We start from the raw sequence: 57,671 nt of genomic DNA, 5'->3' as shown, positions 1-57,671 counted from the left end.
GTTCGAATAACTAAATCAAAGATTTAGATTCTTACTTATGCAAATGGCATTCGCTAACAATAATATAAAAGGCAAGCTCAACATTTTTAAGATTAGTAATATATTTTGCGAAAGCCACTTTTTTATATATAACTAAGTAAGAGAATAAGGATAAAAGTAAAAAGTATAAAACTTATTGTTTAAGTTTTATACTTTTTATTTATGACAACAATTGTATAAAAATTGAAAAAAACTATTTACAAGCGTAACAATGTTATGTTACTATAATATTATGATAAAAGATGGTTGAATATATGGCTATTTACTATATTAAGGAGCTGTGTGTAATTATTTGATGTAACATTATTACGTGAAAATAAAATGGAGGTATAAATTATGGTGAGTAATGAACAGTTTGGAGATTTAAAAATATCAGGTTCAGGGAGTGCGGCAGGAGGAAGATATAGGATTGCATCTATCAGTGGAAGTGGAAAAATTGTTGGAGATGTAAACTGTGAAAAATTTAGTATTAGTGGTAGTGGAAAAGTTGAAGGTGCTGTTATAAGCAATGGTTTTAGTATTAGTGGATGCGGAAAGGTAAGTGGAGACTTAAACTGCGTTACTGGTAGTATCAGCGGAAGTGGTTCTGTTCTTGGTTCTATTCATGCAAAGAAATTTAACATCAGTGGAAGTGGTAAAATAGGAGGTAACTTTAAAGGTGAAGAGCTCACTGTGGCAGGATCAGGAAGAATTGAAGGAAGAATAAATGCAACAAATGTTAAGCTTTTAGGTGCAATTAGAGTAGGTCATGGTATTGAGGGAGAGATTATAAATATTAAAGGTGTACTAAAAACCCTAGGAATGGTAAATGGGGATGAAGTAAATATAGAGTTAAATGGTGGTTGTGAGGTTGAAGAAATTGGAGCAACTAAGGTAAGAGTTTTAAAGGAATACTCTACTATGAATGCTATAGGAAGATTTATTTGTAAATTATTTAGTAAGAACTTTGGATATTTAACTACTAGAACTATTGAAGCTGATGAAATTTATTTGGAAAACACCATAGCAGATGTGGTTCGTGGAGGAAAAATTACCATAGGAGAAGGGTGTAAGATTAAAAGAATAGAATATAGTGAGAGTCTTGAAAAACTAAATTCAGAATCTGTTATTGAAGAGGAAATGAAACTATAGATTTTAAAATATTTTAATTACTAAAGATAAAAAGTTAAATTAAAGCTAAAAACTAAACTAAAAAAGAGGAGGAAATAAAGTGGAAGAAGAGTTAATTTCTAAAAAAGAAATATTAGATATGACGGGAATATCTTACGGACAACTGTATAGATGGAAGAGAAAAGAACTTATTCCAGAGGAGTGGTTTATAAAAAAATCAAGTTATACAGGTCAAGAAACATTTTTCCCTAGAGAAAAGATAATAAATAGAATAAATAAAATTATAGATCTTAAGGATGATATGCCTTTAGATGATTTAGCAGTTATGTTTACTAACAAACCTAAGGTAGATGATGTAAGTGAAGAGTATCTTATAGAAAAGGAAATTATAAGAGAAGAAACCCTTCCTATATATAAGGATATATTTAGAGAAAAGGAAGAATATAATTTTAAAGATGTGTTACTCATGGATATTCTTCAAAGGGAATTTGACTTAGGAAAATTAACCATTAGTGAAATAGAAATTATACTAAAGCTTATTAATAAGGAATATAAAAATATAGAAGAAAAGGATGGAACACTATATATCATAAGAAGATTAGGAATTGGAATTTGTGTAGTAGCATACAGAGAAAAAATAATTGTGGATGATGGTAGTAAAATCATAGGAGAAATAAACATTAAAAATATTATAGAAAATCTTAAAATGAGATTAACGCTATAGTTAATAATTAATAGTATAAAAATGGGGTGTAAAAATGAATTACGACAATTGTAATGATTTAAAAATAAATGATGACTGGATATCAGAAGGTGGAAATTATAGAGATATAAAGATAAGCGGAGATGGAACTATAAAAGGGGATGTTAATTGTAGAACTATCAATGTTAGTGGAGATGCAGAATTAAAAGGAAATGTATACTGTGAAGACTTGTTTAAGGTAAGTGGAGATGTGGACATAAAAAATAACCTGCAATGTGGAACTTTAAGGGTTAGTGGAGATGTAGATATCCATGAAAACTTATATGTAAAAGACGAATTAAAGGTAAGTGGAGATGTAAATATTGATGGAAGAGTGGAGTGTGGAACTCTTAAAATAAGTGGGGATATAGAGGTAAAAAGTAATCTATATTGCAGTGGTCTATTTCATTTAAGCGGAGATGCGGATATGGGAGGAAACTTGAAAGCAGATAAAATAGAAGCTTCAGGAGATATAGAATGTGGAGGTAAAGTTACTGGGGGAGATATAGTCATATCTGGAGATATAACTATAAAGGATGGCATAGAAGGAGAAAAGATAATTATAAGTGGGGATATAAACAGTAATGGACTAATAAATGGTGATGAGATATACATTACCATGTCAGGAAACCATCATATTAAAGAAATAGGTGGAAGATTTGTAGCAGTAACAGAAAATATATCAAGGAATGGAATAATAGGTTCACTATTTTCAAGTTCATTTAAAAATAAAGGAAGCCTTCAATGTGAATGTATAGAAGGAGATGACATACTACTTAAAAATTCTAAGGTAGATATAGTAAGAGGCAAAAATGTTACTATAGGAAAAGGTTCAATAATTAACAAAGTTGAATACTCAGGGGAACTTATTATAGAAGATAATGGGATAGTTAAAGAATCTGTAAGGATATAAGCAATTAACAGTAAATGTACTTTACAATGAGGGGGAAATCATGGAGGATAAATTAAAAAATCATGGAGAAAATATAAGGTTATGGAATAAGAATTTTTTCTTGCTTTGGCAAGGACAGCTAGTATCTATGCTTGGGGACATATTATATATGATGGCATTAAACTTTTGGATACTAGATATTACTGGATCTACTGGACTTATGGGACTTTTAAGCGCTCTTACAATGCTACCAAGGATAGTTTTAGGACCTTTTGCAGGAGTCTTTGTAGATAAGTGGAATAGAAGGAATATCATAGTTATAACAGATTTTATAAGAGGTGTAGCTGTTACTTTTGTAGGTATTGCAGGTATATTTGGATTTATACAGGTATGGATGGTATTTGTAGTAGGGATAATTAGTGGATTATGTTCTGCTTTCTTTGGTCCAGCAGTAAGTTCTATAAAACCAGAATTAGTTCATGAGTCTAAGTTTGTGAAGGCTAATTCGGTTACAAGTCTTGCAACATCTGGTATGGATATGATAGGGAGTGCTGTTGGTGGAATTATATATATTACAATAGGTGCTCCATACATGTTTTTAGCTAATGGTGTATCTTATTTAATTTCAGCTTTTACAGAAATGTTTATAACTGAGCCTAAAAGAGAGAAAAAAGATGATAAAATTACTTTTGTAGATGACTTTAAAGAAGGATTTAAATTCCTTTGGAACTTTAAGACATTAAGAAACTTATTCTTACTTGCATCATTACTAAATCTGTTTGCTAATGCTGCATTTATATTAATACTCCCATATTTTAAAACTATGCCCTTTCTAGGTGAAGAAAGGTACGGATTTTTTATGGCAGTGATTCCTATGGGAATGTTAATAGGTAGTGGATTTTTATCTATAATTAATATAAAAAAGAATCAGAAATTTAAAATTTATAAATTTGGTGCATTGATATGTCTTGGAACATTACCTTTTGTATTTATAGTGGAAAATTTTTATGTAATGATACCTATAGCATTTATATCCTTTTTATGTAATGTAGTCTTTAATACTATATTTAATTCTGCAATAATGCTTGTAGTACCATCAGATAAGAGAGGAAAGATTGGAGCATTAATGAATACCATAAGTGGAGGGCTACAGCCAATAGGAGCTTTAGTTGGTGGAGTCTTAGGTGAAATTTTACCTATAAGAGTAGCTGTATTATCCCTTCTAGGAATATCATTTATATTCACTATAGCCTTGGTTTTTGTTAAAGGAAGTAAAGAATTAATGGAGTATGAAAGCAGTGATGGTACTGTAGAAGAGCTTATAGAGAAAACAAATAGTATTGTGTTAGAAAGTTAATATGAGATAGGAATAATATATAATAAAAGCAACACAGTTTTTGTGTTGCTTTTATTCGTATAGAATGTATAATGGTAAACTGTTATTGTTATGATACATAATTTGTATTATAATTAACCTGTATGTTGTAATGAGAATTTCACATAGTGATGTAAACTTAATAGAAAAATAAGATTATTGAAGATAAAAAATCATACTAAGAGGAGAAGATTTATATATGAGTAGAATGTTTGGAACTGATGGAGTAAGAGGAATTGCTAATAAGGAATTAACTGTAGACCTTGCATATAAACTTGGAAAAGCGGGAGCATTAGTTTTAACTCAGTGCACTAGCAAACCTAGAATAATCGTAGGAATGGATACAAGAATATCTGGAGATATGCTTGAATCAGCTTTAGTTGCAGGGATATTATCAGTAGGAGCAGAAGCTCTTTGTTTAGGAGTAGTTCCAACTCCAGCCGTTGCATATTTAACAAAGAAGTATAAGGCAGAAGCAGGGGTTGTAATATCTGCATCACATAATCCTGTTGAATATAATGGTATTAAGTTTTTTAATAAAGATGGATTTAAATTAAGTGATGAATTAGAAGATAAAATTCAAAAGTTAATAGAAAGTGATTTTGAAGGAATCAATATTCCTACAGGAGGAATGTTAGGTAGAAAATACATAGGAGAAGATGCTATAAATGAATATGTAGAATTTGCTAAATCTACAATTGATGGTGATTTAAGTGGTATGAAAATTGCCGTTGACTGTGCCAATGGTGCAGCTTATAAAACATCAGTAAAAGCGTTAAAAGAACTAGGAGCAGAAGTTTTTATCATTAATAGTGATCCAGATGGAATCAATATAAATAAGGATTGTGGATCAACTCATCCTGAGGATCTAATGAAATTTGTTGTTGAAAATAGATGTAACTTAGGATTAGCTTTTGATGGAGATGCAGATAGATGTCTCGCAATAGATGAAAAAGGAAATCTTGTAAATGGAGATTTCATGATGGTAATAGCAGCTAAACACCTTAAGTCTATAGGTAAATTAAACCATGATACAGTTGTTGTAACTGTTATGAGTAACCTTGGACTTCACATAGCTTTAAAAGAAGCTGGAATTAAAACTGTTAGTACTAAAGTTGGGGATAGATATGTATTAGAAGAGATGGCTAAAGAGGGCTATTCTATTGGAGGAGAGCAATCAGGTCACGTTATATTCTTAGATTTCAATACCACAGGAGATGGTTTAGTTTCAGGTCTTCAACTTGCAGAGACAGTAAAGAGTACTGGAAAGCCATTAAGTGAACTTGCAGCAACAATGAAGGAATTACCACAAGTATTAGTAAATGCTAAGGTACCAAACAACATGAAGGACATCCATGAAAAAGATGAAGAAATCATGGCAGACATAAAAGCAATGGAAGATAAAATGGCAGGTTGCGGTAGAGTGTTAATAAGACCTTCAGGTACAGAACCGTTAGTAAGAGTAATGCTAGAAGGTGAAAATCAAGAAGAGATAGATAAAATGGCTCATGACCTAGCTAAAAAAATAGAAGAAAAAGCAAATAGATAAAATAAGACCCGTGAAATTTCACGGGTTTTTTACTTATAAAATTCAATTAGAGTTTTTTACTATAGTACACTTGCAGAATGACAAATATAACCATAAATATAATAAGGACAGTCCATAGAGTCCAGAATACAGCAAGGTTAAAAATTCCAGATATCATCAAACCGATATATGCAAGAATATTTATTATAATAGCAGCAGAGTACAAAGATTTTTGTGTGATCAATTGATTTCTTTCATCTTGTTCTTCTAATCTTTTTTCTTTTAATTTCTTTTCATCTTTTAAAAGTTTTTTTATCTTAATGATAAATATTAAACCTATTGTAATTAGTGAAGCACCGATTCCTGTATAAAATCCACTTAAAAAGTCAGGTAAATAATTATATTTTCCAACAGAGAATATAAAGCTAATAGCTAGAGTGGCTACTCCTAGAATAATCACAATGTAAAGTAAAGAAATTCTTTTCTTTAGTACTTTTTTGTAGTCCTTATCCGTTGTTGCATTAGATATAATGGCTTTTAATAACATAAATTTTCCTCCTCCAAATCAAAAATAAAGATATCTTCAATATTCATTTCAAAATATTGAGCAATTTTATGGGCCAACACCAATGAAGCTTTATACTTCCCGTTTTCTAAAGAGATAATTGTTTGTCTAGTAACATCTACAGCATCAGCAAGTTCACTTTGCGTAACACGTTTTTCTTTTCGAAGTTCTTGGATTTTATTTTTCAACTTATCACATCCTGTTCTATTAATATTATTTGTAATAAATATTAGAATTTAAATGTATAGTATGCTTTACAATTTAAGTATAGTATACTTTACATTGAATGTCGAGTTTACTATACATTTTTATATTATTTATTTTATATTTTAAATGTGAAAAACCTGGAAGACCGCATGGGGAGAACAACTAGTTAACTAGTTATATAGTTTTATAGGTAAATAGATTTATAGTTTCATAGTTAAATATTTATATATAAAAAATTTTAGCTATGTTTATATATAAATATTTGTATAATTCACATTGAAATTAAATAAATATTAATAATTGTGGAATTAATTTGAAATAAAATAATATTTAATTGAATAATATTATAATTAGGATATGTATATATATAGATGAATTTCATTTAATAGACACTATTAATAAATACCATTGACCAAAATGTATTAAATGAATATAATATAATGAGGTTAATTGGTTTTAGATTTTGGATAAATAATTATTAAAATTTGGTTTTAAAAATTAATTTTAATATTAAGTTCACAAACTTTATTATTCTTTATATCGTATATGTGGAGTATGAGTAGAGGAGAGTATATAAAATGTGGACATCCTAACTCTTTTAAAATACACTTTGAAAACCAGGTGTTGGGAAGGAGGTAATAGTCTAACCACGTAACTAAGCGCCAGGACTCTGAGGAGTTGACGAGGATGGGGAGTATCGAATCTTCGGCGGGTGCCCCACGGTATCGCACTACCGTTAACGATTGATAAAGACAGGAAGTGATTCCTGTTACAAAGCAATCTGGTGTAAAACCTTAACTAAATGTGGATAAGTTGATAAGTATTTTTAAAAAAATACTAAATCAAAGGTTTTTCTTGTTCATATAGAGTTAATCTAATTTGAAATAGAAGACATTTAGGAGGAAGATTTTTTTATGTGCGGAATAGTAGGTTATTTTGGAAAGAGAGAAGCAGCACCACTGCTTATTGAAGGATTAAGTAAACTGGAGTATAGAGGATATGACTCAGCTGGAGTATCTATACTAAATGAGAAGGGTATTGATCTTACAAAATGCAAAGGTAGACTTGCAAATTTAGAAGAAAAGTTAGAAGAAGATCCAATAAAAGGACATATAGGTATAGGACACACTAGATGGGCTACTCATGGTAAGCCATCAGATTTAAATTCACACCCTCATACTAATGGGGATGGAACTATATCTGTAGTTCACAATGGTATTATAGAAAACTATATGGAACTTAGAGAATGGCTTATGGAAAAAGGCTATGAGTTTAAGTCAGAAACAGATACTGAGGTTATTCCAAACCTTGTAGATTTCTACTATAAAGGGGATTTGCTAAAGGCAGTAATGGAAGTCACTAAAAAGCTAGAAGGAAGCTATGCTATAGGAGTTATAGCCGCTAATGAGCCTGATAAACTAGTAGCTGTAAGAAATGAAAGCCCATTAATAGTTGGTCTTGGAGAAGATGAAAACTTCATTGCTTCAGACATACCAGCTGTATTAAATCAAACAAGAAAAGTTTATCTTTTAGAAGATAAAGAATTTGTTGTTATGACTAAAGATGGAATAAAAATATATGACCAAAATGAAAAAGAAGTTAAGAAAGAAGTATTTAATGTAACTTGGGATGCTGATGCTGCTGAAAAAGGTGGATATGATCACTTCATGATGAAGGAAATCCATGAGCAACCAAAGGCTATAAGAGATACTATGGCTTCAAGGATTATTCCTGGTCAACCTATAAGAATCGATGATATAACTATTACAAAAGAACAAATAGAAAAATTAAACAAGGTATATATAGTAGCATGTGGAACTGCATACCATGCTGGATTAGTTGGAAAAAATATTATTGAAAAACTTGCTAGAATACAAGTTGAAGTAGATATAGCATCTGAGTTTAAATATAGAGATCCAATAATAGACGAAAACACTCTTATGATAGTTGTTAGCCAATCTGGAGAAACAGCAGACACTATGTCAGCTTTAAGACTTGCTAAGAAAAGGGGTGCTAGAGTAATAGCTGTTACTAATGTAGTTGGAAGTTCAGCTTCAAGAGAAGCCGATGATATACTATACACTTGGGCAGGCCCAGAAATAGCAGTTGCATCAACAAAGGCTTATGTAACTCAATTAATAGCTATGTACACAATTGCTCTATTCTTTGCAGAGCAAAAGGGTACAGTACCTCAAGATAAGATAGAAGCTATTAAAACAGAAATGTTAGCTCTTCCAGAAAAAGCAGAAGCAGCACTTAAGTGTGATGATGCAGTTAAGGCTCTAGCAGCTAAAACTTGCTGTGAAAATAACATGTTCTTCCTAGGAAGAGGCCTTGACCATGCTGTAGCAATGGAAGGATCTTTAAAATTAAAAGAGATATCTTATATTCATTCAGAAGCTTATGCTTCAGGAGAATTAAAACATGGTCCAATAGCTTTAATTGAAGAAGGAACAGTAGTAGTAACTATGGCAACTCAAGAAGACTTATTTGATAAGACTGTAAGTAATATGAAAGAAGTTATTGCAAGAGGAGCTAGAGTGTTTGCAGTGGCTCAAGAAGGTCACACAGATATAGAAAAATCTGTAGAATCAGCAATCTACATTCCAAAAGTAATGGACTTATTAGCTCCAGTTATAGCTATAATTCCAATGCAACTATTCTCTTACTACATGTCCATGGAAAAAGGTTGCGATGTAGATAAGCCAAGAAACCTTGCAAAATCAGTTACTGTAGAATAGATAGCTGAAACGTAATGTAAAAATATTTAATTTTAAGATAAATATTGATTATTTGTAATAAAATCGAATTAAAAATTTATAAAGTGGAAAAACAAATAAGACTAGACATTTTAAAATAAAAATGTCTAGTCTTTTTTTTATAACTTCTTACATTTTTTATTATTATACATATTGCTATCAGCGGTATCCAATATAGATTGCATTTTTGAAGTAATATGTTCATTAGTAAATACGGATTTTAATACCCTTGCAATTTTTCTAATAAGCATATCACCACTTAAATGCAAAAAGAGTTATTATTATATTTTAAAAATATAGTTAATAATAATATGAAAATTACACAATACTAAGAGTATAAGATTTATATTATATAATACTAACACAAAGATGAAGGAGAATTAATTTATGAAAATAGAAAAAATATCTGACAAAATAATGTACAATGATGAATCCTTAACTAAGAAAATAATTTACAAAGAAGATAAGATATTGAATTTTGTTTTAAATTTTAGACCAGGGCAAGGTGTGCCACCACATAATCATGAGCAAAGTGATTTACTTATTCATGTACTTTGCGGAGATGGCGAAATGACTGTAGATGAAAGTTTAAATAAAATAACACAAGGAGATGTAATTCATTGTAAAGGAGTAGAGGTGTTTAGTATAAAAAATACTGGCAATGATGATATGTCATTATTTGTAGTATTAGCTCCAAACCCATCAGCAGTATATTCAAAAGGAATATAAAAGGGGGGTGAATTAATATGACAAATAGGATTATTATAATCGGAAATGGAATAGCAGGAATTACTGCGGTGAAAGCCATAAGAGAAGTAGATAAAGAGTCAGAAGTATTTATATTTGGAGAAGAGAAATTTTACCCTTATAACAGAATAAAATTGTCTAAGAATCTATTTGATGAACTCTCTGAAGATAATACTCTTCTTCTAAAGAAATCTTGGTATGAAGAAAATAAGGTTAATATTTACGTAAGCAAAAAAGTGGCAAAGATTAATATTGAAAATAAAGAAGTAGTTTTATGTGATAAAAGTATACTTAAGTATGACAAACTTTTATTAGTAAATGGAGCAAGAAATAATAAACCTCCAGTTGAAGGCATAGAAAAACCAGGTGTCTTTAACTTAAGAACGTTACAGGATGCATGGGATATTAAAAGTAAAATAAAAAAAGGTGAAAGTGTTATAAACATTGGTGGAGGAATACAAGGGTTAGAAACTGCTTGGAATTTGAATCAGCATGGAATCAACGTTTCTATTGTTGAGATTCAATCTAGACTAATGCCAAATCAATTAGATGAAAAGGCATCTAAAATACTTCAGGATTCAGTAGAAAAGTTTGATATTAATATACACTTAAATACGAGAGTTAATAAAATAGCAGGAAATAATGAGGTTGAAGGTGTTGTAATAAGTTCAGATGAATTTATGCCTTGTAACAAAGTTATATATTCTGCTGGAATAAAGCCTAACATAGAAATGTTTGAAGATACGCCTATTAAGTGTGAAAAAGGAATTGTTATAAATGAGAAGATGGAAACTAATATAGCAGATATATATGCAGCAGGTGACGTTGCTGAACTTGATAACTTTGTTCCAGGACTGTGGAATATATCAATAGGCCAGGGTAAAGTTGCAGGATATAATATGATAGGAAAAGATAGTACTTATAAGCATATTGTTCCTGTTACTACTTTAAACGCTTTTAAATTATCCTTATTTTCTATGGGGTGTGTAGATGAAAATAATGCAACTAATGTTCTTGTAGAGGATAATGATGAAGGTCAATATATGAAGGTATATATACGAGATAGAAAAATAGTAGGGGCCATTGTAATTGGAGATACGAAACGATCACCAATATTAAAATCAGCCATAGAAAAAGAAATATCCTTAGAAGCTATTGATTTATCTAAAATTTCAGTAACAGAATTATTGGATAACATACAAAGTAAAAAATAAAGGAGAGAATAAATATGACAGAAATAAAATTTTGTGAAAATAATTTTACATATGGAACTGAAGATACCATGAAGAAATTACAAGAGAATTATCCTGACGTAGATGTAACCGTAGAATCATGCTTAGGATATTGTGGAGACTGTGCCACTAATCCATATGCACTTGTTAATGACGAAATGATTCTAGCGGATTCGGCAGATGAATTATATGAAAAAATTGAAGAGTTAATATAAAGTCCTTGGCTCATATTGATAACATATAAACACGCTCTATTTCAATAATTTATTTCCCTAACTTAATTATATCACTTAAAAAATGCAAAATATAGACTTAAAATTTCTAAATTTTGCTATTAAACTAAAGATAATAATTGTTTAGGGGATGGTGATTTGTACAAAGATTTATTAAAAAATAAAAACTTTACTTTGTTATCTATTGGAGGATTTATTTCTTCTATAGGAGATTATCTTTACAATATAGGTGTAACTGTATACATATATAGCTTAACAAAATCCGTTGGTGCGGTGGCACTTATGTGGCTTTCTAGGGGTGTTTTAAGAATTCCTATGCTTTATTTATCAGGACTCATAGCTGACTCTTATAATAAGAAAAGGGTTATTATGGTTACTAATCTAGTTAGTGTGATTTTTGCATTTCTCTTTATTTTTATTAATGAACAGAGATTCTGGAATAATAAAAAGTGGCATTGAAGGATATAAGATATTTACAAGATATTCCAGTGCTAAAACTGTATTTATTATAATGAGCATGTTTGCAGTATTAGGAAGGTTTTATGAAACCTATAAAGTAGCAGTTTCTGATATTTTATTAAATCTAAATCCAGAAGGCATTATTTACTTTTCTTATGCTCTGGCTCTTGGAGGACTTTTAATTGCTACTCCACTATACAATTTAATTGGTATAGGTAACTCCTTTACAAGTATTGCAGTTATACTAATTATTCTATGCATCTTCAATCTAAAAAGGAGTTTTAATAGAGCTGTAGATGAAGTTTTAGATATTAGCGAGATATAAGTATATTCAATAATTACAGAAGCCTATATATTAATTTGCTAGTTAAATTAATATATAGGCTAGTTTTGCTTTATAACTAATCAAGTTGCCTGCTGCTCTTGTTATTGAACAATATGTAGATTATCAAGAGTAATTTTCCATAACACTGTCAAAATACAATGGTACTAACAAAATAAATTAATTCTTGACATCTCATTCAACATAGATTAATATGAAATTAACTTCACATGAAGTAAACTTCATATTACACTATGTTAGGAGCGATTCGTTTGAAAAATAGATTTACTGAGCTTTATTTATGCTCATTGGCAATTCTCATAATGGGTTTATTTGAAATAATTTTTAATTATACTAGAGCTAGTATTACAGAAGTATTTTATTCAGGTATTATAATGTTTTTCGTAGGGGTAGGGTTTTTAGTTTTAGCTATAACTTCCCACATTAAATATAATGCTAATAGAAAACAGTTGGAAAGAGAGATGTCAAAAGAATATGATGAAAGAGATGATTTAATAGAAGGAAAAGCTTCACACTTTACCATGAGAATTCTAATGATTGTGATTATACTTATGATGTTTCTTTCAAAATGGATTACAATTCCAACAAATGCTGCTTTATTTATAATTATAATATTTTGCATGATTACGAATATATTAGCTAAAAAATATTATAATTATTTTCTTTAATTAGGAGAAGGCTATGAAAAATAGGATAAAAGAATTGCGTTTAGAACATAAGATAACACAACAAGAATTAGCAGATAAAGTATGTGTGTCTTCAAGAACAATTATTTCTTTAGAAAAACAACAATATAATCCATCTGTTTTATTGGCATATAAAATTTCTTCGGTCTTTAACCTACCAATTGAAGAAACTTTTATATTTGAAGAAGATGACTAATTATAAAAATGTATGCAATAAAATAATAAAATAATGAGCGGAGGAAAATATTATGATAATTGAAAAACTATTATTTATACTTTTCGGAGTAGTATTAACATTATGGGGAGTATATAGAATGAAAACAGATAAGGCGTTTGTAGGGAAAACGCAAACAAGAAAAAATATTTTTAACCTTTTAATATTAGGAGAAGCTTCTGGAATAGGCCAATTGTTAGGTGGAATTACGTGTATAGGTTTAGGAGTTTTATCTTTTATAATTAAGTAATTTGTAATATTGAGTAGTTAAAGTTAATAAGAAATGAGATAAAAACCATGATTCTTAAAAATAAGTTTCATGGTTTTTTCATTTAAAGGAATTTAAATGGTGACTATAGAATAATCTAGAGAAAGTTATGAAAAAATTTAAACTATTAATCTATTTAAGTAATAAGGAGAAGAATAATGGAAGAATTGAAATACAAAGTTCCAAGTCGGAGGATTGCAGAAGAAATATTAAAGGAAGCATCTATTTTAAATCCTGGTCCATGGGTGGAACACTCAAGATATGTAGCAGAGGCAGCGGCCTTAATTGCTCAATATGATAGGGATTTGGATGAAGATACAGCTTATGTACTGGGATTGCTTCACGATATTGGAAGAAGGAATGGTAGACATTATGTAAGACATGCTATTGATGGATATAATTATGCATTAGAAAATGGATATGATTTTGTGGCTAGAATTTCAATCACTCATGGTTTTCTATGCAGTAATGTAGATGATATATGTGGAGAAATGGATTTAACTAAAACAGAATACGACTTTATTAAAAATTATTTAGGTAATATCGAATATAATTCATACGATAAATTAATTCAATTATGTGATGTATTAGCTCTTCCATCAGGATTTTGTTTAATAGAAAAAAGGATGGTTGATGTGGTTATGAGATATGGATTTACTGATTTTACACTAGAGAAATGGAAAAAAACCTTTGAAATAAAAGAATATTTTGAGAGCAAAATAGGAAAATCTATTTATAGTATCCTGCCAGGAATAGAAAAAAATACTTTTGATTAAACTTTTAAAGAAAGTGCAAAACATGTAAGTATAAAATTGTTAAAAAGAAAAGAGAAACTCCTGAAGAATGTATTATAAGAAAAATTAAGGAAGGGATTAATTGTAAAATTAGCAATTTGAAACTATTTAAAATTTATGTTATCAATTCTTTGAGTTAGGAGAAAGTATTGTGAGGGAGAATGAATTAAAGTCATATCTAAAAAGTCTAGGGGCATCATTGGTTGGATTTGCAGATTTAAATAGCGTTAATACCTCATTGCATAATAATCTAAAGTATGGTATTGCATTTGCAATAAAATTTAAGCCTGAAATTATACAAGGTATTTATGAAGGACCAACAAAAGAATATTATGATGAATACAAAAAAATAAACAAAGAACTTGATGATATCGCTATATGCTGTGTAAGATACATAGAGAAGCAGGGATATAGTGCACTAGCTCAAACTTCAACATATGTTACTAGTGATGAAAATTTGACTACTTATTTACCACATAAGACAGTTGCTACACGGGCAGGAATGGGTTGGATTGGCAAAAATGCTCTTTTAGTTACTCAACAATATGGTAGTGCAGTTCGTATCTCTTCAATACTAACTGATATGCCAGTCATACCAGATATGCCTATCAATGATTCTAGGTGCGGAAAATGTAGTAAGTATGTTGATGCTTGCCCAGCAACAGTAATAAAAGGTGATTTATGGAATATAAATTCAACAAGAGAAGAACTAATAAATCCTTTTAAATGTCGTAAAAAAGCAAGAGAACTACTAAAACAAAGAATAGGAATAGAAATGTCTTTATGTGGAAAGTGTATTGAGATATGTCCATATACACAGCAATATATTAAAAGAAATTCCCATAGGTGTGATTAGAAATATTTTAGTGATATTTTAAGTAAGAGATAAGAAGGCTAACTAAATTAATGTTACCTGATTTTCTCTTTTTATTTTGAAGAAAGTTAGAAAGAAAATTAAAAAATACAATAATATAACTCTAAGTTAAGTTTTATGAGAATCAATGTTTTTATGTTCTTGCACCTTTATGCCATTGATATGACTAAGGCTAAGTCTCCTAGAGTAAAGCAATATTTTAATAAAAATTAGCTTTCACTAATACGATTATTTCAATTATAAATAAACATTTATGTATAAATATGTTATTTAAGTAAAGATGGTGTTATAATATATACATATTTAGTTAAATAGTTTAATAAATTAAATTATATTAATATACTGTAAACTATTACTGAGGTGAATAAACAATAGATATACAATATTGTTCAGAGGAGATGATTCAATAATATAAAGTAATAGACGGGTATGTAAATGGGGGGAAATTATGAGATTAGAAAGTAAAAATTATAATGCGGGGGATATAATTAAAATTCCATTTAAATTTGCACCAGCACAGGCTACATTAATAGCAATACAAAAACTTTTGGATGGTTTAGTTCCAACACTACAAATTTTGGCTACGGCTAAGTTTCTAGATATTGCAATTTTAATATTTAAACAAGAAAAAGATATTAAAGATATAGTAATGCCTTTATTATTTGTGATACTTCTTTTAGCTTATGACTGGATTTCTACGCAATTATCAAAGTTTGCAGAGGTTCAGATTAAAAACAGACTAAGAGGTGAATTCAGGGTAAAGATTGTAGAAAAAATAGCAACCTTGAGATATAAATATATAGAAAGTCAGGATAGTTGGGATTTGATATCTAGGGTTATAAAGGAGCCAGAAGTTCAATGTACTAAGGCCTATATTTCATCTTTAGATATGATAGCAATGATTTTAAAAATAACAGGAATACTAGTAGTTTTATTTATTCAGGTATGGTGGTCTGCAGTTTTAATTGTTTTAATTTCTGTACCTCTATTTTTTATAGCTTTAAAAAGTGGAAAGGAAACTTATGAAGCAAATAGAGAAGTAGAGAAAAATAAAAGAAAGGTTAAATACTTAGAAGAAGTGTTAAACGGTCGTGAGGCAGTGGAAGAAAGAACCTTGTTTGGCTATTCTGATAAGATTAATAACCAGTGGCATAAAGAGTTTGAAACTGCTAGAAAGCATGAACTTAAGGTAAGTCTTAAATGGTACGTTAATATGAAAACTGGTGGGGTTATTATTGCTATTTTATCTGTATTGATAGTTTTAATTTTAATAGGACCTGTAACTAGTGGAATTTTATCCATAGGAATGTTTATGTCCATTGTTAATAGCGTATTTGAATTAATACAATATTTAGCTTGGAGCCTTCCTGAGTATGGAGATAATTTAGCAAAGAATAAAGAGTATCTTGTTGACTTAACTAACTTTTTAAAATTAGAAGGTGATGAAGGATACTTATTAAGACCAGCTAAGGAGGTTAGCAAATTAAAGTCCTTAGAGTTTAGAAATGTATCTTTTAAATATCCAGGCACAGAAAAGTATATTTTAAAGGATATGTCTTTTGTCATAGAAGAAGGAAGGCATTATGCTTTTGTAGGTGCTAATGGAGCTGGTAAGACTACAATAACTAAACTTATAACTGGCTTATATGAGGACTTTGAAGGAGAAATTTTGATAAATGGAAAATCTATAAAGACATATAGACAAGATCAGTTAAAAGCAATGTGCTCTGTAGTGTATCAAGATTTTGCAAGATATTGTATTTCTTTTAGAGATAATATTTTATTAGGAGATATCAATAGCTTTGATAACCTAGATAATATGAATAAGTCTATAGAAACTGTTGAACTGCAAGATGTTGTTGGAGGATTACCTCTAGGTATCAGTTCAAACTTGGGTAAAATTAAAAATGATGGTGTAGATTTGTCAGGAGGACAGTGGCAACGTATAGCTATGGCAAGGGGAATTGTAAGTCCAGCATCCATTAGAATTTTAGACGAGCCAACTGCAGCCTTAGATCCTATAAGTGAAAGTAATGTCTATGAAAAATTTGAAGAGATAAGTAGGGGACAAACTACTATATTTATCAGTCATAGGCTTGGCTCAACAAAGATTGCAGATGAAATCTTCGTTATAGGAGATGGAGCCATTGTAGAAAGTGGTTCCTATGAGGAGCTTATGAAAAGAAATGGGGTTTATACAAAAATGTATGAAAGTCAAAGGAGTTGGTATATATAATGGAAGGGAAAAGTAAAGATATTTCTTTTTTAAAGATAGTAAGGACAGTTGAACCTATGATAATTAAATCATGTCCTATACTTACAGTGGCAGCTATATTAACTTCAATACTACATAGCTTGGCTTATGTAGTAAATACTTTCATGACACAAAAGTTTTTTGACTCCATTACAGCTACTTTCTTAGGGAAAGTAGAGTTAAAAATAGTATATTTTATGCTAGGAGGACTATGTATTTCATTAGTTCTTACACAAGTGCTTAATGGGATATCTAACTTTTTAGCTAATGCCTTAGTTAATAAGGCAAAGGGAACTATAGGTAAGATATTAAATCATAAAAGCTCAAAGTTAGATGCCGCTGATTTTGAAAATCCAACATTACTTGATGATATTAATAAGGCTCAGAAGGGATTAGAGGGTGGACTTTGGATGTCTTTGATATTAATTGTAATAGTAACCTTCTATATTCCATATTTTATTTTTATGGGTATATATCTTTATAAATTAAAGCCTATACTTTCTATTTCTATTATATTAGTATTTATTCCAGTAGCTATATCACAACTAATTAGAATTAAGATATTCACTAATTTAGAAGATAAGGTAGCTCCAATAAGAAGAGAATATGAACATTATGAAAAATGTATAATGGATAGAGAATATTATAAGGAAACAAGGCTTTTAGGAGGGTTCTTCTATTTCAAAAAAAGATATATAAGTACCTTAGAGCTTATGAATAAAAATAATTGGCAAGCAGAAAAAAAATCAGGACTTGCAGAGCTAGCCATGAAGATGTTAACATTACTTGGTTATATGGGGGTTTTAGCACTTCTTGTATATGCACTTTTAGATGGTTCTATATCAATAGGTGCCTTTGGGGCAGTATTTTCATCTATAGGCTTTATGTTTTCTTTAATGAATGAGCTGATATGTATGCATATAGGAAACATGGCTGAAAATTTAGGTACAGTGAAAAACTTTATTAGATTTTTAGAAATCCCTGAAAGAGAAGGGGAGGACATAGAAATTGTAGGAGTACCTAGTATTTCAATTGATAATGTAAGCTTTACTTATCCAGGAACTGATATAAGTTCTTTGAAAGACATATCTTTAAAGATGAATTCAGGAGAAACCATTGCCATTGTTGGGGAAAATGGAGCTGGTAAGAGTACCTTAGTTAGGATTCTTACAGGAATATATAGCCCTACTAAAGGTAATGCTTCAATAAATGGTATAGATATAGATAAAATATCAGCTAAAGAATTATATAGGGTTACATCAGGGGTATTTCAAAAATACCAACGATATAAAATGACTTTAAGAGATAATATATCTATAAGTGAAAAATCTAATGAAATAAAGGAAGAACTACTAAAAGAAGCTATAGATAAAGCAGATTTTCAGGTTTCAAAGGAAAAATTTCAAGATGGTTATGATACCATGCTATCTAGAGAATTTGATGGTATAGATTTATCTGGTGGGCAATGGCAAAGGTTAGCTATAGCTAGGGGTTTTTATAAGGATAGTAACATGATAATTTTAGATGAACCTACAGCAGCCATAGATCCTATAGAAGAGACTAAAATATATAAGAAGTTTAAAGAGATGTCCAAGGATAAAACTGCTATAATCGTTACTCATAGACTTGGTTCTGCTAAGATTGCAGATAGAATAGTAGTTATGGATAAGGGTGAAATTGTACAAGTAGGTACCCATGATGAACTTATAAGTATAGATGGAAAGTATAGTGAGATGTATGAAGCTCAAAGTAAGTGGTATCTAACTGATCAGGATGAAAAGGCAGTTTGATTTAAGGGATTAATGCAAAATATTTAAAGGTTTGAGTCTGAAATGGGTTAGTAAGTTGGTATATAAGGGCTCTATAAGAGTTTGTGAATTTAAAAATCATGGATAGATATCAGTTATTTATACTGAACTATCCATGATTTTTTTATATTATATTACTAGAGATAATTTGGATACAATCCTAATACTATTGAACGTTATACATGCCATTCTTCTCCATGTATTGGAATATAGCTTCTCCGTGTTTTTGTTCTTCTTTTTGTATGTGATTTAATACATCACGAACTCTAGTATCTCTAAATTCGAATATTGTAGTATCATAGGTTCCTGAAACATATTTTTCAGTCATCAATAAATCTGTACACATATCAGCATCAGATAAATTAACTCCTCCTGATTGCATATTATTTGTATTTGTTGTGGAACCTTGAGCTGTCATATTTTGCTCTGAGTTTTGATTTTGACTTTGCGGATTCTGTTGACCTTGTTGTTGCTGACCCATTTGAGGAAGTTGACCACTTAATAATTGATTGATGCTACCTAGATGGGTTCTTTCTGATTGTCCATTAGCATTAAAAATATCTTTTAACTGACTGTCTTTAGCTTGATTTGCATAATTTGTATACTTTTCAATGCAAATTTCCTCATGTTTTTTTTGATCCTCTAGTAAAGTTCTTTCTTTTTGTGATAATGTTATTTCCATAATACTGCACCTCCGATTATATTTTGTGTAAAACCAATTATTTTATACTAGTAAATGAAATAGTATTGAATTTTAAACAGTATACTAGAAAAAACAGGTTAACACTCAATTTAGGTGTTAACCTGCTTGGTATATATAGAGATGACATAACAATGAGAATTATATCACTATAGGGATTTGTTTTTTACAGTTTCAGAATTAAAGATTTCTTCATTAAATTCTCCTTCAGCCTTTGCTACAATCATTGTACATACTGCATCACCAGTAATATTAACAGAGGTTCTTGCCATATCTAGAATCCTATCAATTCCCATGATTAAAGCGATACCTTCCACTGGTAAACCTACTGATTGTAATACCATGGATAACATAATCATTCCTACACCAGGTACTCCAGCTGTTCCAATTGAAGCTAAGGTGGCTGTTAAAATAACAGTTAAGAAAGAACTTAAGGTTAAATCAACACCATAAATTTGAGCAATAAATACGGTAGCTACACCTTGCATAATAGCGGTCCCATCCATGTTAATAGTTGCCCCTAGTGGTAATGTAAAGGAAGCAACATCCTTCGAGATTCCTAAATTTTCTTCTGCAATTTCCATGGATACTGGTAAGGTTGCACTACTGCTTGAGGTAGAAAAAGCTACTGAAATGGCTGGGAAGAATTTTTTGAAAAATCTTATAGGACTTAATCTAGTAAATAATTTTAATAGCCCACCATAGACAATAGTAGCATGAATAAGTAAGCTTATTAAAACTAATGACATATATTTTATTAAAGGTATCATTGCATCAAAACCTTGAGTGGCAAAGGTACGAGCGATTAAACCAAATACTCCAATGGGTGCAATTATCATTACGAAGTCTACGATTTTCATAATAAGGTCATTTAATTGTTGAAAAAGATTTGTTATCATTTTAGTTTTCTCACCTAGAGTAGATAATCCTACACCTATTAACATGGCAAATACAATAATTTGTAGCATGTTCCCGTTTGCCATGGATGCAATAGGGTTGTTCGGTATCATATCAAGGATAACTTCAACTAATGGTGTAGCCTCTTTGATAGTAACTTCACTTAAACTAGAATTTGATAAATTTAATCCTACACCTGGTTTAAATACTGTAGACAGTGATAATGCAATTGAAATGGCAATAGCCGTAGTAGCTAAGTAAAATAATACTGTTTTTACTCCAATTCTACCTAACTTTTTAATATCTCCCATGCTGGCAGCTCCGTTAACTAGAGAAATAAAAACTAAAGGTACTACAAGCATCATAATAGCTTTTAAAAATGCCTGTCCAACTAAATAGAAAACTCCATTAATTAATAATTCATCGCGAATGAAACCCTCTGGAATGAAGTTGAATATAATACCTGTCATTAAACCTAGGATTAATCCGATAAATATTTTTGTTGATAAACTTATTTTGCCTTTTTTCATTTTACCAATCCCTTCTAATGATTTTTATTATATAAATTAAATTTTTACCTAAAATTATAGAATTATATGGTGAGTAAAATTATATAATGAATAAAAACAAAAGTCAAACTGCAATTATTGGAAAAGTGAAAAATGAATATGAAATATTTTAAAATCAATATAGCATTATTTGATTGAGTGTTAATCTAGTAATAGCGCACATTATCATGGTTATAGATATAGATGTTGAATGTATAAAACTTTTGATATATACAAGTAAATTTTGAAGGATTTTAAAATAAGTATGCAATATTCGTGTAAATAATATCAATATAGTTAAGAAGAAAGATAAAACTTGAAAAGTTATTTTAATATATTAACAAATAATAACATATAAAGGATTGTTATTTGCATGGATATATTTTACACTTAGTATAATAGGTTAACAGATACTGTTTATCCGATGCCTACAAGCTCTAATACTCCAATATTCTTCAAAGTGGGAGTAAAGAGCTCTGTTTATATTAAATTTTTAGGAGGGGAATTTATGTTATTTATATTTATGGGGCCAAGCTGTTCGGGGAAATCTTCAGCAGCAGAAGAATTAAAAAAACTTACAGATGTACAGATTTACAGTGGAAAAGATTATCTACGTATGGACAAAAATGAAAATAATGCATGGCAACTATTTGAGGAAATATTGAAAGAAGGTTGTAATAACAAAGATTTACACTCAAAATCAATAATCTATGTAATCTCAGAAAAAAAGGATATAGTAAAATTTAAATTTATTAACGATGCTATTACTATAAATTTTACAGCTGATGCAGAAATAATAAAATCTAGATTTGCAAAAAGGATGAATGGAGTTTTACCAAAGCCAGTAGAAAGTATGATAGACAAGCAGTTACTTGAATGGAAAGACATAACTGCAAAGTTACATGTAGATACAAGTAAAGACAGTCCTAGTGATATAGCTAAAAAGATATATGATCTAGGATTAATAGATAATAATGTATAGGTATTATACTAATACACTATGGGTTGGTTGGAATTTATAATTTATGATAAATGTATTAAAAAATATGCTACTAAGCTTAAATTATGTAACTTTGCTGAAAAAATATTGGTGATGCAATAAATTGATAAAATAGTCTAATAATTTTTATTTACTTTATAAGTTTTCTATGGTAAAATTTACACATAACATATGGGAGGTGCTATAAAGTGATTATTGCTACTTGTTAATTAATTTTTAATGTAAAAATTAATACTGAAAGAAGTCTTAACTACCTAATTATTTAGGTTTATTTGTTGTGCTTCTTTAGAAAATTTACAAGTAAGCGATGTGAAGTTTATAGAACTAAAATTAAAATCTTTTTTACACTTTATATAGTATATTTTTTATTGTGTAAAATATTGTAGATATTTTGGTTGTAATGAGGCGTTGCTTTATTACAGCCTTTTTTAATTTAGTTGAAGAGGTAAAACATCTAACCCTTTAAATTAGATAGGTAAAAATGAAAAAATAAATAGGATAAGGGGTATGAGTATATGAAAAATCAAGTAAAAAATGAATTTAAGGAAATATTGAATATATTTAATGAAGCCTATGTTAAAAGGGATATTAATGAAATAGATATCTTTATGGATAAATTATTTGATAAGGATGAAAGTGTAACTATAGTAGGCACATGTGATGACGAGTGGTGTATTGGATATGAGGAAGTTAAGGATATATTTTTAAGTGACTGGGAATATTGGGGAGATTTAAGAGTTATAGCTGATGAGGCTACTGTAATGGAACTTGAAAATACAGCTATAATTTATACTCCAGCTACAGTGAAATATTCTTTTAACAGTAGAAGTGACACATATACACGTTATTTAGGATATATTAAAGAATATTTTGATGAAAGTTCTGATGAAAGTAAAAAATCTAATAAGGTTAAATTAACAGAAATTAATTGGTCCTTATGTCATTTATTAAATCAAAGGGATGATATAGAAAGAGATTATCTATGGGATATACGTATTTCCTTTATATTAATAAAAAAAGAAAATAGATGGATTATAAAGCATATGCAGTTTTCTTTACCTGTAGTTGGACATCTACCAGATGTAAGGGAATATAAAGATAGTTGTGATAGAACTGAGGTTAATAAAAAAATAAAGGAATTAGAAGAAGCTTATCATAAAAATAAGATAAAGAAAAATGAAATAATAGAATTAATAAAAGACTTTAATAGTGAGTATCTAGATAAGGATATGGAATTAAATTTGATAATTGATAAATATTTTTCTTCTAATAATATATTTGTTGCTAATACAGATAAAGAAATATTCACTAGTAAAGAAGAAATTAAGAAGTTAATTAAGGATCATAGAGTATGCTATGATGAGATCAGGTTAGACAGTGAAAATTCTATGGTTGATTTTAATGAGGATATAGCTTGGGTAGTAATAAGAGGTACTATGGAAAAAGTTATTTCAGAAGAAGAGTCCTTTGAAAACACAGTTAATAAAATAAAGGATATATTTAATAAGGATTTAAATGATAAAGAAAAGCTTTTTAACATTAGAAGAAGAATTGCTGAAACCTTCAAAGAAAATGCTAAAGGTGAAGATTGTATATGGCCATTTAGATTAGAGGGTGTGCTTATTAAAGAAAATAACAAGTGGGTATTTAAATATCTCCAATTTGCTTTTCCTTTTAATTATATTCTTGAGGGAAAGACAGAAGCGGCATCTTTAATAAAGAAATATTAATAACAAAGAGACTAGTAGGGAGAATCCTTACTAGTTTTTTGTATAAATAAGGTTTATTCAAATAGTATAATAAGCAATTAAGGGGAATAATATAAATCTCAGTTAATGCAAATAAATATACTTGGGTGATGTAAATGGATAAACTTATAAGCAATAAAAATCTTATAAAAATTAGCTCTAGGATAATAATTATTATTTACTTTATTTTTTTATGGATTGATTTTATAACCAAAGATTTAAAAAACACATATTCAGTGACATTAAAATATTCAGCTATAGTGCTTTGCTTTATCATATCCTTATTAATTAAATCCCATGGATATAGCAAAAGAGATAAAGGTTTAGTTCAGCTTGCTCGACTATTTACCTTAATTGCAGATTATTTTCTTGCAATTTCCGGCAATTATATTATGGGAGTTTTTTTCTTTTCTCTAGTTCAAATAACTTACATAATAAGGCATAGTATTATGGAAAATAGTAAATATAAAAACTTATTGTTTTTTATAGTATCATTGTCCATAGCCTTAACAGTTTCATTAAAAATAGAAATAGCATCAATAGGAAAAAATCTTGTTGTTTTAGCACTTATATATGCATCTTTATTAATCACTAGTCTTTACTGCTCAGTGAGTACCATAACTAGAGGTAAATATTCTCAAAAAACTTCATGGATAATTGCTTTAGGTATGTTTTTATTTTTTATGTGTGATTTAAATGTGGGACTTTATAATATAGTAGCAGGAGGCAACATAAAATTTTTTCTGGGTTTTTTAATATGGTTATTTTATCTTCCTTCTCAACTATTACTTACATTAAGTGGATTTAAAGTTCAATATCTAAAGAAAGTTTTTTGTAATATTTAACTTTAAAATATTATGAATAATTATTTAAAATCCTACAAAATATAAATACTTAGATAAGAGATAAGTCTAGCTAAGAAATGCATTTAGATTAAGATGAAATTAGAGTTGTTTAGCTATAATTTCAAATGATTATTATATGTTAGAAAGGAGAAGATTATGTTATTAATTAAAAATGGTAAAATATTGACCATGGCTGGTGTGGATTATGATAAGGGATGTATCTTAATAGATGGGAAAAAAATTATAAAGGTAGGAGAATACATTGATGAAGATAACAGTGCCATTTCTGAAGTCATTGATGCAAGCAATTGTATAGTTATGCCTGGAATAATAGAAGCTCATAGTCATATTGGTATTCAAGAAGAAAGAAAAGGTTTCGAAGGTAATGATTGCAATGAAATGACTGAGCCAGTTACACCTTACCTTAAAGCCTTAGATGCTATTAACCCTATGGATTCCACTTTCCACAAAGCCTTGAGTGCTGGGATTACTGGAGTAATGGTTGGACCAGGAAGTTCAAATGTGGTGGGTGGGCAGTTTGTATTTATCAAAACTCACGGTAGAGCAATAGATAATATGGTTGTTCTGGAACCTGCTGCAATGAAGGTTGCATTTGGAGAAAATCCAAAATCAAATTATAATGATAAAGATAAGATGCCAACATCACGTATGTCCATAGCTGCTCTTTTACGAGAAGAGTTGTTTGAAGCTCAGCAATATTATAAAAATAAGAAAAACTCTCAACAATCAGGTAATGAAGACAAGGATTTTAATGAAGAGTTTAGAAAAGAATGTTGGTTACCTGTATTTGATAAAAAGATACCTTTAAAAGCACATGTACATAGAGCTGATGATATTCTAACTGCAATACGCATAGCTAAACAATTTGGATTAAAAATGACTCTTGATCACTGTACAGAAGGGCATTTAATTGCAGAAGAGATAAAGGAGTCTGGATTCCCAGCTATAATTGGGCCAACGCTATCAGTACGTAATAAAATAGAGACACAAAATATGGATTTTAAAACAGCAGGCTTGTTGCATAAGGCAGGTGTAAAGGTAGCTATTACTACAGACCATCCTGTTACAAGAATACAAGATTTGGCAATTTGTGCTGGATTCGCAGCAAAAGAAGGATTGGGTATAGATGAAGGACTTAAAGCAATTACAATAAATGCAGCTGAAATATGTAATGTATCACATAGAGTTGGAAGTATTGAAGTTGGAAAGGATGCTGATATTGCAATCTTTGATGGCAATCCCATGGAGATATTTACGAAAACTTTGTATACTATAATTGATGGTGAAGTGGTTTATAAACCAGAAGACTAGCTACAATAATTTTTAGGAACAGGTTTTTGATTTAAAACTAAATAACTTTTTTATTACTTTATTATAATAAAAGTGGCAACAAAGCCAGCTAATACTGATTTTGTTGCCACTTTCTTACATGTAGAAATAAATTCCTTTGTTCCCATAAGTTGTGTATGTGAAATATTATTTGTTGTTGTTATTTTTGTTGTTGTTGTTATTTTTGTTGTTGTTGTTATTTTTGTTATTATTGTTGTTATTATTATTGTTGTTTTTGTTGTTATTATTTTTACAATTGTTGTTTTCCATGACATATCACCTCCTACCTAACTTATAATTTGCAAAAAAAAATATATTATTCATTCTAATAAAAAATTATCAATAAAAATTTTTATGCATAGTTTTTCTTATATAAGTGATTTTACACTAGACTAATTAGCAAAAATTTTTTAAAATATAAGGTACATGATTTTAAGTTGTAAAATTGATATAAAAGAAATACATTTTGTTAAATTACACAAAAAAATAAGGTGTTAAAAATTTGATTTCTAATGGAAGTATAGAAATTTATAACATTAAGCCTTAAGCATAAAAAACAAATTGTAAGATATAATAAAGCTATAAAAAGCTATTTAGGAGGAAACAATGATAGAAAAAACACAAAAGAAGACAATAACATTTATTGAAGCCATTGCAATAGTAGTTGGAATGATAATAGGATCTGGAATATTCCTAAAACCAGGTATTGTTTTTAATGATGCAGGTTCACCTATAATGGGCATAATGGCTTGGGTAGTTGGAGGTATTATAACTTTAGCTTCTGCTCTTACAATTGCGGAGATAGCTTCATCTATACCTAAAACTGGTGGGTTATATGTTTATCTTGAGGAGCTGTATGGAGAAGTATGGGGTTTCCTATTAGGATGGGTTCAAACAGTAATATCTTATCCTGCATCGGGAGCAGCTTTAGCCATAGCTTTTTCCACTTATGCTACATTTTTTATTCCAATGAATAACTTCGAGCAAAAACTTCTAGCAGTAGGAATCTTAGTGTTTGTAATAATCATGAATATAATTAGTACTAAATATGGGGGAGTAATTCAAACTATTTCAACGGTGGGAAAGCTTCTTCCAATAGTTGCTATTATTATATTTGGTTTAATTAGTGGTAAAACTCATGATTTTCGCTCCGTTACCGTTATGACTGAAGGAGCTGGTTTTGGAGCTGCAGTATTGGGTACCTTATGGGCTTATGATGGATGGATAGGGGTTACAAACATAGCAGGTGAATTAAAAAATCCTTCTAAGGAAATGCCTAAGGCAATTATTTTTGGAGTTACTTCAGTTATATTTATATATGCATTAATAAGTATAGCAATGGTTAATGTAATGCCCATTGAAAATATAGTTGCATCAACAACACCAGCATCGGATGTAGCAGTTTCACTATTTGGAAAAGGTGGTGCTGCATTTATAACTGCAGGAATTATAGTATCTGTATTTGGAGCTATGAATGGATATTTATTAACAGGTGCTAGAGTACCATTAGCTATGGGACAGAGAAAACAATTGCCCTATTCAACTCAATTGGGTAAGATACACAAAAAATTTGGAACTCCTACTAATGCATTAATTCTTGAAGGGGTGCTAGCTACTATTTATATTTTCTCGGGAACATTTAATACTCTTACGGACTTATTAATATTTGTTTTATGGATATTCTTTGTCATGGGTGTCTTTGGTATATTTAGACTTAGAAAAAAAATACCTGCAGATAAAAGGCCATATAAAGTTCCTCTTTATCCATTCATTCCAATGGTGGGAATATTAGGAGGAATTTACATATTATATAGTACAATTGTATCTGCACCATTGAATTCTATAATAGGGATTGGTATAGCTCTTGCTGGTCTTCCAATATTCTATTATTTAAAAAGAAAATAGTGTTCAGCCTCAATGATTGAGCTATGACTCTATATTAATAAAAGATTGATTCGGATAATTATTCGAATCAATCTTTTTTATAATGTATAGAAAACTATTTAAGCAAAAATTCAATAGCAAAGTAAATACAATAAAAATTGAATTTTACACTATTCTTATAACTGAATTGTTACGATAAATTAAACAATATATATATAATGTGAATAAAGTGTGAAGGAGTTGATATTATGAGAATTGAAGGTATAAAAAAAGTTAGTTCTAAAATGAGTATTGCAACAGTAATAATAACTCTAATAACAGCGATTACTATAAGTGTAGTAATGTCTTATATGAATATTCAAACTAGCAATGCACTATTAGATAGTGAAAGACAAATCTTAAATGAAGATTATGATATGAAAATTAAGGAACAAGTAGAAATTGTAATTGGTATGATAGATACAATAAATAAAAAGACTGAAATAGGTAAACTAACTGTTGATGAAGCTAAGAAACAAAGTGCGGATTTAGTAAGAGAGTTGAAGTTTGGTGAAGAGGGTTATTTTTGGATCGATACTGTTGAGGGTGAAAATATTGTGCTTTTAGGGTCTAAAACTGAAGGAACAAATAGATTAAATTCACAAGATGTTAAAGGAAAATATCTTGTGAAAGAAATAATAGAGAATGGTAAAAAGGAGAATGGAGGATATACTGAATATTGGTTTCCAAAATCGGGAGAAACAGAAGCATCACTTAAAAGAGGATATAGTAAATTATATGAACCTTTTAATTGGGTAATAGGAACAGGGAATTATATAGATGAGATTGATAAGATAATAGCTGAAAAAGAAGCTATTATAAAAAAAGACTTAGTAAAGAGTATAACTATTAATATAATTTTACTTATTGCCTCATTAATAGTAGCAATAGTTTTATCATCTTTTGTAAGTAAAAAAATAATAAAACCTTTAATTATAATTAAAGATTTTGCAACTCGATTAGCTTCTTATGATTTTTCAGCACCTATTAGTATAGAGAGTAAAGATGAATTTGGACAAACAGCTATTGCTTTAAATATTGCACAAGAAAATGTAAATGGATTAGTAAAAATAATAATGGAAAACTCAGAAAATATCAGTGCATCTGCAGAAGAACTTTCAGCAACAGTTGAAGAATTGGCAGCTAAAACTGTAACTGTTAATGAAGCTGTAAATATAATTGCAGAAGGTGTACAAGAATCCGGCGCTACCACAGAGGAAATAAGCGCTTCTATTGAAGAAGTAGACTCAAGTATAAATATATTATCTTCAAGAGCTATGGAAGGAAGTAATAATGCCAGTGAGTCTAAAGGAAGAGCAAGCAAGGTAAGGGATAATAGCAAAAAGGTAAAGCAGGTAGCAGGAGAACTATATATTCAAAAGGAAGCGAATATGAAAAAGGTAATAGATGAAAGTTCTGTAATAGATAATATTAGAGTTATGGCAGATACTATATCTTCTATATCAGATCAAACTAATCTTCTTGCTTTAAATGCAGCTATTGAAGCTGCAAGAGCAGGAGAGCAAGGGCGAGGTTTTGCAGTAGTTGCAGAAGAAGTAAGAAAACTTGCAGAACAATCTTCTGGTGCTGTAGTAGAAATACAAAAAACTATAGAGACAGTAAAACAAATATTTAATAAAAGTATAGAAACAGGAAATGACATATTAAAATTCATTGATGTAGATATAATGAAGACTTATGATGAATACGAAGAAACAGGTAATCAATACTATGTTGATTCTGATTTTGTAAGTGATATGTCAGAAGAAATAGCAGCTATGTCACAAGAAATTACAGCCACAGTAGGACAAGTGAGTGAAGCAATTCAAAATATGGCTGAATCTTCACAAGAATCTAGTGAAAAAGCAGAAACTATAAAAGAAAGCATGGATGAAACTACAAAAGCTATAGAGCAAGTAGCTCAAACAGCACAGGTTCAGGCTGAACTTGCGCAACAATTAAATGAAATGATTCAAAAATTTAAGATATAAATTTTAAATTTTTCAATATAAGAAGAAAGACTATGAGATATCTAAATTAATAACTCATAGTCTTTCTTTTTCCCTTTCTCGTAGATATTAAATGTCATGATCTAATTAGTTACATATATAAATAGTATTATTAATGTGTATTTTTAAGATTTTAATAGGAGTAAATGGTATAGTAAGGTTAACATAATGAATTATATGAAGTATCATAGGAAGATGAAAACTAAAAAAATATATTTAAATTAACATTTAATAACAAAATATTATTACAAAAAATAGTATAAAATAGCTTATATATATTTTATACTATTTTTTGTATGTGAAAATAAAATCAATTTAATGAAATAACAAGAAATATTAAGCTTATACTATTTTAATATATTAATTGATACGATAAATAAAATAATATATTGTAAAATATAAGCTAAAAATGAGGGAGGCTGAAATTATGAAGTTTAAGGGTGTGAAGGTTAAAGGTATAAAAATTAAAAGTATTAAGGTAAAGATGATTTTGTTACTTATGCCTGTAATAATAGCTTCTATGGTTGTACTGGCATATATGAGTTATTCAAGTGCGAAAAAGATAATAAATAGTGAGCTCGAAATAAACATGAATAGTAAACTAAATGAAAAGTCGCAAGAAATTGAAAAGAGTTTGGAGAGGCATCAGAAAATATCTGAAAGTTTAGCTAAAGTGGCTGAGAATTCTGTATCATCGCTGACTGAAGAAAATTATAAAGGTGTGTTGGAAAGCTTAATTGACACAAATGATGAAACTTTTGGAGCTGGTGTTTGGTTTGAACCATTTAAATATAAGAAAGATATTCAGCTATTTGGACCTTATGCATACAAGTTAAACGGTAAAGGTACTTATACAGATGAATATAGTAAGACAGATTATAAAACAGGTGATTGGTATAAAATAGGACAAGACACTGATAAGAGTGTTGAATGGTCATCACCTTATTATGATGATGTAGCGAAAGTTTCTATGATAACTGCTACATGTCCAATGTACGATTCAAATAATAATTTTATAGGAGTTACCACAGCAGATATAGATTTATCTACTTTACAAAATAATATAAAAAATATGCAAATCGGTAAAGAAGGAAGGGCATTTTTAATAGATAAAAGTGGTTTATATGTTGCAGATGTAGATGAATCTAAAATTATGAAAACTAATATAAAAGATGATGAAAATTCTACATTGTCAGTCTTAGGTGAAAAAATGTTAACTGATAAGAATGGTCAAGGAACATTTACAGATGATAAAGGAATTCAAAAGGTTTATTATAGCACCGTAGAAGGTACAGAGTGGATTATTGCTGTATGTATTCCTGAGGAAGAAGTATATCTTCAAATTAATTCACTAAGAAATAAAATAAGTATAATAATAGTAGTTGCAATTGTAATAGTAGTATTATTTATATTATTTTTTGCTAATTATATAGGAAAGAACATTAAAAAGGTTAATGCTTTTGCTATGAAGATTGCAAATGGAGATTTAACAGAAAAACTAGAATTAAAAAGCAATGATGAGCTTGGTGAAATGAGTAAGTATCTGAATAAGATGACAGAAAACATTCATTCTATCGTAAAAATTATAATGGAGAATTCGGAAAATATAAGTGCATCTGCGGAAGAACTTTCAGCAACTGTTGAGGAATTGGCAGCTAAAACTGTAAATGTTAACGAGGCTGTTAATACTATTGCAGGTGGTATGCAGGAGTCAAGTGCTGCTACAGAGGAGATAACTGCATCTGTTGAAGAAGTGGATTCAAGTGTGAATATATTATCTTCAAAGGCCATGGAAGGAAGCAATAATGCAAGTGATTCTAAAGTGAGAGCCAGCAAGGTAAAGGAGAATAGCAAAGAGATTAAAAAGATAGCAAAAGAACTATACATTCAAAAGGAAGCTAATATGAAGAAGGTTATAGAAGAAAGTTCTGTAATAGATAGCATTAGGGTTATGACAGATACAATATCATCTATAGCTGATCAAACTAACCTACTAGCTTTAAATGCTGCTATCGAAGCTGCAAGAGCAGGAGAACAAGGACGTGGGTTTGCAGTAGTTGCAGAAGAAGTAAGAAAACTTGCAGAACAATCTTCTGGTGCTGTAGTAGAAATACAAAAAACTATAGAGTCAGTAAAACAAATATTTAATAAAAGTATAGAAACGGGAAATGACATATTAAAATTCATTGATGTAGATATAATGAAAACTTATGACGAATATGAAGAGACAGGTAATCAATATCATTTTGATTCTGATTTTGTAAGCAATATGTCAGAAGAAATAGCAGCTATGTCACAGGAAATTACAGCTACAGTGGGACAAGTAAGCGAAGCCATTCAAAATATGGCTGAGTCTGCTCAAGAATCTAGTGAAAAAGCAGAGACTATAAAAGAAAATATGGATGAAACCACAAAAGCTATAGAGCAAGTAGCTCAAACGGCACAAAGCCAAGCAGAACTGGCACAACAATTAAATGAAGTGGTTCAGCAATTTAAAATATAAGGTATAAGTTATACTTATTAATAAAGGGAGAATTCCAGTATAAAATGGGATTTCTCTCTTTATTTTTAAAATATGTAATACGGGTTATTACATTGACTTTATATTTATATAAACGTATAATAATAATATGTTAATAATGGAAATATGGGTGCATTTATGTTAAAAGGGAAGCTAGGTGAAAATCCTACGCAGAGCCGCTACTGTAATTGTCCTATACACAAAGCATATGCCACTGAGTTACTTGGGAAGGCGTTTTGTGTGGACATAAGTCAGGAAACCTGCCTATGTTAGTTGTACAATACTCTTCGTATCTAAGGGTGTGCAAAAATAGAGATTATCGGTGAGGGTATTCTTATCTTATCACCGACTAAATTTGCGTTGTCATAACTAATTTGATGTGCTTTTTATTTCCATACCATATTTGGTATGGATTTTTTATTTGTAGAAATATAATATTAACTGTATTTTGAAAAATGTGTATACCTAATTGAATATTTAAGGTAAGGAGGGTTTATGAGAATTAAGAATAGAAATAAATATATTATCTTGGTCATCTTATTAGTGATTTTTATAATTAGTCTATTTTTAAGTGTTGGCATGGGAGCTATAAATGTTAGCCCTAAAGAAATAATTCAAGCTCTTACAATTAAAAAGGGAACGGCAAATTATCATATTATTTGGAATATACGGTTACCAAGAACTATTGTTTCTGTATTAGTAGGGGCTTCCTTGTCTTTATCAGGTGCAATTATTCAAGGAGTTATGAGAAATTCATTAGCTAGTCCAAGCATAATTGGGGTATCTTCAGGTGCTGGATTTACAGCGCTTTTAATTCTAATTTTATTTCCTCAATATTATCATCTGGTTCCCTTAGGAGCATTTGTAGGGGCTTTTATAGTAACCATGCTTATTTATGGATTAGCTTGGAAAGATGGATTGTTGCCCAATAGGCTAATTTTAGCAGGGGTTGCAGTGAATTCTTTATTAGGTGCAGGAAATAATGCTTTACTAACCTTTTTCCCTGATAGAGTTTCGGGAGTTATAAATTTTATGGTTGGAGGACTTAATGGAGTTACTTGGGCAGATGTACATAGTGTATTACCTTATGTAATAGTGGGAGTAATAATTGCTTTAATGTTACCTGACAAGCTTAACATTCTTGTTTTAGGAGATGAAGTTGCTACTGGGTTAGGTGTTAATGTAGAAAGACTAAGATTTATATTTATAATTTTATCTTCATTACTTGCAGGTAGTGCAGTAAGTGTAGTAGGCTTATTAGGTTTTGTGGGCTTAATTGTACCACATATTACTAGATTGATTATTGGAGCTGATTACCGATTTTTGTTTCCAGCAGCAGTTTTATTAGGAGCTATTGTTGTGCTTATATGTGATTTGCTTGCAAGAACATTATTTTCTCCTATTGAAATACCAGTAGGAATAATAATGTCTGTATTGGGTGCACCTTTCTTCTTATATTTACTTAGATCAAGGGGGGCTAAATAATGATTGCCTTAGAAGCAAAAAAAATTAATGTGAGTTATAGTAAAAAGAAAATTATTGATAATTTAGATTTTGAAGTTAAAAAAGGTGAAATAGTAACAATTATTGGTCCTAATGGCTCAGGGAAGTCTACCCTTATAAAAGCTCTGTCTAGATTTATAAAGGTAACTAGTGGTGAAGTAGAGTTATATAGTAAGAATATTTATAAGTTTAATACCAAGAAAATTGCACAGGAGATGGCAATATTACCTCAAGTTAGAAATATTAATATGGATGTAACCGTTGAGAATTTGGTGTCTTATGGAAGGCAGCCCCATTTGAAATTTGGGACAAGAATAAATAAGGATGATGAGAAAATAATAAAGTGGGCAATGGAAAAGACAAAGATATACAATTTAAAAGATAGATATGTATCTACACTTTCGGGTGGAGAGAGACAAAGAGCGTGGATTTCAATGGCTTTGGCGCAAAAACCTAGTATTTTAGTGTTGGATGAACCTACAACTTTTTTAGATATATCATATCAATTAGAAGTTCTTGAAACGGTTAAAGAATTAAATGAATCTTTAAATCTTACTGTTGTTATGGTACTGCATGATTTGAACCAAGCAATTAGATATTCAGATAAAATTTATGTTTTAAAAAAAGGAAAGGTTTGTAACTTTGGAAAGCCTAATGATGTAATAACTTCAGAATTAGTAAAAGAGGTATTTGCCATTGATGCTAATATTTATCATGATGGAATAAATGATTGTTCATATATAATTCCACAAAAATTGTGTGATTTAAGTATATAAGAAAAATAAATAAAATGGAGGAATAAATGATGAAAAAGTTTAAAATTATGTCACTAGTTATTGCTATAACTATGACTATGGCTTTATTAGTAGGATGTGGAGGTAAAGCTACTAATAAAGAAAATAATGGAGCAACAGATACTAATAAGAAAGGGGAACAAGTTGCAGCTGATTCATTTGAAAGTTATGGTATAAAGGATAATGGGGATAGTATAACTTTTATTGACAGTAGAGATAAAGAAGTAACAATCAAAAAAAATCCTACAAAAGTTGTTTGTGCTTATAATTCTTATTTAGATCTTTGGTATAAATTGGGCGGAAAGGTTGTTGGTCGTGTAGAAGAATCAGATGAGAAATCTGTTCCAGAAAGTAAAGATGCAACAGTTGTAGGAACGGCAGGTGCACCTAGTGCTGAGGCTATTATTTCTTTACAGCCTGATTTGGTAATCCTTTCTAATGGGTTTTCTGCTCATGTAGAATTAGCAACGGTTTTAGAACAAAGTAATATACCAGTTTTATGTATGGGAATTGATAATATAGATGATTATATTAAGGTGGTTAGAATTTATACAGCACTTTTAGAAAGAGAAGATAGCTATAAAAAATATGCCACAGATATAAAAGGTGAAATTGAAGAGATGATTTCCAAGGTTCCTCAAGGTGAAAAATCTAGAGTAATGTTAATGATGAGTACGGTAAGAGGAATAAAAATTAAAGGTTCTGATAGTGCCACAGGTGAAATTTTGAAAGATTTAGGTGCTGATATTATTGGTGATGGTATTGTACAAGGTAAAAGTTCTGTAGATTTTAGCATGGAAGTATTGTTAAAGGAAGACCCTGATTTTATATTTGTTACAGAAATGGGATCTGATACGGAAAAGATAAAGGAAAAGAGAATTGAAGACTTAGAAAAAAATGAAGTGTGGTCTTCTTTAAGAGCTGTTAAAGAAGGAAAATACATCGTATTACCAAAGGATTTATACACATATAAACCTAATGATAGATATGTGGAAGCTTATAATATAATAGCTGAATATTTATATCCTAAAGTGTTTAAAAAATAAAGTAATATTTAGTTAAATAGAAAAACAGGTGATAGTCTCATCTGTTTTTTATTTGCTAAAAAAGATGAAAAGCTTTAAATTAAAAAATTGAAAGAAAACGACAAAATTTTGTTGAAATTTATAATTATTTTATATATAATTTTAAATTAAATACTTCTATATGTTAATAAAGTATAAATAGAAGTTCTTATATTCATTGTTATTTAAAATATAGGATATTGCTATATACTGAAAATTTTTAAAGGGACATTATAGAGTTTTAATGGTATTGCAATATATTGTTAATAAAGTGTCAAAAACGATTTAACAATATATTTTATGGTGATTTCAAAATATAATTAATGTCTGGAAAGCCCTTAAATATAAGGATTTACATTTATGCGGCTATAGAGAATATGATAGCTATAAGCAAAACAATGAATATAGATAAAATTTCTATTCAATTATCTGAAAATTTGTATTATAATAATTATAAAATATATTCTATAATTAAATATATTTTAAACAATTATCAAATTTGATAGGGGGAAAGTTATGGATAAAAATACGAGTAACAGAGGACAATGGGCATCTAATATAGGTTTTATATTAGCAGCAGCAGGTTCAGCGGTAGGTTTGGGGAATATATGGAAGTTTCCGTATTTAGCAGGTGCCAATGGAGGAGGAGCTTTTGTTGTTATTTACTTAGTTATGATTGTAATCATTGGATTTGTAATTATGCTAGGTGAGATGGCAATAGGACGTAATACTCATTTAAGTTCAGTAGGAGCATACAAAAAGTTAAGTGAAAAGTGGGCCTTTGTAGGTTTTATTGGAGTAGTTGTGGGATTTTGCATACTAGCATTTTATAGTGTTATAGGTGGCTGGGTACTAAATTATATAGGTAAGTATTTAATTGGAGGAATATCAGGAGCAGAAGCAGGAAATTATTTTAATGGATTCATAGCAAGTACTACTCAACCTATAGTATGGCATTTAGTATTTATGGTTCTTTGTTGTGTAATAGTATTGAAAGGAATAGCTGGAGGTATCGAAAAAGCAAGTAAATTTATGATGCCAGCACTATTTATATTATTAGTTATAATTGCTATTAGATCAGTAACTTTAGATGGAGCAATGGAAGGAATAAAGTTTTTTATAAAACCAGATTTTTCGAAGGTTACAATTGGAACAGTTATGGCAGCTTTAGGACAGGCATTCTTTTCATTAAGCTTAGGAATGGGGGCAATAATTACTTATGGTAGTTATTTGGGAAACACAGAAAACTTAGAAAAGAATGCAGTAATTATACCAGCTATAGATACAGCAGTAGCTCTTCTTGCTGGATTTGCGGTGTTACCAGCAGTGTTTGCCTTTGGATTTGAGCCGGGAGCTGGACCAAGCCTCATGTTTATAACGTTACCTTCAGTATTTGATTCAATGCCTTTTGGACAATTTTTTGGTATTTTATTTTTCATATTAATTTTGTTTGCAGCATTAACATCAGCCATATCGTTGCTTGAAGTTGTAGTAGCATTTGTAATTGATACTTTTAAAATAGAAAGAAAGAAGGCTACTATAATAATATCAACAATTTTATTTTTTATAGGAATACCTTGTTCCTTGGCCAATGGACCAGTTATGAAAGATGTATTAATATTTGGATACAATTTCTTTGACTTTATGAGTTTCTTAGCTGAAAATCTACTTATGCCACTAGGAGGACTTCTAATGTGTATATTCATAGGCTATGTATGGGGTGTTGATAATATCTCAGATGAGATTAGTTGCAATGGTAAATATAGATTTAGAAGTAAACAATTCTTTGTAATAATGATAAAATATATTGCACCAGTTTTAATATTCATTATATGGTTAAATGCCATAGGAGTATTACCATATATATTAAAAATATTTGGAATAACATTATAATAAATTTAAAGGAATACTACTAAACAATATTATTGTTTTGAGTATTCCTTTATTTAATGTATTATAAAATATATAAAGATATTAATCGGAAGAAAGGAGTAGATTACTAATGAATATAAAAGAAGAAAAAATGCAACTTCGTAATGAAATTATGAAACGTATTGCTGAATTATCAAAGGATTATACTTTAGAAGCGGATAAGAAAATTTATGAAAAAGTAATAAATCTTAAGGAGTATAAAGAAGCAAAGGTTATATTTTGTTTTGTAAGTACAGAAGATGAAATTAATACAAGAAATATCATTGAGAATGCATTAGAAAGTGGTAAAAGAGTTGGAGTTCCAAAATGTATAGGTAAGGGGATTATGGAGGTACATGAAATTAAGGGCTATAAATCTTTAAAGGATGGAAAGTATGGGATATTAGAACCTAAGGATGAATGTCCATTAATTAGGTCAGAAGAAATAGATTTTGCTATAATACCTTGTGTTTCTTGTAATAAAGAAGGGTATCGTTTAGGTTATGGAGGAGGATTTTATGATCGTTACTTAGAACATGCTACCTTTACTACAGCTGTTATATGTAGAGAAAATATTACTTGTGACTATATTCCTTATGATGAACATGATGTGAAAATTCATAAAGTGATTACAGATAGATAAATTAAGATAATTATATTTTGGAATTTTACTAACATAAATAGCTTTTCTCCATATAATAACTATGGATAATATTTTTTAGGAGAAAATTATGGGAAGAGGTTTTATAAAAGTAGAACTCTTTACTGCAAGAGAGGTGGTACCTGTTTCAGGCGGAAATATATTTATTTTAAAAAGTACTTCAGTAGATTTTGATAAAGGGAATATATTAACTACAGATTCTAGCGGAATAACGAAAATATTAGAAGTAGATACACCAGATATTGAACTATCAAAAAATAAAGATTCTGATCAAATACCATATTCAGTATATGATTTATATGTTAGGGCTCCTGGATATAAGGATGCAGTAGTAGAAGGGGTTCAAGTTTTTTCTAATGAAGTATCAATACAACAAGTAGAAATGATACCTACTACTAAGGAAAGAGAATTCTTAGAGGAACTAGAGCATAATTATATTCCACCACATCAGTTGATAGAGGAGATGCCTAGGGTTCAGGTAGATGAGAAAGAGCCAATTTTTCAAAGCAAGGTGTTGATAAGACCATATATTCCGGAATTCATAACAGTACATTTGGGTGCACCATCATCCTATGCAGAAAATGTTACTGTAAGATTTCCAGAGTATATAAAGAATGTGGCATCTAGTGAAATATATCCTACTTGGCCAGAGCATGCTATAAGAGCCAATATATATTGTCAAATTTCCTTTGCATTAAATAGAGTATATACAGAGTGGTATAGAAATAAGGGGTATAACTTTCACATAACTAACTCTACAGCCTATGATCAATACTTTATTAAGGGAAGAAATATTTTTGAGAATATTAGTAGAATTGTAGATGATATATTTAATGAATATATTACTAGAGAAGGTTATATGGAACCACTATTGGCACAATATTGTAATGGCACAACTGTAACTTGTAAAGGGTTATCACAATGGGATACTGTAAAACTTGCTACAGATGGATATGAAACTATGGAGATACTAAAAAATTACTATGGTGATAATATTGAACTAACAAAAACTAATGATATAAGAGGTATAGAGGAATCCTTTGGTGGAACTCCGTTAAAGCTTAATACTACAGGAAGTGATGTAGAAACAATTCAAAGACAAATAAATAGAATTTCTAATAATTATCCAGCAATACCTAAAATAGAACCTGTAGATGGAGTGTTTGGATCAGAGACAGAATCATCTGTAAAGGCATTCCAAAGAATATTTAATTTATATGCAGATGGAATCGTTGGAAAATCAACTTGGTATAAAATATCAGGAATTTATGTAGGAGTTAAAAGATTAGCAGAATTAGAGTCAGAAGGAGAAAAATTAGAAAGTGCAGGTGAGTATCCTGGATATTTATTAAAGCAAGGCTCCACAGGTGATGCTGTATCTCAAATGCAATATTTCTTAAATTTTGTATCTCAATATTATAAAGAAGTGCCTCCAATTAATGGAGATAGTATTTTTGGTGTAAGTACCTTAGATTCAGTAATACAATTTCAAAAGAAATTTGGATTAGATGTAGATGGAATAGTTGGAAAGCAAACTTGGAATAAAATATACTCTGTATATAAAGATATAATTAATGGAAGTAATAAGCCAGAAGGAGATGGATATGAGTATCCAGGATATATATTAAAACAAGGTTCTAGAGGAAATGTCATAAGTAAATTACAAACCTACTTAAGCGCTATAGCAGATAAGTATCCCTCTATAAAAAATATAAATGTGGATGGGATTTTTGGAAAGGCAACAAATCAAGCAGTTATAGATTTTCAAAGGTGCTTTGAATTGAATTCTGATGGTATAGTTGGGCCATTAACTTGGGAGAAGATTGTACAAGTATATCAAGATATTTAAATTAGGAACAATATGATAATAAGATAAAGCTTATTCTATGGATTTAAATTCTATAGGATAAGCTTTTAATTGTATATAATTTACAATTTGTTTAATTATTTGTTCTGTTTTACATAGTATACTATATTTAACAAATAAATCCTTTGGAAAGAAGGTAAAATCCATTGAAGATTACAAAAAGAGTAAGAGATAAGGATAAAAACTATTCAATAAAAGGGAAATCAATAAGTCTAAGAACAGTATTATTTTTTACATTATGCATTTTGACAGTATATATGTCAGCTATTTTAAATTCCTATACACCAGAGCAGATATCACTATGGAGTTATAAGAAACTAAATAATGAATTAAAAACTCACAAAATTAATGAACAATCTAATAAAAGTTACAAGCTTATCTCTGTACCCTATATAAGTCAAGCTGGAGAATATCCAACAGGGTGTGAGGTTGTAAGTACATCTATGATACTAAAATATTATGGATATAATATATCTGTTGATGAGTTTATAGATGATTATTTAGAGAGCTCATTTTTAGAAGAAGTTAATGGAGATTTATATGGTCCTAATCCTAATGAAGCTTTTGTTGGAGACCCAAGAAGTGTATATAGTTATGGATGTTATGCCCCTGTAATTGTTAATTCATTAAATAAAATCTTAGGAAAAGAGCACTGCGTAAAAAATACCACAGGAAGTGGGTTTAATGAACTTATAGAAAATTATATAGATAAAGAAATACCTGTGTTAGTTTGGACAAGCCTTAATTTACTTCCTACTGAATCAGGTGCAGAATGGTATTTGCGAGAATCAGGGGAGAAGTTTCAGTGGATAAGTAATGAGCATTGTATGGTATTTGTAGGTTATGATAAAGATAAATATTATTTTAATGATCCCTATGAAGGTAATGGTGTAGTTGGCTATGATAAGAAGTTAGTTGAAAAAAGATTTAAGGAATTGGGAGACCAATCGATAGTTATTTTAAATAATAAATTAATGAATGAAATATATTAACATAAACATGGAGCTTATACTTTAAGAATATTAAAGTATAGGCTCTATATTTTATAAAAGTTAATGAATTATGTTTCATAGCTACCATTCTTATTATGTGAACATATTGTAAGAATTTCTTAAGGTTTATATAAACAATTATTTAATATTTCAAGGGTAATATAGAAGTATAGCTTGAGAGAAGTCATGGTATAATTAATATGAAGTGGAGGGGAGTACAATGAATTACAATATATTAGTAGTTGATGATGATAAAGAAATAGTAGATGCCATTGAAATATATCTCTCAAACGAAGGATTAAAAATATATAGAGCTTGTGATGGAATTGAAGCTTTAGAAACTTTAGTAGATAAGGAAATACATCTTATCTTGATGGATATAATGATGCCAAGGATGGATGGAATTAGAGCAACTCTTAAAATTAGAGAAGAAAAAAATATTCCAATAATTCTTATCTCTGCAAAGTCAGAGGACACGGATAAAATCTTAGGCTTAAATATGGGAGCAGATGATTATATAACAAAACCTTTTAATCCTTTGGAGTTAATTGCAAGGGTTAAATCACAACTTAGAAGATATGTGACCTTGGGTAATTTTAACAAAGAAGAAGAAAAGGAAGTTTTAAAAAGTGGTGGATTAGAACTAAACACTAAAAATAAGGAAGTATTTGTTGATGGTGAAAGTATAAAACTAACACCTATAGAATTTAAAATTTTGGAATTATTGCTTAAGAATAAAGGAAGAGTATTTTCCATGGAAGAAATATACGAAAGAGTTTGGAATGAAACTAGCTACAATGTAGATAATACTGTAGCTGTGCATATAAGAAGGATTAGAGAAAAAATTGAAATTAATCCAAAGGAACCAAAATATTTAAAGGTGGTGTGGGGAATTGGATACAAAATCGACAAGTGTTGATGAAAAGGATAGAGAGTATGAAGAAATGGTAAAAGACTGTAGAAGAATAAAAATAGCAAAGACTATAGCTATTATAATAACTGTAGTAATGGTCTCCATATCCCTAATTTCTTTTAAAGATATTAGAGTTAATAGTGGTATTTTTGATGAAAGAAGTCTGTATGGAAGTAAATTTTTAGGAAGTGAAATCAACTCTTTTACAGAAAAGATTCTTGAAGTAATGGAACTTTATAAAACAGAAGATTATATTAAGGAAATAAAAAATTTAACCCAGGAAGAAATTCAATGGAAAAAAGAAATTATAAGAAAGAAGATTCAAGAAGAGTATGATAATGAGCGAAGTAAGTTACATGAAAAATACACTAACAATTGGGATGAAGAGAAGGTTAACAAAGAGGAAGAAGCTATCTATAAAAGCATAGAGGAAAAGTACAATTATAGTGATGAAGAACTAAAAAAGTTAATAGTTGAAGAGAAGTTGGTGAATTATAATAGGTATATTAAGACTTTGGACAGTTATGCAAATTTAAGGTACATTGCCTATGATAAAGCTAATGACATATGGCTTACCAACTATAAACCAGGTAAGGATGCCATTGCAGAGTTAAAGAAAAATAGTGGCTATTTTTCGGAATATCATATTTCTAGCGGAGTAGAAAATAAAAATATATTTATTAATGGAGAACTTATTAAAGACAAGGAAGTAAATGAATATGGTAACTACAGGGAAGGTTATGGAGCTACTGTAGTAGTTAAACATAGTTATAATGAGAATGGTAATAGTTATACTAATGAAGAGAGCTTTAGAGTAAAGGGAGATTTGGATATATATGTAGCAGTCCCAAGTAAACTAGTAGCTGGAGATAGCATATATAATACCTATGAAAAATTTCTGCAAGCTAATTCTATTGTAGATACAGAAATAGGCATTTTGGTAGCCTCCTTATTTGGGGTAGTAATTATGATTTTTGTCCTTAAGAAGTTTAGATATAAGCCATGCTATTCAAATAGAATAGTAGAAAAATTGAAAAATATGCCTTTAGAATTTAAGTTATTAGGTATATTAATGGGATGGATATCTTATCATATGTTTTTTACACATAATTGGAGTAATGAATATAGATACACCATCAATATTAATAATATAATGGTGGTAACACTAATTTTGATAGCTTATTACTTAATTATCAAAGCTTTACTTCAAAATTATAAGGAGAATACACTTCTTAAGGATAGTTATGGAGTAAAACTTTATAATCATTTATGTATAGCTATGGAAAAAGGTACTTTAGGAAGAAAATTAGTATTGGTTATAGGTGTATATGTAGCTATTTGTACTAGTGTATCTTTAATATTAATGGTTATAGTAGGAGCAGTAGGAGCAGTTATTGCCCTTGGCTTTGATATAGTTGCTACAGCAATTGTTATATATAAATTAGTGAAAGAGTTTGCTTATTTAAATAAAATAACTAATGGTGCTAAGCTTATTTCAGAAGGAAAAATTAATGATGATATATCAGAAGAGGGTAAGGGAGCATTAAGAGATCTTGCCCATAGTATAAACAATATGAAGCAAGGACTTAGAAAATCTATAGAAAATGAAAATAAAAGTGAGAAAATGAAAACAGAGCTTATTTCAAATGTATCTCATGATCTTAAAACTCCATTAACATCAATTATTAATTATGTAGATTTACTTAAAAGAATGGGCATTGAACCAGAAGAAGCAAGAGCCTATGTAGAAGTTTTAGATAGAAAATCTCAAAGATTAAAGATATTAATAGAAGACTTATTTGAGGCTTCAAAGGCTGCCAGTGGAGCTATGCAGTTAAATTTTGAAAAAATAGAGTTAAATGCTTTAATAAAGCAGACGTTAGGAGAAGCAGAGAATAGAATTAAAGAAGCAAATTTAGATTTTAAAACCAATATACCATCAGAAAAAATATATATTAATGCTGATGGGAGAAAAATTTGGAGAGTATTTGAAAACCTAATTTCTAATGCTATAAAATATTCCCTAAAAAGCACTAGAGTTTATGTGGATGTAAAATCTGAAAATGGTAAGGTATATATAACAATGAAAAATATATCAGCCTATGAATTAAACTTTGACGCTAGTGAGATTACAGAAAGATTTAAAAGAGGAGAAGAATCAAGGAATACAGAAGGTTCAGGCTTAGGTTTAGCCATTGCAAAAAGCATAATAGAACTTCATGACGGAGCTTTAGAAATAGGTATAGATGGGGATTTGTTTAAGGTGACTGTTGAGTTTAATATTTATGAATAATACATTCTAAAAAAATATATAAGGAGAGTATACTGTTTGAAAATAGATTAAGTACTTTAGTAAGTATTTAGTCTATTTTTAAGCAGTTTTTTAATGCCATGAACTTATTGTAGCTATATGTAATATATGGTATAATATCTGGTGACTGGACGGTCAGTCATTTGAATTTAATAATAATGGGGGTACTAAAGTGTTATCAAAATTCAGCGTGAAGAAACCTATGACAGTTATAGTAGGGGTTGTACTGGTTATTATTCTTGGAATTATATCTTTTACATCAATGACTACTGATTTATTACCTAGTATAGATTTACCTTATGTAGCAGTAATAACTGCCTATCCTGGTGCAAGTCCAGAGAAAGTTGAGCTTACTGTGACAAAGCCACTAGAACAAGTTTTATCTACTACTAGTGGAGTAGAAGAAATTAATAGTATTTCTAGTGAAAACTCAAGCATGGTTATTATTCAGTTCACTCAAGGGACTAATATGGAAAGCGCTATGATTGAGATGAATGGAAATATTGATATGGTTAAATCCCAACTTGATGATGAAGTGGGGACACCTATGCTAATAAAGATAAATCCAGATATGCTACCAATTGTAGTTGCTAGTGTAGACTTTGATGGAAAAGATATTACTGAAACATCAAAGAAAGTAACAGAGGAGATTATACCTGAATTTGAACGATTGGATGGAGTAGCATCTGTTTCTGGTACAGGGATAATTGAGGAAAGTTTACAAATCTCTCTGAAGCAAGAAAAAATAGATAAACTTAATAATAGAATTCTTAAATCTATTGATGGAAAGCTATCTCAAACTAAAGCAGAATTAGATAAAGCTGAAAAAGCTTTACAAGATGGTAAAGTTAAGTTTAATGAAGAAAGTGATAAGCAGAAGGAAAAGTTATTGGAAGGTAGTATGAGCCTTTCTTCCGGAAAATATCAAGTTGAACAAGGGCTAAAACTATTAATCCAAGGTCAAGAAGGATTAGAAAAAAAGCGTGATGAGATTAAAAAGGAAAAGGAAAATCTAGAGAAAGTTATAGAAGAGCAAATAAAGGCAGGAGAAGAAACTTCAGCAGAAGAAAAATTAAAATTAACACAATTATCTATAACTTTGGAAGCTACTAATAAAAGTATTGAAGAGATTTTAAAGCAAAAGAAGGAATTAGAGAAGAAGTTATCAGAAATTATAGGGGGAGAAAAACAATTAGAAGCTGGAAAGGCCACCCTTAACTCTGAGTTAGCCAAGGCACAACTTCAACTAGAAGAAAGTGAAAAGGCTATTAAGAAAGGAAAAGAAGAATTTAAAATTGCAGAAGAAAATGCTTATAAAAAAGCAGGATTAGATGGAGTGATTTCCCAAAGTTCATTAAGTAGTATATTAGCAGCAGAAAACTTTTCCATGCCAGCTGGATATATTACAGAAAATAAACATGAGTATTTAGTTAAGGTAGGAGACCAATTTTCAAATATAGATGAAATAGAAAATTTAGAATTGATAACCTTGGATATAGATGGTATTGGTACAGTAAAGCTTAAAGATGTGGCAGATATAGGATTTATAAATAATTCCCATGACATGTATGCAAAAATTAATGGTAATGATGGTATTTTACTTTCTTTCCAAAAACAAAGTACAGCTTCTACTGCTGAAGTATCCCATGATATAAATAAAACTATTGAAAAATTATTAAAAGAAAATCCAGATATGCATATAAATCAGCTTAGTGATCAAGGAATGTATATTGATATTGTAATAAATTCTGTATTAAATAACTTAATTTTAGGAGGAATTCTTGCAATAGTAATATTACTTGTTTTTTTAAGAGATATAAAACCAACATTTATAATAGCAATGAGTATACCCGTAAGTTTATTATTTGCAATAGGTCTAATGTATTTTAGTGGAGTTACTATGAATGTAATATCTTTAGCAGGACTAGCGTTGGGAGTTGGTATGTTAGTAGATAATAGTATTGTAGTAATTGAAAATATATATAGATTAAGAAGTGAAGGTATGTCTTCTGCTAAGGCTGCCGTTTATGGTGCAGCTCAAGTTTCAGGAGCAATATTTGCATCTACTTTAACAACAATTTGTGTATTCTTACCTATTGTATTTACTCAAGGAATATCTCGACAACTGTTTACTGACATGGGACTAACAATTGCGTATTCATTAATTGCTAGTTTAATTATAGCCCTAACCTTGGTACCTACTATGTCATCTACTATGCTAACCAATACTAAAGAAAAGCCCCATAAACTTTTTGATAAAATTATAGATATTTATGTAAAGTTACTAGATAAAGCCCTTAATCATAAGATTATAATTATAGGTTTAGTGGTAGTATTATTAATTTCTAGTGCTTATAGTGCTTTTTCTATGGGGACAGCATTTATGCCAGAGGTTGATAGTAATGAGATAATGGTATCAATAGAAATGCCGAAGGAAAGTACTACCATAGATGCTAGAGAAATGAGTAATAAGGTAATGGATATAATCCTTACAATACCAGATGTTAAAACAGTAGGTGCAATGCAAGGTGGCAATGGTTCTATGGGCCTTTTGGGTGGTAATGGTAGCGATAAAGCAGTATCTATGTATATAATTTTAAAAGACGAAAGAAGTAACACTAGTCAACAAGTGGCTACTAGCATAGATGAAAAGACAAAGGACTTAAATTGCGATATAACTGTAAATTCATCTAATATGGATATGTCAGCTATGGGTGGCTCAGGTATAGAAGTTCTTGTTAAAGGTAATGACTTAGATAAACTTAAGGAGATAGCTACTGATTTAACAGGAATTTTAGAAAACACTGAAGGAACAATTGATATATCAAATGGCCTAAAAGATGCATCAGAAGAGACTAGAATTACAGTTGATAAAAATAAGGCACTTAAATATGGACTTACTGTAGCACAAGTATATCAACAAGTGGCTACAGCTATTAAGAATGAAACTAAATCAACTAATATTACCATTAACTCTAATGAATATCCTGTAATAGTTGTAACTGAGTCGAAGGAAGAATTAACAAGGGAAACATTGAAGGATTATACTATAAAAGCTACAGTTAATGGTGAAGAAAAGGAAGTATACCTTAAGGATATATCTACAATTTCAGAAGACCAGGCATTAGCTTCTATTAATCATAAGAATCAAGTACGAAGTATGTCAGTTACTGCTGGTATAGACAATGATCACAATATTGGACTTGTCAGTAGAGATGTAGAAAGCAAAATAAGTTCTTATAAATTACCTGAGGGATACACCATAGATATTACTGGAGAAAGTGAAACAATCAATGAAACCTTAGGAGATTTAATAAAAATGATTTCACTAGCTATTGTTTTAATATATTTAATAATGGTAGCTCAATTTCAGTCATTATTATCACCATTAATAGTAATGATTACTATACCTCTAGCGTTTACAGGAGGACTCTTAGCATTAGTAATAACTGGTTTCGAGATAAGTATGATTTCCATGTTAGGTTTTCTTGTATTAGCAGGAATTGTAGTTAACAATGGTATAGTTTTTGTTGATTATGTAAATCAATTAAGGTTACAGGGCGTTGATAAAAGAAGTGCTTTAATTGAAACTGGAAAGGCTCGTATTAGACCTATACTTATGACAGCATTAACTACTATTTTAGGACTCTTAACCCTTGCTATGGGAATAGGAATGGGAGCAGATATGATTCAACCAATGGCTATTGTGACCATAGGAGGATTAACCTATGCTACACTATTAACATTATTTATTGTTCCTATTATATACGACATATTGCATAGGAAGGCTTTAGTAGCAGTAGTAGAGGTTGAGGAGGGTAAAAATGTTTGATAATAACTATGGTAAAAGAGAAATAGATATATTTAATGCTGTAATAAAACTTATGAATGAAGGCGTAGACCTTCATTCAGTAAAAGCTGCTGATATTGCAGAAGCAGCTGGCATAGGAAAAGGAACCCTGTATAATTATTTTAAGTCTAAGGAAGAAATAATAGCAAAGGCTATTATATATAATATAGAAATTCAATTTAATGAAGTATTTAGCATAGTTAATAAGGCTCAGGGATTTAAAAATAAATGTTATGGTTTATTTAAATTAATAGAAGAAAATTCTAGAAGCAAAAACTCAAACTTTATCCTGGCTTTATCAAGTATTGAAACAGATAAACTAAGACAATATTTAGAAGAAGGTAACCAAATTTTTATAAAGCGAAAGGAAGAAATGTCTGACGCTGTAAGAAGGTTAATGGAAGTTGGAATAGATGAGGGTATAGTTAAAGCACAAGAAAATAGAGAGTATGAATATTATGTATTTATAAGTGCTATGTTAGGCTATTCAAATTATTTTTGTTCTACATCAAACCTTGAAACTACGGATATAGAAAAGATAAAAGAAAATGCTTACACTTTGATTTTAAAGTCATTAAGTTAAAGGATTTTAATTAGGGTAGAATTATTAGCAAAGAGGATATATATTATAATTTAAATATATTATATGTAATTTGGGGAGGAAGTTAGCATGTATTTTGAAAAACCAGGAAAACAGAATACTAAAGATACATTAGAGAGTGCATTAAAAACGGCTCGTAAAAGGAGTATTAAGACTATAGTAGTACCTACTAGTACAGGGAATACTATAGAGGAGCTTATTAAGTTAGATATATATGGAATAAACATAGTATGTGTTACACATGTTAATGGGTTTAAAGAACCCGGAGTTCAAGAAATTTCTACAGAAAAACTAGAATTATTTAAAAGTAGAGGAATTAAGGTTGTAACTACAACCCATGTGCTTAGTGGAGCAGAGCGTGGACTTTCACGTAAGTTTGGAGGAGTAAATCCAGTAGAAATAATTGCATACTCCCTACGTATGTTAGGTCAAGGTACTAAAGTAGCAGTTGAAATAGCAGTAATGGCTTTAGATAGTGGTGCTATAGGATATATGGAGCCCATTATAGCTTTAGGGGGAACAGGCCTAGGAGTAGATACTGCCATTATTATGCGTACGTCTCATGGTTCTAATATTTTAGATTGTAAAATAGATGAATTTATTTGTAAACCAAGTTTATAGTATAATTTTATTTAACTTATTTTAAACTCAATATTCCATTAAGTTTATAGAACTGTCTCAAAACAATTTACTAATATAAGATGTAATTTGTTTTGAGATAGTCTTTTTTGTGGGTAGATTTCATAATGGTCCTTTATTTTAATAATAATTTATTTTTATGCTTAAAATTAGCCTAAAGTGCAAAAGCTAAAGTAAAATAATTTATGTTTTATATCAAGGAGGACATTATGAAACTTAAAAGAATGATTTCTATGTTATTAATAATTATAAGTATAATGAATTTTACTGGGTGCGGTAATTTAAAAGGCCCTAAAAATGATGAAGGGCAAATATCTACTACGGCTGGAGGAAATATAATTGTTCCAGTAACAGAGAAACCAGAAATAGTAAACCCTGCATTTACCAATGTAGGAGAGGTTCAGCTAGTGTCTAATATAATTTATTCTCCACTTTTTTCTTATGGAGACGGAGATGTTAGAACTTATCTAGCAGAGTCTGTTGACGTTAAGGATAATAAGGAGATAACTGTTAAATTAAAGAAAAATCTAAAATGGCATGATGGCAAACCTATAAATGCAGATGATTTGGAGTATACAATAAACCTGATTTTAGATGAGAATCAGAATTCACCCTTAAGAGAATATTTAATTATAGATGAAAAGCCTATAAAAGCAGAAAAATTAGATGAATTAACTATTAAAATAACTCTTCCAGTTGAGAATTCAATGTTTTTATATAATCTTTCCAAGGTGGTTCCTATTCCTAAGCATATTTATGAAAATGAAGGCATAGTTGCCACTTCAGAGAGAAATAAGACACCTATAGGATCTGGACCCTTTAAATTTAAAGAATGGACTAAAGAAGATAGTATGGTTTTAGAAAAATATGATGATTATTATTCAGGAAGTCCTAAGGCTGATTTCATAACAATAAAAGTATTTTCATCAGAAGAAGCTACAGAGGAGGCTTTCAATAAGGGAGAGCTAACCTTAGTTAAAGCAAGCGCAGAATTATATGATAAAGCCTATAAGGGAGAAGAATTGCAATCTTATACCTTTAGCCAAGGAAGATTAAACTATATAGTTTTTAATCAAAATCTTAGTTCAATGCAAAATATAGTATTTAGAAAAGCACTATCCTATGCTTTAGATAGAAAAGAAATGATAGTTGCAGCCTATGGAGAATCAGGTGCAGAGAAGGTAGAAGAAGGGAATTCAATTTTAATTAAAGAGGCAGAACTATACATAGAAGATGAGGTAGAAGTATATAATCATGATATAGAAAAGTCGAAAGCATTAATAGAAGAAAGCGGAGTTTCTATAAACAACCTTAAGTTAGCATATAATACAGAAGCTTTTGCTCATAAGGAGTATGCAGAAATTGTACAGAAACAATTGAAAGACATAGATATAGAGGTTGACATAGTACCTTATGAAAATGTAGATTTTTATAACAAGTTATATAGTAAAGATGATGAATGTGCTTTATACATTAGTGGATATTCTTTAGGATTAGCTCCAGAAGATTATAGAAAGATGTTTGAAACAGGCTCTTACTATAATCAAACAGGATATACTAACTTTAAAGTAAATAATTTATGGAAGATAGGGGCAGAAGAGGTAGATGCAGATAGAAGAAAAGCAATTTATCGAGATATACAACGTCAGATTGCATCAGATGCAGCAATTTATGCTATAGATTATGAACAAAACCTTATGGTAGCACAAAAAAACCTAGATGGGGTACCAGAAGCTAAACCTACAGCTAATATACTTTTTGAAGATTGGTCAAAGTTACATTTAAATAGTAAATAAACTACAAGTAATTTAAGCGCTGAAACTTACCTAATAGTTATAAGAAAGGTTACTTTCAACAATGTAAGGAAATTTCAGCGCTGATTTAACTTTGAATATTTTAAAACTCATTTATAAACCAATAGGATATATTTAAATAACACCATACTTTTTAATAAGAAAATCTATTTTTTCTGGATCTATAGGCCATCCAAGTTCTCTAGTAACATCCAGCATAGCATGGATATTATCCATAGGAGTTTCAACAGGAAGTCCACATCCAGACATTACTGAATAGCCTTTAGGACTATCATAACCATCCTTTATACATATTAAGGTAGCTACCTTAACTTCATTAGGAGTACCGCTATACATTACAGTAGAAGGATCTACATTTCCCATGATTTTTATGTGGTTTCCTATAGTTTCTTTACACTTTGATAGGCTTACTACATTATCTATGCTAAATGCACTGAAGCCTAAGTCTACTATATCTTGCCAAATAGGATCTGTTTTTCCGCAAATATGAACAGAAGGAGTTGAACCTTTATCCTTTATGAAGTTAACTAATTGTTCCATATATGGCGTACAGTATTTTCTGAAATGAGTAGGGCTAATAACAGTGGAAGATGCCATAGGTTCACAGATGCTAATTCCAACGCCTTGTTTTAGAGATTCTTTCACAAAAGAAATACAACTATCAAGAGAAATTTTGCATAGTTTATGAACGGCTTCAGGATTTCTTATCATGAGTTTGGTCATTTCTTGAACACCAATTAAGAAACATGCATTAGTGAATGGTCCTACTATTGCTGCACTACAAGGAACTTCAGAACCTATAGCATCTTTTACGATTTTCATAGCTTCTATATGAATAGGAAGCCTTCCATCCTTTAATGGATTTACAGGGGTAAGTTTATTTAGTTCATCTATAGATTTAATTGCTGGTTCAAGTAGGTCTACAGTATTATCTTCTGGATATTTCATTTTTGCACCCATGGCTTCTGAAATAATAAATAAATCTGTAAAAATTTTAGCACCATCTCCACCAAATCTTTTGTGGGTTTCTATAACTGCATTGGATAGAGCTTTACTACTATGATTAAACTCAGAAATTTTTAATCCTGCTACCCTTGCAATACCATTGGAAAGATTTGGATTGCATTGTATTCTATCGATAGTGTTTCCTTGAGAAATTGCTATAGCCCTTTCCATAGGAGTCATTTTATCCTTAAACATTAGCTGCATTCCTCCTTGAAACAAGTTCTTTGGCTAAACGAGCAGCCTTTGAAGCCTCAACTTCATAACCATCTGCCCCTATTTTATCTGCAAAGCTTTGAGAGATGGGTCCACCACCTATCATGACTACAACATCATCTCTAAGTCCAGCATCATTTAACATATCAATAACTACCTTCATATTATCCATAGTTGTAGTCATTAAAGTAGACATTCCAACTAATGTAGCTTTTGTTTCTTTTACTTTATTTATGAATTCCATAGGAGGAACATCTCTTCCTAGGTCATGTACTTCAAAACCACATGTTTCAAGCATAATTTTGAATAAATTTTTACCTATGTCATGGGTATCGCCCTCTACTACACCCACAACAGCCTTATGTTTTATCTCATTAGAAGCAAATTTTAGATGAGGTCTAAACTTATCCATACCTGCATACATAGCATCAGAACACATAAGTAGCTCAGGAATATAATACTCCTCTTCCTCATATAAAATTCCTGCCTTATCCATTCCTACAGCTAAACCAGAAGCTATTCCATCATAGGCATCATATCCTAGATTTAGGTATTCGTCAGCTTTAGCTCTTACTAAATCTTCATCCATATCAAGGACGCTGTTACATAGAGCATCTAAAAGTAAATTTTTCTTTTCGTCCATTTTCACACACACCTTTTTGTTTTATTGTAGGTTTCTATAAATTCATAAAAAAATAAATTTATATCCAAGTATATAATAATATTTTTTTTAGAATAATTTAGCATTATTTGAAATAACTATTAGTTAAATTTACTTATTTAAAATTCTAACTAAAAATAATGAAGAATTATCAAAATATATTGACAAAAATTCTAAAAAGGCATATTATATAGAAAATATATATTTATAATTCTTTGAAAGGAAGAGTAAATATTACTAAGTATGTAAAGCGAGTAGAGGATGGTGGAAGCTCTATGAGAAAAGTAGTATTGAAAGACATCCTGGAGATATTTACCTGAAATGAAAAGTAGGGTAGATCGGATTCCTCCGTTAAAGGGATTGAGATGATAAAGTAAATAATACTTAATCAAATTAGGATGGTACCGTGAATATTGCTTTCGCTCCTATTGGAGTGAAGGTTTTTTTATTTTAATGAAATAGAGCTCATTTCATTAATGTTAGTTTTCTTAGAATACCGGTATAAGGCATCTTCAAATGTCTTAAGAAAATTAATCTATCCTAATATATAATAATTTCTAGAGTGTAAAACTCTAAGAATTTATTAGTGTTTAATTACTATATCAGCAAGGGTGGTACCGCATATTTTGCCCCTTGAGCCGTTGGCTTAAGGGGCTTTTTAAATGCTTAAATTTAGGAGGTATAACAATGAAAAGAGTATTAATAAATAATTTAATTGATCATATGAATGAAAAAGTAAAAATATCAGGATGGGTTTATCGCATAAGAAAGTTAAAGTCCATTACCTTTATAGTATTAAGAGATAGAACAGGTCTAGTACAATGTGTAGCTGAAAATTCTATTGCTGAAAAAATGGATTTAAAAACAGAATCTGTAGTTTCTATTGAGGGTGTAGTTAAAGATGGAAAAAATAAATTAAATAACTTTGAGATTGAAATTGAAAGTATTGAAGTTATTAATTCTACAATAGGGGAACTTCCTATAGAAGTTAATAATAAAGACCTAAACATTAATTTAGACACTATGTTAAATAATAGAGTATTAAGTTTGAGACATGAAAAGATAAACTCAGTATTTGGTATTCAAAATATACTAGTTCAGGGATTTAGAGAATTTCTAACTAAGGAAGGATTTACAGAAATTTTCACACCCAAATTAGTATCTGAGGGAGCAGAAGGAGGAACAGAGGTATTTAAGGTTAAATATTTTGAAAGAGAAGCTTATCTAGCTCAAAGCCCTCAGTTTTATAAGCAGATGATGGTAGGTGCAGGTTTTGAAAGAGTTTTTGAGATAGCTCATGTATATAGAGCAGAACAGCATAATACCAATAGGCACTTAAATGAATATATAAGTATGGACTTTGAAATGGGATTTATTGAAGATGAAAGAGAAATTATGGACATGGAAGAAAGACTATTAAAGTATATTTTAAGTAAGGTTAAAGAAGAGGGGAATAAATACTTAGACATACTAGAAGTTAAAATTCCAGAAATCCGAGGAGAAATACCTAGAATGAAGTTGAAGGATGCCTTGGACATACTAGAAAAAGAGTACGGCAAAGAGAACTTAGATGGAGACCTTGACCCAGAGGGTGAAAAACTTATTTATAGATATGCCAAGGAAAGGTTAAACTCAGATTTCATATTTTTAACCCATTACCCAAGGAAAAAGAGACCAATGTACACCATGCCTTGTGGAAAACTAGAGACTTACAGCTTTGACTTATTATTTAGAGGAGTTGAAATAACTACTGGAGGACAAAGAATTCATAATTATAATGAGTTAATAAAAAATATAGAATATAAAGGTCTTAACCCAGAGAATTACAGCAGCTATACCTGTGTATTTAAACAAGGTATGCCAACCCATGGAGGTCTTGCCATAGGATTAGAAAGGTTAACGGCTCAGTTATTAGGATTAGAAAATGTAAGAGAAGCATCACTAATTCCTAGGGACAGAACTAGACTTACACCTTAAGTGACCTTAGGAGCAAAGAGAAAAAAATTAAAATTTAAGTATAAGTTCTAAGTCCAGGATATTATTATACATCCTGGACTTTCATTAAAACATATACAAATTATTGTATTACTTCACAGCTTGAAGTGCAGCTTCATAGTTAGGTTCATCAGTGACTTCACTGCAATATTCTACATAGGTAATTGTGTTATCTTCATCTAATACGAAGACAGCTCTAGTAAGTAATCCTAGTTCATTGATGTATACTCCATATCTATCACCAAATTCTCTAGTTTTATAATCGGAAAGAGTAATTACATTTTTAATTCCAGCAGCTCCACACCATCTACCTTGAGCAAAAGGTAAATCCATTGATATGGTGTATATAGTAACATTATTAAGTTTAGAAGCTTCTTCATTGAATTTTCTAACTTCCATATCACATACACCTGTATCTATAGATGGAACAACTACAAAGATTCTTTTTCCTTTAGTATCTTGTAAAGTAACAGGTTGTAGTTCATTATTAATTAAAGTAAAGTCAGGAGCCTTATCTCCTACTCTTAGTTGAATTCCTTTTAAAGTAATTGGATTGCCTTGAAATGTAATTTCCAAGCATATCATCTCCTTTTAAATTTATATTCCATAGATATAATATGCTCAAATATACTATTTATTATAAGGTTTTATAACAATATTTAAATAGTAAACAATATTATAAAACTGCCTTTACAGCTATAATAATTAAAATAATTCCGCCTAATATTTCAGCTTTTTTACCAAGTAAATCTCCACATTTCTTTCCTATGAAGATGGCAATAAAACTACAAATAAATGTGGTTATACCGATGATACAAATAGCTGGAAGAATAGCAATATTCATAGCGCTAAAGCCAATACCTACTGCAAAAGCATCTATACTAGTAGCTATTCCTTGAAAAAATAAAAGCTTGTAGTTAAGGGGTACAACTTTATTTTCATCTTCTTCTTTATCTGGGAATATGCCTTCTTTTAACATATTTGCCCCTATAAATCCTAATATGATTAAAACTAAAATACCAGAATATTTACTTAAAATTTCTGAGAACATTCCTCCTGCATAATAACCTAGAAAAGGCATTGCCCCTTGAAAGAAGCCGAAGAATAAAGGCATAGCTATAATTTTTGTTTTAGTAGCATCCTTGTACACCATACCATTAGTCATAGATACTGCGGCAGCATCCATACTAAGACATAATCCTATCATTATAATTTCAATAGTACTCATTAAAAAACTCCTTAATCTTATTTTATTAAACTTTAAGTTATCCTCCTCATACATAATAAAAGACCCATGTATAGCAAAGTTTAAAGTATCTCTTTTATTAGAGACATCTTAATTAAGCTATACATGAGTCTTGTTCTTTAAGGCAAGCCAGATTAAAAAATTAATCATTATGTTGACTTGTCACGTATAAAAGCATTATACGCAAACTACTCCCCCATGATACATTATTTTATTATTATATTATAAAACCATGAATAAGTAAATATGATTTACACTTTTATATAAGTTTGATATAAGTAGAAATATTGGATATAATATACATGTAATATAACATGTAGTAACAGTGAAGAGCAACAATATAATTTAAACATAAAATTAAACTGAAAAAGATATTATAAAATAGCTTATCTATATATGGAGAATTTAACTATAAAACTATATAACTATATAAATAGTTAACTATTTGTTCTGTTCATGCGGGTTTCGGGGGTTTGCTGTTTAAATATTATATTTAAACTTATGTTAAATATATAAGAAATTGATATAGGTACAGTGATGATTTTAAAGTGTAAAAAGGAAAGGAGTAATAATGTGGTTGAAGATAAATTTTTAAGCAAAATAAGTAAGTATAATGATGATATTGCTAAATATAAAAAAGAATTTGATAGAATCGGATATTTAAGATTATTAGTAATGATACTAGCCTTGTATTTCACCTATATAGGAATAAAGGTAGAAGTGACAAATAGGGTTCTATTTCTTTCTATAGTTTTTTATGGAAGTTTTATATTTTTAGTAATATATCATAGAAAAGTAAAAAGTAAATTAAAACTGGCTGAGGATATGATTGAAATAAATAATAGATACCTTCAAAGAATTTCTGGTCAGTGGATAAAGTTTCAGGATTTGGGAGAAGAGTTTGTAAATAAGGAGCACAGATATGCATCTGATTTAGATATTGTAGGTAGTGAATCTTTAT

At 29.8% G+C, this 57,671-nt stretch carries 49 protein-coding genes, 1 riboswitch and 1 other annotated feature (1 of these 51 only partly in view); of the genes, 40 read left to right on the top strand and 9 right to left on the bottom strand.

The annotated features are described in order from the left end of the window. Nucleotides 1-375: 375 nt before the first annotated feature. The 5 genes from B3B03_RS05820 (at nucleotide 376) to glmM (ending at nucleotide 5,707) form a co-directional block, all read left to right on the top strand. Entirely contained in the window at nucleotides 376-1,170 is a 795-nt protein-coding gene (locus tag B3B03_RS05820) for a polymer-forming cytoskeletal protein (RefSeq protein WP_346876694.1), read from the top strand. A 79-nt stretch (nucleotides 1,171-1,249) separates the two neighbouring features. Next, nucleotides 1,250-1,873, top strand: a complete 624-nt coding sequence (locus B3B03_RS05815) for a DUF4004 family protein (RefSeq protein WP_346847774.1) — start codon at nucleotides 1,250-1,252, stop codon at nucleotides 1,871-1,873. A gap of 34 nt (nucleotides 1,874-1,907) precedes the next feature. After that, nucleotides 1,908-2,804 (top strand): polymer-forming cytoskeletal protein, encoded by an 897-nt coding sequence (locus B3B03_RS05810; protein ID WP_346876693.1) that lies wholly within the window; start codon nucleotides 1,908-1,910, stop codon nucleotides 2,802-2,804. A gap of 40 nt (nucleotides 2,805-2,844) precedes the next feature. Continuing rightward, nucleotides 2,845-4,140 (top strand): MFS transporter, encoded by a 1,296-nt coding sequence (locus B3B03_RS05805; RefSeq protein WP_346876692.1) that lies wholly within the window; start codon nucleotides 2,845-2,847, stop codon nucleotides 4,138-4,140. 217 nt (nucleotides 4,141-4,357) lie between these two features. Then, entirely contained in the window at nucleotides 4,358-5,707 is a 1,350-nt protein-coding gene (glmM, locus tag B3B03_RS05800) for a phosphoglucosamine mutase (RefSeq protein WP_346876691.1), read from the top strand. A 46-nt stretch (nucleotides 5,708-5,753) separates the two neighbouring features. Here the strand turns inward: glmM and B3B03_RS05795 are convergent, their stop codons facing one another. Both B3B03_RS05795 and B3B03_RS05790 read right to left on the bottom strand, forming a co-directional pair. Next, nucleotides 5,754-6,233: a hypothetical protein gene (locus tag B3B03_RS05795; protein ID WP_346869291.1), complete on the bottom strand. Its 480-nt coding sequence runs from the start codon at nucleotides 6,231-6,233 to the stop codon at nucleotides 5,754-5,756. Further along, a complete protein-coding gene (locus B3B03_RS05790; RefSeq protein WP_035133418.1) occupies nucleotides 6,224-6,439 on the bottom strand; it encodes a helix-turn-helix transcriptional regulator in 216 nt (71 codons plus the stop codon). The genes B3B03_RS05795 and B3B03_RS05790 overlap by 10 nt, the downstream gene beginning before the upstream one ends. A 933-nt stretch (nucleotides 6,440-7,372) precedes the next feature. On the opposite strand from B3B03_RS05790, the gene glmS reads away from it, so the two are divergent. The 13 genes from glmS to B3B03_RS05725 all read left to right on the top strand — a co-directional run bounded on the left by glmS (nucleotide 7,373) and on the right by B3B03_RS05725 (nucleotide 19,111). Beyond that, nucleotides 7,373-9,199, top strand: a complete 1,827-nt coding sequence (glmS, locus tag B3B03_RS05785) for a glutamine--fructose-6-phosphate transaminase (isomerizing) (RefSeq protein WP_346876690.1) — start codon at nucleotides 7,373-7,375, stop codon at nucleotides 9,197-9,199. Nucleotides 9,200-9,604: 405 nt separating this feature from the next. Next, nucleotides 9,605-9,946, top strand: a complete 342-nt coding sequence (locus B3B03_RS05780) for a cupin domain-containing protein (protein ID WP_346847767.1) — start codon at nucleotides 9,605-9,607, stop codon at nucleotides 9,944-9,946. Between the two features lie 17 nt (nucleotides 9,947-9,963). After that, nucleotides 9,964-11,178 (top strand): NAD(P)/FAD-dependent oxidoreductase, encoded by a 1,215-nt coding sequence (locus tag B3B03_RS05775; protein ID WP_346876689.1) that lies wholly within the window; start codon nucleotides 9,964-9,966, stop codon nucleotides 11,176-11,178. Between the two features lie 14 nt (nucleotides 11,179-11,192). After that, nucleotides 11,193-11,411 carry a DUF1450 domain-containing protein gene (locus B3B03_RS05770; protein ID WP_150845930.1) on the top strand — a complete coding sequence of 73 codons (219 nt, stop codon included), beginning with the start codon at nucleotides 11,193-11,195 and terminating at the stop codon, nucleotides 11,409-11,411. A 156-nt stretch (nucleotides 11,412-11,567) separates the two neighbouring features. Further along, nucleotides 11,568-11,888, top strand: coding sequence for a hypothetical protein (locus B3B03_RS05765; RefSeq protein ID WP_346847765.1), 321 nt, complete (start codon nucleotides 11,568-11,570; stop codon nucleotides 11,886-11,888). Next, a complete protein-coding gene (locus B3B03_RS05760) occupies nucleotides 11,851-12,213 on the top strand; it encodes a hypothetical protein (protein WP_346876688.1) in 363 nt (120 codons plus the stop codon). The genes B3B03_RS05765 and B3B03_RS05760 overlap by 38 nt, the downstream gene beginning before the upstream one ends. A 269-nt stretch (nucleotides 12,214-12,482) precedes the next feature. Further along, nucleotides 12,483-12,899 (top strand): hypothetical protein, encoded by a 417-nt coding sequence (locus B3B03_RS05755; protein WP_346876687.1) that lies wholly within the window; start codon nucleotides 12,483-12,485, stop codon nucleotides 12,897-12,899. A 13-nt stretch (nucleotides 12,900-12,912) separates the two neighbouring features. Then, entirely contained in the window at nucleotides 12,913-13,113 is a 201-nt protein-coding gene (locus B3B03_RS05750; RefSeq protein WP_346847762.1) for a helix-turn-helix transcriptional regulator, read from the top strand. Nucleotides 13,114-13,165: 52 nt separating this feature from the next. Further along, complete coding sequence (locus B3B03_RS05745; protein ID WP_346847761.1) at nucleotides 13,166-13,381, top strand: hypothetical protein; 216 nt, start codon at nucleotides 13,166-13,168, stop codon at nucleotides 13,379-13,381. Nucleotides 13,382-13,557: 176 nt separating this feature from the next. Further along, a complete protein-coding gene (locus B3B03_RS05740; RefSeq protein WP_346847760.1) occupies nucleotides 13,558-14,175 on the top strand; it encodes an HD domain-containing protein in 618 nt (205 codons plus the stop codon). A 169-nt stretch (nucleotides 14,176-14,344) separates the two neighbouring features. Beyond that, nucleotides 14,345-15,049 carry a 4Fe-4S double cluster binding domain-containing protein gene (locus B3B03_RS05735; RefSeq protein ID WP_346876686.1) on the top strand — a complete coding sequence of 235 codons (705 nt, stop codon included), beginning with the start codon at nucleotides 14,345-14,347 and terminating at the stop codon, nucleotides 15,047-15,049. Nucleotides 15,050-15,515: 466 nt separating this feature from the next. After that, nucleotides 15,516-17,303, top strand: coding sequence for an ABC transporter ATP-binding protein (locus B3B03_RS05730; protein ID WP_346876685.1), 1,788 nt, complete (start codon nucleotides 15,516-15,518; stop codon nucleotides 17,301-17,303). Then, nucleotides 17,303-19,111, top strand: a complete 1,809-nt coding sequence (locus B3B03_RS05725; protein WP_346876684.1) for an ABC transporter ATP-binding protein — start codon at nucleotides 17,303-17,305, stop codon at nucleotides 19,109-19,111. Before B3B03_RS05730 ends, B3B03_RS05725 begins: the two co-directional genes overlap by 1 nt. A gap of 184 nt (nucleotides 19,112-19,295) precedes the next feature. Here the strand turns inward: B3B03_RS05725 and B3B03_RS05720 are convergent, their stop codons facing one another. Then, entirely contained in the window at nucleotides 19,296-19,811 is a 516-nt protein-coding gene (locus B3B03_RS05720) for a spore coat protein (protein ID WP_346876683.1), read from the bottom strand. 167 nt (nucleotides 19,812-19,978) lie between these two features. Beyond that, nucleotides 19,979-21,256: a dicarboxylate/amino acid:cation symporter gene (locus tag B3B03_RS05715; RefSeq protein ID WP_346847755.1), complete on the bottom strand. Its 1,278-nt coding sequence runs from the start codon at nucleotides 21,254-21,256 to the stop codon at nucleotides 19,979-19,981. Nucleotides 21,257-21,782: 526 nt separating this feature from the next. Here B3B03_RS05715 and B3B03_RS05710 point away from each other — a divergent pair. From B3B03_RS05710 to B3B03_RS05695, 4 genes are all read left to right on the top strand, one after another. Next, the gene (locus B3B03_RS05710) at nucleotides 21,783-22,256 is read left to right on the top strand and encodes a hypothetical protein (RefSeq protein WP_346847754.1); all 474 of its coding nucleotides are present in this window, start codon (nucleotides 21,783-21,785) and stop codon (nucleotides 22,254-22,256) included. Nucleotides 22,257-22,789: 533 nt separating this feature from the next. Next, a complete protein-coding gene (locus B3B03_RS05705; protein WP_346876682.1) occupies nucleotides 22,790-24,004 on the top strand; it encodes a hypothetical protein in 1,215 nt (404 codons plus the stop codon). 134 nt (nucleotides 24,005-24,138) lie between these two features. Beyond that, the gene (locus B3B03_RS05700; protein ID WP_346847752.1) at nucleotides 24,139-24,867 is read left to right on the top strand and encodes a hypothetical protein; all 729 of its coding nucleotides are present in this window, start codon (nucleotides 24,139-24,141) and stop codon (nucleotides 24,865-24,867) included. Between the two features lie 156 nt (nucleotides 24,868-25,023). Continuing rightward, entirely contained in the window at nucleotides 25,024-26,199 is a 1,176-nt protein-coding gene (locus tag B3B03_RS05695) for an amidohydrolase (protein WP_346876681.1), read from the top strand. 53 nt (nucleotides 26,200-26,252) lie between these two features. Here the strand turns inward: B3B03_RS05695 and B3B03_RS05690 are convergent, their stop codons facing one another. Then, on the bottom strand, nucleotides 26,253-26,492 hold the full coding sequence (locus B3B03_RS05690) for a hypothetical protein (protein WP_346876680.1): 240 nt from the start codon (nucleotides 26,490-26,492) through the stop codon (nucleotides 26,253-26,255). A gap of 331 nt (nucleotides 26,493-26,823) precedes the next feature. Between B3B03_RS05690 and B3B03_RS05685 the strand changes: the two genes are divergently transcribed. The 16 genes from B3B03_RS05685 (at nucleotide 26,824) to B3B03_RS05610 (ending at nucleotide 51,572) form a co-directional block, all read left to right on the top strand. Continuing rightward, nucleotides 26,824-28,122 carry an APC family permease gene (locus tag B3B03_RS05685; RefSeq protein WP_346876679.1) on the top strand — a complete coding sequence of 433 codons (1,299 nt, stop codon included), beginning with the start codon at nucleotides 26,824-26,826 and terminating at the stop codon, nucleotides 28,120-28,122. Between the two features lie 227 nt (nucleotides 28,123-28,349). Further along, nucleotides 28,350-30,131, top strand: coding sequence for a methyl-accepting chemotaxis protein (locus B3B03_RS05680; RefSeq protein WP_346876678.1), 1,782 nt, complete (start codon nucleotides 28,350-28,352; stop codon nucleotides 30,129-30,131). 445 nt (nucleotides 30,132-30,576) lie between these two features. Beyond that, the gene (locus tag B3B03_RS05675; protein WP_346847747.1) at nucleotides 30,577-32,652 is read left to right on the top strand and encodes a methyl-accepting chemotaxis protein; all 2,076 of its coding nucleotides are present in this window, start codon (nucleotides 30,577-30,579) and stop codon (nucleotides 32,650-32,652) included. A 129-nt stretch (nucleotides 32,653-32,781) separates the two neighbouring features. Further along, a riboswitch (cobalamin riboswitch) is annotated at nucleotides 32,782-32,952 on the top strand. A 213-nt stretch (nucleotides 32,953-33,165) separates the two neighbouring features. After that, complete coding sequence (locus tag B3B03_RS05670) at nucleotides 33,166-34,155, top strand: iron ABC transporter permease (RefSeq protein WP_346847746.1); 990 nt, start codon at nucleotides 33,166-33,168, stop codon at nucleotides 34,153-34,155. After that, nucleotides 34,155-34,949, top strand: a complete 795-nt coding sequence (locus tag B3B03_RS05665) for an ABC transporter ATP-binding protein (RefSeq protein WP_346876677.1) — start codon at nucleotides 34,155-34,157, stop codon at nucleotides 34,947-34,949. The genes B3B03_RS05670 and B3B03_RS05665 overlap by 1 nt, the downstream gene beginning before the upstream one ends. Nucleotides 34,950-34,978: 29 nt before the next feature. Then, on the top strand, nucleotides 34,979-36,013 hold the full coding sequence (locus B3B03_RS05660) for an ABC transporter substrate-binding protein (RefSeq protein ID WP_346876676.1): 1,035 nt from the start codon (nucleotides 34,979-34,981) through the stop codon (nucleotides 36,011-36,013). Between the two features lie 534 nt (nucleotides 36,014-36,547). Then, entirely contained in the window at nucleotides 36,548-37,924 is a 1,377-nt protein-coding gene (locus B3B03_RS05655) for a sodium-dependent transporter (protein ID WP_346876675.1), read from the top strand. Between the two features lie 109 nt (nucleotides 37,925-38,033). Then, on the top strand, nucleotides 38,034-38,585 hold the full coding sequence (locus tag B3B03_RS05650) for a 5-formyltetrahydrofolate cyclo-ligase (RefSeq protein ID WP_346876674.1): 552 nt from the start codon (nucleotides 38,034-38,036) through the stop codon (nucleotides 38,583-38,585). A gap of 88 nt (nucleotides 38,586-38,673) precedes the next feature. Then, complete coding sequence (locus B3B03_RS05645; RefSeq protein WP_346876673.1) at nucleotides 38,674-40,452, top strand: peptidoglycan-binding protein; 1,779 nt, start codon at nucleotides 38,674-38,676, stop codon at nucleotides 40,450-40,452. 164 nt (nucleotides 40,453-40,616) lie between these two features. Beyond that, on the top strand, nucleotides 40,617-41,462 hold the full coding sequence (locus B3B03_RS05640) for a C39 family peptidase (protein WP_346847740.1): 846 nt from the start codon (nucleotides 40,617-40,619) through the stop codon (nucleotides 41,460-41,462). 220 nt (nucleotides 41,463-41,682) lie between these two features. Continuing rightward, nucleotides 41,683-42,381, top strand: a complete 699-nt coding sequence (locus B3B03_RS05635) for a response regulator (RefSeq protein WP_150845957.1) — start codon at nucleotides 41,683-41,685, stop codon at nucleotides 42,379-42,381. Beyond that, nucleotides 42,356-44,668, top strand: a complete 2,313-nt coding sequence (locus B3B03_RS05630; RefSeq protein ID WP_346847739.1) for a HAMP domain-containing sensor histidine kinase — start codon at nucleotides 42,356-42,358, stop codon at nucleotides 44,666-44,668. Before B3B03_RS05635 ends, B3B03_RS05630 begins: the two co-directional genes overlap by 26 nt. Nucleotides 44,669-44,858: 190 nt before the next feature. Then, nucleotides 44,859-48,518: an efflux RND transporter permease subunit gene (locus B3B03_RS05625; protein WP_346876672.1), complete on the top strand. Its 3,660-nt coding sequence runs from the start codon at nucleotides 44,859-44,861 to the stop codon at nucleotides 48,516-48,518. Then, entirely contained in the window at nucleotides 48,511-49,119 is a 609-nt protein-coding gene (locus B3B03_RS05620) for a TetR/AcrR family transcriptional regulator (RefSeq protein WP_346876671.1), read from the top strand. The genes B3B03_RS05625 and B3B03_RS05620 overlap by 8 nt, the downstream gene beginning before the upstream one ends. 87 nt (nucleotides 49,120-49,206) lie before the next feature. Further along, nucleotides 49,207-49,758, top strand: a complete 552-nt coding sequence (locus B3B03_RS05615) for a pyruvate kinase alpha/beta domain-containing protein (protein WP_346876670.1) — start codon at nucleotides 49,207-49,209, stop codon at nucleotides 49,756-49,758. A gap of 227 nt (nucleotides 49,759-49,985) precedes the next feature. Beyond that, nucleotides 49,986-51,572, top strand: a complete 1,587-nt coding sequence (locus B3B03_RS05610; protein WP_346876669.1) for an ABC transporter substrate-binding protein — start codon at nucleotides 49,986-49,988, stop codon at nucleotides 51,570-51,572. A gap of 132 nt (nucleotides 51,573-51,704) precedes the next feature. On the opposite strand, the gene B3B03_RS05605 is transcribed toward B3B03_RS05610, so the two are convergent. Then, nucleotides 51,705-52,790 carry a uroporphyrinogen decarboxylase family protein gene (locus B3B03_RS05605; protein ID WP_346876668.1) on the bottom strand — a complete coding sequence of 362 codons (1,086 nt, stop codon included), beginning with the start codon at nucleotides 52,788-52,790 and terminating at the stop codon, nucleotides 51,705-51,707. After that, on the bottom strand, nucleotides 52,783-53,451 hold the full coding sequence (locus tag B3B03_RS05600; protein WP_346876667.1) for a corrinoid protein: 669 nt from the start codon (nucleotides 53,449-53,451) through the stop codon (nucleotides 52,783-52,785). The genes B3B03_RS05605 and B3B03_RS05600 overlap by 8 nt, the downstream gene beginning before the upstream one ends. A 224-nt stretch (nucleotides 53,452-53,675) precedes the next feature. Continuing rightward, nucleotides 53,676-53,899: a binding site (T-box leader), on the top strand. 257 nt (nucleotides 53,900-54,156) lie between these two features. Here B3B03_RS05600 and aspS point away from each other — a divergent pair. Next, nucleotides 54,157-55,446, top strand: a complete 1,290-nt coding sequence (gene aspS / locus B3B03_RS05595) for an aspartate--tRNA(Asn) ligase (protein WP_346876666.1) — start codon at nucleotides 54,157-54,159, stop codon at nucleotides 55,444-55,446. Nucleotides 55,447-55,554: 108 nt separating this feature from the next. Here the strand turns inward: aspS and tpx are convergent, their stop codons facing one another. Together tpx and B3B03_RS05585 are read right to left on the bottom strand one after the other, a co-directional pair. Beyond that, nucleotides 55,555-56,040 (bottom strand): thiol peroxidase, encoded by a 486-nt coding sequence (gene tpx / locus B3B03_RS05590; protein ID WP_346847731.1) that lies wholly within the window; start codon nucleotides 56,038-56,040, stop codon nucleotides 55,555-55,557. A gap of 100 nt (nucleotides 56,041-56,140) precedes the next feature. Beyond that, entirely contained in the window at nucleotides 56,141-56,692 is a 552-nt protein-coding gene (locus B3B03_RS05585; RefSeq protein WP_346876665.1) for a manganese efflux pump MntP family protein, read from the bottom strand. Between the two features lie 591 nt (nucleotides 56,693-57,283). Here B3B03_RS05585 and B3B03_RS05580 point away from each other — a divergent pair. Then, a protein-coding gene (locus tag B3B03_RS05580; protein ID WP_346876664.1) for a MutS-related protein crosses the window boundary here: on the top strand, nucleotides 57,284-57,671 show its 5' end (the start). Its footprint extends 1,403 nt past the window's final position; the window shows 388 of its 1,791 coding nt (coding positions 1-388); it begins with the start codon at nucleotides 57,284-57,286; the stop codon falls past the right edge of the window.

This window comes from Clostridium sp. UBA5712, assembly GCF_002419845.1.
GTDB classification, from domain to species: Bacteria; Bacillota; Clostridia; order Clostridiales; family Clostridiaceae; genus Clostridium_J; species Clostridium_J sulfidigenes.
Note: the sequence above shows the minus strand (reverse complement) of the source record. Positions and strands in the feature narration are given on the sequence as shown.

What these genes read in the sequence shown, in the direction of transcription:
- B3B03_RS05820 (WP_346876694.1), top strand. Translation starts at nt 376, where the DNA reads ATGGTGAGTAATGAACAGTTTGGAGATTTAAAAATATCAGGTTCAGGG.
- B3B03_RS05810 (WP_346876693.1), top strand. Translation starts at nt 1,908, where the DNA reads ATGAATTACGACAATTGTAATGATTTAAAAATAAATGATGACTGGATA.
- B3B03_RS05805 (WP_346876692.1), top strand. Translation starts at nt 2,845, where the DNA reads ATGGAGGATAAATTAAAAAATCATGGAGAAAATATAAGGTTATGGAAT.
- glmM (WP_346876691.1), top strand. Translation starts at nt 4,358, where the DNA reads ATGAGTAGAATGTTTGGAACTGATGGAGTAAGAGGAATTGCTAATAAG.
- B3B03_RS05795 (WP_346869291.1), bottom strand. Translation starts at nt 6,233, where the DNA reads ATGTTATTAAAAGCCATTATATCTAATGCAACAACGGATAAGGACTAC.
- glmS (WP_346876690.1), top strand. Translation starts at nt 7,373, where the DNA reads ATGTGCGGAATAGTAGGTTATTTTGGAAAGAGAGAAGCAGCACCACTG.
- B3B03_RS05780 (WP_346847767.1), top strand. Translation starts at nt 9,605, where the DNA reads ATGAAAATAGAAAAAATATCTGACAAAATAATGTACAATGATGAATCC.
- B3B03_RS05775 (WP_346876689.1), top strand. Translation starts at nt 9,964, where the DNA reads ATGACAAATAGGATTATTATAATCGGAAATGGAATAGCAGGAATTACT.
- B3B03_RS05770 (WP_150845930.1), top strand. Translation starts at nt 11,193, where the DNA reads ATGACAGAAATAAAATTTTGTGAAAATAATTTTACATATGGAACTGAA.
- B3B03_RS05760 (WP_346876688.1), top strand. Translation starts at nt 11,851, where the DNA reads ATGAACAGAGATTCTGGAATAATAAAAAGTGGCATTGAAGGATATAAG.
- B3B03_RS05750 (WP_346847762.1), top strand. Translation starts at nt 12,913, where the DNA reads ATGAAAAATAGGATAAAAGAATTGCGTTTAGAACATAAGATAACACAA.
- B3B03_RS05745 (WP_346847761.1), top strand. Translation starts at nt 13,166, where the DNA reads ATGATAATTGAAAAACTATTATTTATACTTTTCGGAGTAGTATTAACA.
- B3B03_RS05740 (WP_346847760.1), top strand. Translation starts at nt 13,558, where the DNA reads ATGGAAGAATTGAAATACAAAGTTCCAAGTCGGAGGATTGCAGAAGAA.
- B3B03_RS05730 (WP_346876685.1), top strand. Translation starts at nt 15,516, where the DNA reads ATGAGATTAGAAAGTAAAAATTATAATGCGGGGGATATAATTAAAATT.
- B3B03_RS05725 (WP_346876684.1), top strand. Translation starts at nt 17,303, where the DNA reads ATGGAAGGGAAAAGTAAAGATATTTCTTTTTTAAAGATAGTAAGGACA.
- B3B03_RS05720 (WP_346876683.1), bottom strand. Translation starts at nt 19,811, where the DNA reads ATGGAAATAACATTATCACAAAAAGAAAGAACTTTACTAGAGGATCAA.
- B3B03_RS05715 (WP_346847755.1), bottom strand. Translation starts at nt 21,256, where the DNA reads ATGAAAAAAGGCAAAATAAGTTTATCAACAAAAATATTTATCGGATTA.
- B3B03_RS05710 (WP_346847754.1), top strand. Translation starts at nt 21,783, where the DNA reads ATGTTATTTATATTTATGGGGCCAAGCTGTTCGGGGAAATCTTCAGCA.
- B3B03_RS05705 (WP_346876682.1), top strand. Translation starts at nt 22,790, where the DNA reads ATGAAAAATCAAGTAAAAAATGAATTTAAGGAAATATTGAATATATTT.
- B3B03_RS05700 (WP_346847752.1), top strand. Translation starts at nt 24,139, where the DNA reads ATGGATAAACTTATAAGCAATAAAAATCTTATAAAAATTAGCTCTAGG.
- B3B03_RS05695 (WP_346876681.1), top strand. Translation starts at nt 25,024, where the DNA reads ATGTTATTAATTAAAAATGGTAAAATATTGACCATGGCTGGTGTGGAT.
- B3B03_RS05690 (WP_346876680.1), bottom strand. Translation starts at nt 26,492, where the DNA reads ATGTCATGGAAAACAACAATTGTAAAAATAATAACAACAAAAACAACA.
- B3B03_RS05685 (WP_346876679.1), top strand. Translation starts at nt 26,824, where the DNA reads ATGATAGAAAAAACACAAAAGAAGACAATAACATTTATTGAAGCCATT.
- B3B03_RS05680 (WP_346876678.1), top strand. Translation starts at nt 28,350, where the DNA reads ATGAGAATTGAAGGTATAAAAAAAGTTAGTTCTAAAATGAGTATTGCA.
- B3B03_RS05675 (WP_346847747.1), top strand. Translation starts at nt 30,577, where the DNA reads ATGAAGTTTAAGGGTGTGAAGGTTAAAGGTATAAAAATTAAAAGTATT.
- B3B03_RS05670 (WP_346847746.1), top strand. Translation starts at nt 33,166, where the DNA reads ATGAGAATTAAGAATAGAAATAAATATATTATCTTGGTCATCTTATTA.
- B3B03_RS05665 (WP_346876677.1), top strand. Translation starts at nt 34,155, where the DNA reads ATGATTGCCTTAGAAGCAAAAAAAATTAATGTGAGTTATAGTAAAAAG.
- B3B03_RS05660 (WP_346876676.1), top strand. Translation starts at nt 34,979, where the DNA reads ATGAAAAAGTTTAAAATTATGTCACTAGTTATTGCTATAACTATGACT.
- B3B03_RS05655 (WP_346876675.1), top strand. Translation starts at nt 36,548, where the DNA reads ATGGATAAAAATACGAGTAACAGAGGACAATGGGCATCTAATATAGGT.
- B3B03_RS05650 (WP_346876674.1), top strand. Translation starts at nt 38,034, where the DNA reads ATGAATATAAAAGAAGAAAAAATGCAACTTCGTAATGAAATTATGAAA.
- B3B03_RS05645 (WP_346876673.1), top strand. Translation starts at nt 38,674, where the DNA reads ATGGGAAGAGGTTTTATAAAAGTAGAACTCTTTACTGCAAGAGAGGTG.
- B3B03_RS05635 (WP_150845957.1), top strand. Translation starts at nt 41,683, where the DNA reads ATGAATTACAATATATTAGTAGTTGATGATGATAAAGAAATAGTAGAT.
- B3B03_RS05620 (WP_346876671.1), top strand. Translation starts at nt 48,511, where the DNA reads ATGTTTGATAATAACTATGGTAAAAGAGAAATAGATATATTTAATGCT.
- B3B03_RS05615 (WP_346876670.1), top strand. Translation starts at nt 49,207, where the DNA reads ATGTATTTTGAAAAACCAGGAAAACAGAATACTAAAGATACATTAGAG.
- B3B03_RS05610 (WP_346876669.1), top strand. Translation starts at nt 49,986, where the DNA reads ATGAAACTTAAAAGAATGATTTCTATGTTATTAATAATTATAAGTATA.
- B3B03_RS05605 (WP_346876668.1), bottom strand. Translation starts at nt 52,790, where the DNA reads ATGTTTAAGGATAAAATGACTCCTATGGAAAGGGCTATAGCAATTTCT.
- B3B03_RS05600 (WP_346876667.1), bottom strand. Translation starts at nt 53,451, where the DNA reads ATGGACGAAAAGAAAAATTTACTTTTAGATGCTCTATGTAACAGCGTC.
- aspS (WP_346876666.1), top strand. Translation starts at nt 54,157, where the DNA reads ATGAAAAGAGTATTAATAAATAATTTAATTGATCATATGAATGAAAAA.
- B3B03_RS05585 (WP_346876665.1), bottom strand. Translation starts at nt 56,692, where the DNA reads ATGAGTACTATTGAAATTATAATGATAGGATTATGTCTTAGTATGGAT.